The sequence below is a fragment of the Acidicapsa ligni genome (assembly GCF_025685655.1).
In the GTDB taxonomy this organism is placed as follows: domain Bacteria; phylum Acidobacteriota; class Terriglobia; order Terriglobales; family Acidobacteriaceae; genus Acidicapsa; species Acidicapsa ligni.
Genome location: NZ_JAGSYG010000005.1, coordinates 57,672 through 115,342, shown reverse-complemented (window position 1 = coordinate 115,342; position 57,671 = coordinate 57,672). Strand labels below are relative to the sequence as shown.

The window sequence follows — 57,671 nt, the reverse complement described above, 5'->3', positions numbered from 1 at the left end:
GGCTCATTGCGGAGGTCGAAAGGTCAGGATCGAATGCCCTTGCCCTCGACAATAGTGATGTAGCGGTCGACGGGAAGATCCGTGAACGTATCGACACGCGTACTCGGCTGGGGCCAGCGAATTTCCAGATGGTCGAGTTTGCTATTGGAGCCGAGCCCGAGGACGATACGAGGATCGTGGCTGGCAAGAAAACTTCCTCCGCCGGTCTTGAGAGCCGTTCGCTTCAACGTTCCCGCGGTCCATGCAATGCGTGCCCCAATAGCGTCAATGTTGGCCTTCGTCCCAATGAGCCGCAGGCCAAGCCAGTGACTCCCATGCGCAGCCTGGTTACGAAGCAGCAAGGGAGCACCGTTATTAACCGCCACCAGTACATCGACCGCGCCGTCATTATCGAAGTCGCCGATGGCCAGACCGCGGGCAGAGAAATGTTCATGAAAAATGGGTCCGGCTGAATCGCTGACATTCTGCAGGCCGTTGCCGTTGTTGTGAAAGAGCAGAAGCGGCTCGCGATAGGTAACGCTGGCCGAGTGAGCCTCGATCTGGTCGTCCGGGTGTCCGTTGGCGATAAAGAGGTCAAGGTTTCCGTCGTTGTCGTAGTCGAAAAAGCGCAAACCCCATCCACTCATGGCGCGGGTAGTGTTGCCCAACCCGGAGGGCGCCGCCAGATCGTCAAAGGTGACATCGTGGTTGTTGTGGTAAACGGAGTACATCTCCTGGTCAACGTTGGTGACAAAGAGATCCTGCCAGCCATCCTGGTCGAGATCGGCGGAATCGACGCCCATGCCTGAACGTGCGCGCCCGTCAGCGCTGTAGGCAATGCCAGCCTCAAGCCCCTCGTCCTTGAACTTGCCCTGATGGTTGATAAACAGAAAGTTTCGCTCCGTGTCGTTGGCGACAAACAGATCCATCCAGCCATCGTTGTTGACGTCCGTGGCCACCGCTCCCCAGGCTTTTCCTTTGACTGAGGCGATCCCGGTCTGCGCAGAGACGTCGGTGAAAGTGCCATCGCCGTTGTTGTGGAAAAGCCAGCTTGCCGCAGGCGGATAGACGCTGGGAATGCAGTAATAACGATCCCCGGTCTTTTCATTGCCGCAAAACTTGTTGTCCTGCTTGGCAAACTCAACAAAGCGGCACACAAACAGGTCGAGGCGGCCATCGTTGTCGTAGTCAAACCAGACTGCGCTCGATGCCCAGCCCGGTGTGACGATGCCCGATTTCTCCGTAATGTCGGTAAAGGTGCCATCGCCGTTATTACGATAGAGAATCGAGCGGTTATATCCGGTCACGAACATGTCCGGGTATCCGTCCCCATTGAAGTCACCCACGGCCACGCCCATGCCGTATCCCGCGCCAGCCACACCCGCCTTCAGGGTGACATCGGTGAATGTGCCGTCACGATTATTGCGATAGAGCGCGTTTCTGAGCGGCGTTGCCGGGGTGAAGAAATCGCACGCCCCGCTGTTGACCAGGTAGATATCCATCCACCCGTCATTGTCGTAATCGAGGAAGGCGCAGCCCGCGCCCGTAGTCTCAGGCAGGTAATAGGACGGAGAGCGGCCATTGGAGTGAGTCCACGTTATGCCGGACCGCGAAGGGTCGATTGCCTGAAAAAGCGCCGGAGCGCCAGGTATGCCCGAAACTCCAGGCGTGCCCGCAGCCTGTGGAAAAGCCTGTCTAACTCCCATGCCGGCGACGCCAGCACACAGGGATGCGAGGAAGGTTCGGCGGCTGACGGGTATTTTGGCCTGGGTTCTCAATCGATTCATAGCTTTACTTGCAGTTGGACTGCCCGACGGGGGCGGATCGGCTGGCAAAAATAAGAAAACCGCGTTGGGCGACCGCTGACTACATACATGGCAAGTCTCGGAAGAATAGCAAAGAATACCGGAATTAAGAAATCAGTTGACAGCAAACTTCACGGTGAAATAGGCTTCACGCGGACTGTCAGACGAGCTTTTGATGGTGCCAGTTTTCACGAGGGCATTGCGTAGCTACGCCCAAAAAGGAGAACGACCATTAGCTGGCGCTGGCAAGAATTTTCAAAAATGGAAACGTAATCAAATCAAAGCACGTAGATGCTTAGCCTCACAAAAGGCTGCTCCAATGCACTAGGAATCACTGGAACAAAAGCAAATGAACTAGGGCAGAACGGCACAAAGGTTTGCGGGAAAGATGGACTCGTCTCATAAAGCTGTAAACGTTTAGCTCTAAGGGCGACCGCACTGCTTTTTGCCGGGGGCAATCAATTTCATCGCAAGCAGCTCTCGTAAAGAGGGCAAAGAGAAAAACAAAGGCAGTCAACTTAAGGAGACAAAATGCGAAATACATTCACAAGAGTTGCCAGATGTTTGAACGTGGCGCTTCTTGGGATATTTCTGTTAGCCGTGACGAATCTGAGCTACGGGCAAGATACGAACGCCTCCCTCAGCGGAACGGTAACGGACCCCAGTGGCGCCGCAATCCCAGGCGCAAAGCTCACTCTGAAAAACGCCGCTACCAGCTTTCAGCAGAGCTTCGAATCGGATGGAACCGGAGAGTACACGTTCCGCAATCTCACTCCGGGCAAGTACGACCTCTCAGTGACGGCAACCAACTTTCAGTCGTCGGTACGTACTGGAATCGAATTGGCAGTCAATCAGTCTGCCCGTATCGACGTCAAACTACCGCTTGGCAAGTCTGACGAGACGGTTACGGTCACCGGCGATGCTTCGCTGATCAACTACGACAACCCGACCATCGAAGGCGGCGTTAGCCCAGAGACACTGCAGGACTTCCCACTGGTTGTCTCCGGTGCGCCACGCTCATCGGTCACGGTTGCCATCCTGATGCCTGGCGTAAGCACGGGCGGCGGCGGTAATGCATACAACGCTCGTACCAACGGCGGTATCGTCACTGGCGATGAAGCCCTTGTCGACGGCGCGACCGCATCCGAAGGTTACATGAACCAAAGCGGCATGGTCAGCCTGCAAACTGACTTTGGTATGTCGCCGGATATCACCAGCGAAGTTAAAGTTCTAACCGCAAACTACGACGCCCAGTACGGTAACTCGACCTCTGGACAATTCATCATTCAGACCAAGAGCGGCGGCGAACATTTCCACGGCGCGGCTTACGAGTATCTCCGTAACGACCTGTTCAATGCTGCCCAATACGGTGCAGCCGCGAAACCGCCAGATAAGGAAAACGACTACGGCGCGAACGTAGGCGGCCCCATCTGGATTCCGAAATATCACAGCCCAAGCGCATTTCTGAAGGGCTACTTCTACTTCAACTGGGAAGGCTATCAGGATCACGGCGGAGCGAATTCGTCCACCCTCTCGATCGCTTCTGCCCGTGCGCGTACAGGCGATTTCAGCGCAGCAGGCAGCCAACTCTATTACCCCAACGATCCCGTCAAATACGGCGCTCTGGCTGGTACAGCTATCCCGAACAACCAGATCGATCCCTCATTTGAAGATCCGATCGCCAAAGCCTTCCTGGCGCAACTGCCAACCCCAACCAACGGCAATGAAATTAACAACTACTTCATTCCCAAATCGGGTCAGGGCTCTTTGACCAACAGCGAAAATGTGTACTTCTGGCGCATAGACATGAACGTCGGCCAAAAGGACCATCTCTACTACACCTACTGGTGGCAGTACACAGGCGTAAATCAGCAGAGCGATCTGCCGATAGCCCTGTCAACCGCCGCACCAGCCAGCCCGGAAAACGCTCCTATTCAGCGCCTCAACTGGGAGCATAACTTCTCGAGCCTGATGACAAACCATGCAACCGTCGGCTACCTGAACCGTAACGAAGGCTATTTCGCCCTGAACGGCAAAGCAGCATTGCCCTTCGTACCCGGCGTAGCCAACACCAGCTTCCTTCCTGAAATGACCTTCGGCGGCGGCTACTCGCAGCTCGGCAACAACGATGGTCCCACCTCGGCCAGCAATCTGACGACACGTGGAACCTGGGCAGTAAACGACGTCGCCACGCGGATCCAGGGCAAGCACACCCTCAGCGCCGGCGTCGAGTGGAAGCTCGCCGGAACCAGCATTCATAGCGGAGAGAATCAAGGCGGTACCTTCAACTTCGCTCCGGATACAACCGGCAACACAGCTTGCCCCTCAACCGCACAATGCCCTGGAGACGCTCAGGCCAGCTTTTACCTGGGTGCTGTCGCCAGCGCCAACGTTGCATATATCAATGTCATCGGAAAGTATCCTCGCCAGACCGGATGGGCATTCCACGCCGGCGACTCATGGCGTTTCAACCCCAAGCTGACAGTGAGCTACGGCCTTCGTTGGGACTACATCAGCCCCTTCGTGGATAAGCACAACAACCAGTCCTTCATTGATCCGACCGGACTCAACCCGGATGCGATTACAACTTCTGGAACTGAACTCCCTGGCCGTCTTGCATTTGCAGGAACAAAGTGGGGAGCAGCCAGCTTCGGTGGCCGCTATCCAGAAGTCGCCTTCAAAAACGCATTCGCTCCTCGTGTAGGTTTCGCTTACACCTTCGACGAAAAGACCGTTGTTCGCGCCGGTTACGGCATCTACTTCGGTCAAGCGTTCTATCCAGGCTGGGGCGGCGGTCTCGCTCAGGATGGATTCAACAAGAATCTCACCATCTCTGAAACGACAACGGGTGGAGGCTTCAAGTCTCCGGCCATTTATCTAGCTTCGGGAATCTCCGCAAGCCAGGTTGGCCAGACACAAAATATCTCCTCCGGTTTTGACAACGGCCAGCAGCCATCCCTGTATCGTCCACGCGATGGCAACCACAGACCATATTCATCGCAGTGGAACCTGACAATTGAGCGTCAACTTCCAAGTAACACTTTGTTGAGTGTTTCCTATGTTGGCACGAAGGGAACGCATCTTCCTTCTGCACTTAACCCCATCAACACGCTCAACCCATTCGACCCGAAGATTGCCGGTCTTGGCGCGGATCTCGCTGTTAACTACAACACCCCGACCGGTCCTGCAACCTTCGCAAAAGATGGCATCTCTCAGCCGTACATTGGCTGGGCGAGTCAGATGCAAGCTTGCGATGCAACAATCGCCCAGGCTCTTCTGCCGTTCCCGCAATATTGCGGTCCGCTGACTGGGCTCAACGAACAACATGGAACCTCGATCTACCAGTCCTTCCAGGGCAAAGTAGAGCGTCGTCTCCAGGGTGGTTTGTACATCCTCGGCTCTTTAACCTGGCAAAAAATGTTCACCGATGCGGCTAACAATACACAATCTCAGAACGCATCAGGAGCCGGAGCTGGCGGTAACAGTGGTTCGTTCTCGCCCTTCGACTCATCACGTCGCGCATATGCACTCGCTCCCGACAATGTCCCGGTCACAACATCGCTCGCGCTTGTCTATGACCTGCCTTTCGGGAAAAATAAACGCTTCCTCAACACTGCCGGCTTTGCCAACACTCTTCTCGGCGGATGGCAGACCAGCCCCATCTTCCGCTACGAGGACGGCATTCCCTTCTCGTTCCACGCTTCGTCCTCCTGCGTAACAAGCACTCTCCTCCAAACCGTTTCCGGGCAAAATGCGTTTCGTGAAAACTGCGTGCCGGGACTCGTTAGCGGCCAGCACCCGTTGTTGCAGGGAAGGAATGGCTTCAATCCTGCGAACACAGGTGGGAAGCTTATCAATGCAGCCGCATTTGAATCGAACTTTACGACTCTTGGCTACACAGGCGTCGGTAAAGCCGTCTCAAACATCGAGAGCCCAAGCTATCGCAACCTGGATATCGCATTCACGAAGAACACACGGATCGCGGAGAAGTTCAACTTCCGGTTCGAAGCGAACTTCTTCAATGCGTTTAACAATCACTACTTCATCAACCAGGGCGATACGAACGGTGGTACTGCATACGCGTTCGTAACGGACGTGGCAGCTACTGGCAACTCGTTCGGTTCGTGGAATGGATCGGTAACGACACCACGCACCATCCAATTCGTAGGACGCTTCGAGTTCTAACCAGACTCGATCTGCATAACTAAAAGCCATCCGGCAAAGACAGAAATGTCCGCGCCGGGTGGCTTTTCTTTTCCCTTAAACATGAGAGAGAATGCTTCCGCTATCGAGCCATCAATCCGATGAAATCAATTCGATGGTGCGGACTTCCGGGATGCATCCGCCGAGCTTCCATGCAGACGCAGATAGACCTGCGTTTCTTCCCTGGCAGCATCTTTTCGGCCAAGCTTGTTATAGATATGAGCAAGCGCGATGTGAGGCTCAGCATATTTGTCGTCAAGCTTTGCGGCCTCTAGCAACTCAGGCACAGCAGCTTCCAACTGACCTAAATCTTCAAGCACGCTCCCAAGCCTATACCGCGCCACTGCGAGTTGAGGATCCAGATGCACCGCTTCCCGCACATTGGGCTCCGCTTCCTGCACTCGACCAAGAAACTGAAGCGTCTCCGCGAGATTCAAATAAGGCCATGCCGAGGGATGCTCGGATGTCCGGTCCAGATCGATAGCCTTCTTGTAGTTATCGATTGCCTTGGAATTTTCGTTCAGATAGAAGTAGCACAGCCCGAGGTTATCGTAGGCACGTGCCATCCCTGGCGCCAGATTTACAGCTTGCTGAAAATGCTGAATTGCAGCGCCATATTCATGCGCATCGTAGTCGAGCCGTCCAAGCCAATAAGGGAAGAGCGCTTCTTTCGGCTGCTGAGCGGTTAGCGATACCAGAACAGCTCGCGCCCAGTCCGGATGCCCTAATCGGATATAAGCCATGGATAGCGAAAATCTCTGCGATGGCTCAAGCGGCATGATCGCTTCAGACTTCTTCCATGCGATAGCCGCGCCAATATAGTCCCGGTTGAGAAAATAGACATTCCCGACTAAGGCCAATAGGTGGGCAGCGCGGGGCGAATGAGGATCACGCTGGATCTCATCCAGCAACAACTTTTCAGCGGTCGTATAGTCATGGACAGCGATCGCATGACTTAGCAGCGATGCTTTTTCGGAAGTAAGGTCAAGTGAGGATGCGGGAGAGATGACCGGGGCCGATCCATCCAGTGCAGGTCCGCCCAGTGTAGATTGGTTCGATTGACCGTAAGCGCATGGCACAAGGCGATCGAAGGACATGAGAACGAGAAAGGAGCAAAAAAGCATCTTACCGTTCCGTGGCATCATGGAGAATAGTTTAGTGGATACGAGAGAAGAAGCGATAGTGGCGAGCCATAACCTGAGGTGTGGATTGAGAGCAAAGAATACGCAAACGCCATTTGCGTTCGGCATGTTCCTGTTCGTGGCTGGGCTTGCGTTTCTGCAGCAAATCGGCCATGCACAGGGCAGCAGTGAGTCATATCGGCAGACGGTGCTATCGATTCAGCAACACATCGAGCAGAACGATCTGAATGGCGCATATGAATTGATTACCAGGGCCAACAAAGAATTTCCTTTAGATGGCGGTCTTGAGAATCTGCTCGGTGTAGTAGAGATTCAACAGGGATATGCGGACCGTGCCAGGCAGGCGTTTTCTGCGGCGATACAACATAGCCCCAAGCTGGTCAGCGCCTATCTCAATCTCGGTCGTGTACTCATGCAAAGCGCTGCCAATAGCCCGGCCACGCAGGCACAGGCGCTGCACATCTATGAACGAGCTCTCGTGCTGGAGCCCGCCAACTCCGAAGCGAATTACCAGTCCGCAGTTCTGCTGATGTGGGCACATCACTATCAGCGCTCCCTGGAGCACGTGGCGAAACTAAGGCCTGAAGACCGCAGTCTGCCAGGCGCCCAGGCATTGGTATGCGGCGACGAAGTTGGGCTTGGGCATAAAGAGGCCGCCGATCGAGACGCAGCCACACTGGCTGCCAATCCAGAATTGACCGAGCTCGATCTTTCAGAAATCCTACCCATCTTGCGCGCCAACGATCGAGCCGATCTCGCACAGATGATTCTTGAGGCCGTCGCCAAACACCACCCTCTTTCACCCGAGGGCCTGCGTACAGAAGGGCTGGCGCAGGAGGCCGAAGGAAAGCTAGACCTGGCGCGCGCAACACTGGAAAGCGCTTTTGCAAGTGATCCTTCATCCGTAGTTGTGCTCCTGGATTTATCCCGTGTGGCAGAGGCCTTAAAGGATTACCCAGGCGCACTTGGATATATCGCTCACGCACGCGATCTGCAGCCCAAAGATGCTTCGCTGCCCTATCGTTTCGGCGCGATCTGCCTCAAGTTAAATTTGCTGGCCGAGGCCCGCAAGGCCCTCGGAGATGCGGTCAAATTGGCCCCGGAGAATCCTCAGTACAACCTTGCAATGGGCATAGTCTCTTCATATGCTCAGGACGCTACCGAAGGGCTTCCATATCTTGAGAAATATCATTCTCTCCGCCCCGCAGATGCTTCAGGAATACTCGCATTGGGCACGACATACTTTCGCGCTAAAGATTTTCAGACTGCATCCACATGGCTAAAACAATGCGTGAATGATGCCAGCACCGCTGCCAGTGCGCGCTACTATCTGGGCAGAATTGCGCGACAAAATGGAAAGCTGGACGAAGCCGCGGCGGAGTTGACACAGTCTCTGACCCTGAAACCTCATCAGTCGGAAGTCCTGGCCGAGTTGGGCCAAACCTATGTGCAAATGAAGAAATATCCCGAGGCGCAGAAAACGTTAGAGGAAGCAATCAAACTGGATGGCGATAACATTGCGGCAAATTTTGCGCTGTTGCAGATGTATGGCCGTACCAACGATCCAAGACGCGACGAACAAACGAAGCGGTTTCACGACATCCGCGAAAAGAATGACGAAACCTATCGTGAGATGATGCGCACCATCGAGATTGACCCCAAGGGTGCTCCAAGAAAAGAGAATAAAGAGCCGGACTCAGTCATCTTCCCCGCAGAGTCGTCTGCCCCGTCTGCTCCGTAGGCCCCACAGGCGAACAGGCGAATCTAACCCCATTCTCCCGGTAAAACCCCAACGACCCGAGGAAATGACCCGTGTGTGCTTTCTGTGCAAGACAGAAGTGTGGCTTTTGCTCTAGCATCATCTTTCCTTAGGGTCATTCGATGAATACCCCGAGATATAGCCTGATTGACAGCCGCAGTACTGGAGCAATTCGAAATGGAATTTCATATCTCCCGGACAATCCGGGAAAAGCTTGATTTCGACGGACTACTTTTCAGCTACACCGGCAATGTCATATTTGCGAATGTACCCGCCAGTCGAAAACTCGCGGCTCTTCTGAATGCAGCTCAGCTCAAAGATGCTGGCTCCGAAGCGGCGAACCCGATCAATGCCGGCGCCCTATTCGCAATGGGTCTGATTGATGAACTGAACCACGCTCTGGTCGCTCGTTATCGCGAGGAGATTGATCCCGCGGTATTGTCGGACGCATTGCGCTGGTTCGCGGAAAAACTGGGCGCAGCCGAAGTTGAACGCCTCCTCACGACATTCGTCGGAGACTTTCCTGCGGTCGCGGTCTACCAAGGTCAATTGACCGCCGCGGAGTGGCTCAGCCGCTCCAGCGATGGATTGCCAAATCGCGAAGCTGCTCTCGAAGAGCTCATGCTGCTTTGGCTGACCAATATCAATCCTGCATTCACGCCCTTTCGCGATCTCTTCGATGACAGCAACCTGCAGACGCAGTCGCCCTATCCTGGCGTAACCTCGGCACTTCCGGACTATCTCAGCACGCGGCCTCCCTTTTCTGCAGAGGTTGGCAGCCTCTTCGAAGCACTCTCTGCTCCGATGCTTGCTTCACCGGACTCCATCACCGGGCAACTGGAGTTCATTCGCGAACGCTGGCCCAAATATCTCGGCCAGGATCTCAGCCGCGTTCTATTGGCGATAGATGTTCTACGCGAAGAAGATGTCGCTATCTGGATGCGCTTCCATCCGCCAGGGCCGGATCAATATCGTCATGGCGCGCCAACATGGGGGGGCGAGGGCTTCATTGGCGATGAGTTTGTAGGATTCGATCAGGACTTTAGTCCGGAATATATTGTCGGGCCAGATGGAGTACGGCATCGTCGCTACGCCACCGACTATCAGGCACCGTTGAACGAGTACGAAGCCTTCAGCGCAGATCAGGCGTGGATGCCAAACGTGGTACTGATCGCGAAGAGCACCTATGTGTGGCTGGAGCAGCTATCGCAGAAGTATGAACGGCACATCTACCATCTCGATCACATTCCCGATGCAGAGCTGAGGCTGCTCTCCGACCGCGGCATTACAGGCCTGTGGCTGATCGGGCTATGGGAGCGAAGCACCGCATCCAGAACGATCAAGCGGCTACGTGGACAGGGCGACGCTGTCGCATCGGCATACTCCCTCAAGGAGTACAACATTGCAGAAGATCTCGGCGGTCCGGCTGCTTACTCCAACCTGCGGGATAGAGCTGCTGCTCTCGGTATTCGGCTGGCGAGTGACATGGTGCCGAACCATATGGGAATTGATTCGCCCTGGGTTATCGAGCATCCTGAATGGTTCATTTCGCGCCCTGAGAGCCCGTTTCCCGTGTACAGCTTCACCGGTCCGGACATCTCTCCCGACAGCCGCGTAGAAATCAAGATTGAAGATCACTATTACGATCAGACGGATGCCGCCGTGGCTTTTCGAGTGCGGTACCACCACGATGGCGCAACGCGTTTCATCTATCACGGCAATGACGGAACATCCTTTGCATGGAATGATACGGCGCAGTTGGATTACTCGAAGGCCTATGTACGCGAGCACGTGATCCAGGTGATTCTGCATGTTGCGCGGCAGTTCCCTATCATCCGTTTTGACGCGGCAATGGTGCTCGCCAAGCGTCATGTACAGCGGCTCTGGTTTCCGCTGCCAGGCGCCGGTGGGTCCATTCCGTCACGCGCGGAAAATGCCGTTTCGCAGGAAGAGTTCGATGCGCTCATGCCGCATGAGTTCTGGCGTGAAGTCGTGGATCGCGTTGCTATCGAGGTTCCGGGAACGTTGTTGCTGGCCGAGGCTTTCTGGTTACTCGAAGGCTACTTCGTTCGCACACTCGGCATGCATCGCGTGTACAACAGCGCATTCATGAACATGTTGCGCGATGAAGAAAACGCCAAGTATCGTTCCTATCTCAAGAAGACCATCGAGTTCGATCCAGACATCCTCAAACGCTATGTCAACTTCATGAGCAATCCCGACGAACGAACCGCTATCGATCAGTTCGGCTCTGGAGATAAGTATTTCGGAACATGCACGCTCCTCGCGACACTGCCGGGTCTGCCCATGTTTGGCCACGGGCAGATCGAGGGCTACACCGAACGCTATGGCATGGAGTTCAAGCAGGCCAAGCTGAAGGAGTATCCGAATGAAGGTCTCGAAGCGCGCCATCAGCATGACATCGCTCCACTGCTGAAAAATCGAAGACTCTTCGCGGAGAGCTCAAACTTTGTGCTGTATGACTTCTGGACCGAGCATGGAACGGTCGACGAAAACGTCTTTGTTTATTCAAATCTCCTGCATGATCAACGAGCAATTGTCTTCTACAACAATCGCTATGAAGGCACACGGGGCAGCATTCATGCTTCAGTAGCAGCAATGGATAAGGCAAGCGGAGAACTGCGCCAGACCAGCCTTTCCGAGGGGCTTGCGCTGCCTGCCGATGATTCACTCTTTGTCGCTTATCGCGATATCTCCAGCGGCCTGGAGTTTCTGCGTCGCGCCTCCGATCTGCACCATCATGGAATGAGCCTCGAACTGCGCGGCTATCAATATGTCGTCCTGCTGCACTGGCGCCAGCTACGCGCATCTGCAGACCAGCCCTGGGATGCCCTGTGGAGCGCACTCGAAGGGCGCGGTGTTTACAGCATGGACGAAGCTCTCTCGAAATTGCGTCTGCGGCCTCTGCACGAAGAGCTTCGCGAAGCAGTCAGTGCAAAGAATGCTCAGCTTTTTGCCGAAATCGCCGCAGAGTTAGCACAAGCCGATTCGAACACGGAAGAAGAGCCCACATCCCTCTCATCAATTGGAGCACCAGCAGTCCCCTCCACGAAAAATGAAGAAGCAGCCACAAGCCTGAAGACAATTGAACCGGTTCTGGAATCGCCACTCGATGCAAGACTCGATACAGAGCTCGATACAAGGCCCGATATAAGGCTCGACGCCTACCTTGAGCAGAGCAGGCAGTGCTTCAGCAAGATCATGGAGAGAGCGTCCCGTGAGATCGAAGCCGCGGCTCGCATCCATAAAACGGAGACGCCAAATACAACGCGTGTCTCCTCAACACCCGGATCGCTACCGCAGCACCCTGCGTCAAGTGGCTCCAAGAACTCCGATGATTTATTGCGCAGCTACGAGGAGCAATGCGAAGCGCTGACGGCAGCAGTTCTTCAGCTTCCGCAACTCGCAACGCATTTCTCAACATCACTGCCCACGGGCTTTGCTTCCCTGCTCCCCGGCCACGATCCCCTGCAGACGAAGGCACAATCCTGGGCTCCGGCAATAGCGTGGATACTGCTACAGGCAATCCCCGCGCCAGGCATTCATACTTCGTTGTTCGATCAACTTCATCTGCGATCGGCTCTGGGAGATGCCCTCTCATCTGTCGGCATGGAAGGGGAGCAACGCTGGCGTGCCGCCGCTTATGTAAGAGTCTTGCTTCTGCTCTCAGACCATCCATCCATCTCGATCGATTCGCCTGACCTCTGGTCCGATCCGGATGTACGCTGGCTTACCGGAGTTAACCAGGCATCCGAAAAAACTTACTTCAACAAAGAACAATTTACGGAGTTACTGGGCTGGCTCCAGCTACCACTCTTAGTCAAGATCGCACATTTGAAGACAGGACAGGCAGATGCGATTCAGGCAATAGAATTGGCCGCTTCCAGTGCCCTGCAAGCCGCAAACGGTGCCGGGTACAACCTGGATTTGTATCTCAATCCCACGCAGAAAGAACCAGTCGTCAAGGCGTAGAGTAACTAGCTCCCGCAATCCTATCTCCTTCAATGCGGAGATAGGATTGCATCTCCGCTGCGGCATTTCTTAACTTCGGCGACAATAGAAACATGCCTGATGCTCCGCCGAATCTCGATAACATCTCTGAAGACTCAAAGGATAGAGACACGCGAATTGCCCCTGAGCCTGAAGCGGATGAGTTTTATTTCGAGGGCCCGTTCCTCGTCTTTACCGAGGCATATCATTTACGCCGCGGATGGTGCTGCCAATCAGGCTGTCGGCACTGCCCCTATGGATTTCAAAAGACACCGGCCGGGGATGAGGCCAATCCACCTGCCTGATCAACAACAGCGGTAGGTTCCTAAAGAATACTTATTCCTTTAAATTACAGATGCCCACAGGCATCTCTTATTGCAGTGCTCACATCTCAGCTTACAAACCAGCGGTGTTTCGGTTTCGATCGGAAACAAAACAATTTCCCATAGCCCAGGAAACAGCTGTGTCCTGGTGAGTTATCCGCAAGGAGGATAATGTGAGTTTGCTTTGGTGGATTATTGTCGGACTAATTGCCGGATGGGCCACCGGCAGGATCATGAAAGGCTCAGGCTACGGAATTATCGGTGATCTGGTGCTCGGCATCGTAGGCGCCATAATTGGAGGCTATGTTGCTGGCGCACTCGGAATTTCTCCCGTAGGCGGTCTTTTGTACACCATCCTCATTGCGATTATCGGTGCTGTGCTGATCGTGTTTCTCTTCCGGCTCATTACGGGACGGCGAGAGTAGCGGTCGCAGAAGCACTTTTCTCTTCAAAAAACAGCGCCTCAGAATGGAATGCAGCAGACACCAGTCTTCATTCAATTCTGAGGCGTTTTTGTCGCTGCCCCACCCGAACCAGCAACTGCACCCGTAACCGGCGTTGGAGCAGTCGTGGCGTCAGGCTCGCGCACCAGCACCGCAAAACGCGGGAAAGCAAAGCTGCCGCCAGCGTCATCCACAATGTTCAACTGCCCGATATATGGACCGGGCTTCAGCTTATCCAGCGGAACATCCAGCTCCACTGCAACCGCATCGCGTCCGGATACATTCAATGCCTGCGCCTGCAGAACAGGCGTTTCAAATACCTTCGTCGAGCCTTGAATCAGCTCCAGGCTGGTGGCTAAATTGATAGCGCCCTTCGCTATCTTCGGCGCATCTCCCGTCTGCTTCACCCGCGTAGGGCCGTACACTTCGTAGAGCACATACAGGTGTTGTCCCTGGCGAAACACATGGCTGATGTTCGGTACATACTGCTGCCCTGCGCGAATCAACGGGCTATCCGTTTTATCCTGCTTGACCGGAGTACGCATCGATGCCAGCAAAACAGAACTCAGCTTCAGCGGAACCTTGCGCATGTCAGGCAGCGTGATATCCGTTTCGAAAGAACCCATGTTTCCTGTTTGATTTTCGCGAACAACAAACTTCACGTGATACTTGCCTGCCGGCAGTTTGAAGCTGGTGGAATACTGAATATTTTTCTGGCGAACCTGCTGCTGCCCATCCACCGCCAGCTTTACAGTCTCGCGCACCTGTCCAATGGGCCGCTTGGCTTCATCAATTACTTCTCCGATCACATCCAACGTAGCCTTATCATGATCGCCGCCCTTCACGAATGGTATCTGCGATCCAGGGACGATCAGTGACACGGGCACAAAGAAACGATTTTCTTCGATCTGGAAGTAATAGGCTTCGAGATACATGGAGACATCCGTCGCAGGTAAGTCGCTGGCTAACTGCTCGTCTAACTCACGTTCGCGATCTTCCTTGCCTGAGTGCTTGAAATCCGCAGGAGCATAGTAGCCCGGCCGATATTCAAGCTTCACTCCCGGACGATTCACCTTCACCTGTAACTTGCGATAACGGCCATCCCGTGCAGGATTCGATGGATGGAAACCGAGCACATAATAAGCAGATGAATCACGCTGCACTTGAGAAAATGCCGGAGCGAAATCATTCGAATCCAGAAATGCCTTGCCGCCTGTATCTGCGGAGAGCGTAGTCATCGTCTCCTGCGAAGCGAAGTTGGCATTGAAGTTATTCTGGATCGCACTGCCGTTGAATCCACCCGTTCCACGCAGGCTTCCAGTAGATGCATCTCCGATCGAGATAGCCTGCAGCCCTCGCGTATCGACGCTATAAATGGAGAGATTCGCGCGTACTGCCGCATTGATAGCAGAACGCAACGAGGCCTGGTTCTCTATGCCATCGCGTGACAGGCCGCCAGAGAAATAGAGCAGTGACTTCTTCTGATTAATCTTCTCCAACGACTGCGAAATCGAGCGCAACGCATATAGCTCACGATCGGTATTGATGTCGTTGTATTCCGTCTCGTCGGGAGTATAGCCGCTGGCATCTTCTACTTGATTTGAATTGGCGTTCGCACCCTGCGCAAAGGCCGCGCCCTCGGTTCCGTTATACGTACCGATCTTGCCGATCAATAACTGCTTGTCTGTCGTGAAATCCTGATCTACCTTGAGTGAAGTATCAAGCGAAACCAGCGCCACCAGATCCGCCGGCTGCATCCTGGTATTCAGAAAATCCTTGGCCGCGGCGATACAACGATCCAAATCCTCTGGCTGCATCGAAGTCAGATCGAAAAAGAAAACGATGAGACGATGATTGCGAAGATCCTCAGGACGAGTCGTGCCGCCGGGAGTTTTCTTCTGGAGCGATGAGGCAATACCGCTGATCGTAGCTTCATTGAGCGGCTGCGCCATATCTACACTCTCGAAGTCAAAGCTCGATATACGCTGTGGCTTTCCATTCTCAAGAATCGTAAAGTCGCTCTGCTTCAAGCCGCGAACAACTTCACCCGTCTTCGAATCGCGCACCACGATGTTAGTCAACACCAGGTCAGACTCGGCCTTGAGAACAAATCCTGAATCCTGATTCGCACTCTCCTGCTGCCCACTCGCGTACATTGGCAGGAACAGTGCAATCAGCAGTGCAAGTGCCGATGCAGTAATGCGCTGTATTTGCTGAAGCACCTTGATCGTCCTCATCTCTAAAACCTGAACCGCGCTATAAAGGTAAAGGCCCGCATGGCCGACGTCGAAGTAACTTGCCCCGCAGTCTGCGAATCAAGACTCGTGTCAACGCCGGAGTATTGAACCGTGTTGAAGACGTTGCTTGCTGTCGCGCGAAACTCCACACTACGGGTATCTCCCAGTTGTGCCGTCTTCGAAAGCGACATGTTATTGGAGATAGTGCCCGGCCCGGGAATCGAGTTACGCGAGGCGTTGCCAAAAGCGTTCTCTGCCGGGATCGCGTAAGCCGAGGTATTGAACCACTTCAACACGGAGTTTGCTCCTTGCGTAATCGGCACGCCTGGAACGCGATTCGGCCGGAGTGAACCTGCCGTGCCTCTTGCAACGTCCGCCGTTGCCGATGCATAGCTGGGAGTAAGTGGCGTTCCCGTCGCAAAGGTAAAGGTGCCGGAGACCGACCAGCCTTCGAGCGCCTTCGATGTCACGCCTCCTCCTGAAAAGAAGCGCTTGTCCTTGCCGAAAGGCAATTCGTAGAGATAGTCTCCCGAAACCTTGTGCCGCAGATCGAAGCTGGAGTTAGCCTCTTCCGCCTGTAGATCCTGCCAGTTCTGTGCAACCACAGTTGATGTGCCGCCAATCGATCCGGCATTGTCGATCGAGTGAGAATACTGATAGTTCGCACCCATCGAGATACCGTTTTGCAATCGCTTGCGCAGGCGAATCGTTCCCGCGTTGAAGTTAGAAAACGCCGCGCCCTGATCATAGTTGAAGAGCACATCGCCACTTACATCCGTCGGATTAAGATAAGTCTGCGTCGCAGGCCGCGGGGCGCTCGTGATATCGAGATGCGTTCCCTTCGATCCGTTGTAACCGACATTTAAAACAATGCCGGCAGGCAACGTCTTCTGCACATCGAGATTCCATATCTGTACATAGGGCAAGGAGTAGTGCGGATCGAGCGAATAGTTGGGCGGCTGGTCCTGTTTCGACACCGGGAACCCATTCGTCAGTGACAAGCCCGGCAGAGTTGTCGCTTCATTGGTCTGCACGTTCGCATAAGGTGGCTGATGCGCCAGTATCGTTGCAAACGATGAGTACTGACCGTTGGTGAAATTAATGCCGTAACCGGCACGCACCACTGTCGACTTAGGTAATCGCAACGCTATCCCCAGCCGAGGGGCAAAGGCCGTCCGATAAGGCGCTACCAGCGTTCTGGGCACAGAGCCGCAAAAGGTTCCGCTGCACCCCGGATAGATCTCGCCAACCTGCGTAAATCCGCCCTCGTACCCATTCGTTCCCAACCCCGCGAGATGATCGAACTTTTCGGCGTAAGGCGAGAAATACTCATAGCGAACGCCGTAGTTAAGCGTCAGGTTTGAGAAGGCACGAAAGTCATCCAATGCGTATAAGTCCCACACATTCTCGCGCAGATAACTCTTTCCAATCGCAGCCTGAATCGAACTTTCCTGCGGCAGCCCTGCGAGAAGGTCGCCCAGTGCGGTGCCGGTTGAAAATCCAGTGAAGTAGAACGTACCCGTCGCATTGGAACCACCGAGAATGTCCTGGTGAACACGACGAAAATCTCCACCAAAACGATAGTTATGCTTTCCGTGGCCCCAGCTCAAAGTATCTGAAACCGAGATTGTCTGCTGTAGCCGAAAGCTTGGCTGCTGCTCGCTTAACCCTGCGAAACCGGTCAACACAACATTGGGCAGCCCGTAGTTCAAAGGGCTCGCATTCAGCGGACCCTCATCCGGACCAAGCACGCCGATCTGCGTCGCTATATCGGTCTTGCTGGTAAAGAAATTTGTCGCCTGGCTTCGTGCGCGATTCCAACCCGCCTGTAAATTGTTATTGATGCGATGATAGCCCAGCGAATATCCCGCCTGCAGGGAGTAGTTACCTACAGTCGACTTTCCACCTAACTCGGGAAAGATATTCAAGTTATCGGTGGCAGAGTCCGTCCAGTTGTAATTGACATTCACGCTCTGGCGCAATCCCTGTGACTGTCTCTGGCTACGCCGTCCGCCACCACCAAAGCCCAACGGTGATCCAGCATTCGATCCAATCGAGCGCGTGTAGCGAATGCCTGCCTGTGTGGAGTTCGACTGGGCGGTCGAAGCAAAATAATAGTTATACGTGCTCTGACTGGGATCGGACAGATTCGGCAGCGGAAAGTAGCTCAACAAGCTGCACGCAGGCGTTGCCGAAGTAGCCGCACAACCGCCGCGCTGCTCTGCGGTAGGCACCAGCGCGTACTGGTTAAATGGGTTCGAAGTTCGCGTTCCAGAAAGCGTCAGGAAGACAGTATCTTTTCCACTCGGCTTAACCAGACCTGGAATAAACGGCTCTCCTATAAACGTAAGCCCGAAGCGGTTCGATCCATAGGCTGGCTGATCCGCCTGCTGTCCTCGCAGGGAGTACGGCAGAGCATTCAAAGCCGAGTTGCTCCCCGTCCAGAAGATGGCGCCGTGAGGCTGATCGGGACGAAAGTTACGAAAACTCCCTCGCCCTCCGCCAAAGCCGCCTCCACCAAAACCGCCGCCTCCGCCGCCGAAACCACCTCCGCCAAACCCAGCCCCACCGAAGAAGCCGCCGCCATTCTGCGAACGGGCTGTCTCGATTGCATCTCGCACGCGATCCATATCAACGCCCGCCAGCGGACTAACCGAGCCCGACTGACCGTTGATGGCCACCGAGTCAGCCCCAAAGCTGGAGTTGGCAGCAGCTCCCGGCAAAGCCGCACCGCTCGCGCTCGTTCCGCCCTCGGCCGCATCCGCCCCAGCCAGGGAGCTCAAAAGGTTGAGACTTTGCGCGCCACTGCCCGCGAGTTGCTGTATCACCTGGGCAACCTGGCTCGATTGAGCCGTCTGCCCCGACCGCGCATCCTGCTGGGCCACGCGCGATGCTAACGAGAGCGAGAAATCGACAGTCTGATCGTGCGAAGCGGCGTTCAGCAGTGCCTCATGCGTACTGGCTGCAAAGGCCGTAAACTCCGTTCGAATCACATAGCGGCCATTCTGCGGAATGGTCATCGACCAGGCCCCGGTGACATCCGTAGTGGTGGCGTATCGCTTCCCCGTCAGTGTGTTCGTCGCCGTGACCGCAACCCCAGGCAATGGAATATTTCCCGACTTGATTACACCGTGCAATACCCCGCCGCTAACTGCAGTTCCAGCGGGTACAGTTCCAGCGGATGCAGGAGATGCTGCCAGGGTCTGGCTTGGGACTGGGACTTGGACTGGGGCTAGAGCCTGCGCCCGGACAGGCAAACTCGTCAGCGCAGCGAAACATCCGCTCACCGCTACGCAGATGGCCAGCATGCCGCAAGCGAACCTTTCGCCCGAACCTGTAGCCATATTTTGGACGAACCTTTGCCTCATTCGAAACAGCTCCAATGAAAAGTGACGCATTCGTATTCGTCTGACGTGGCAGGTCGGACGAAGGTTTACGATTGCCGAGAATTGCATCTTCCCGCGTATCACTCCGCATACCGCTCCGAGAATCTTCCCTGCATGTAAAAGTATCGTTCTTCAAATTGAACGCCTACCCTGCACGTGTCGATAATGACTCCGATGCAACATCTATGCCTCTTAAATTCACCGGTAAAATTGCCGATCTGCGGATGCGACAAAGACGCAAGGCCTTACCTGTCTGCAAAAATGGCTTGCTTTTTGCTTATTTGCCATGTTAACTATTGAGACAACACCTCAAGAGTTGCTACTTCGAGAGACAATCCTCGGGAGCATAGGTTACACGGGACTTCAAACGATGAAAATCGGGACTACGATTCGCGGACATCGCCTGCAAAAAGGCCTCTCGCAGGGAGATATTGAAAAGAAGACCGGTCTGCTGCGCTGCTATCTTTCGCGCGTCGAGAACGGTCATACGGTCCCCTCGCTTGACACCCTTTCCAAGATTGCCCAGGCGCTCGACCTGCCCATTGCACAGTTTTTTGCAGAGGACTCGCTCAATCGCGATTTGAACACGCAGAAGCTGTCCGACGATGAGCTGCGCTTCCTCACCCAGATTCGGCGTTACTCCACCAATCTGAACGAGAGCGACCGCAAGCTGCTGCTCGCCATGGTGAAGAAATTCGCAGCTACTGCTGTTCGGTAGGCGTGTCTTTCGTCACTGCGACTGCGGTACTGATATAGAAGCTGAAAAAGACCAGCACGCTGCAAAGTAACCCGATAGCCAACCGGAGACGAAACCGGAAGAGCGGTCGCGGCGAACCGATCAGCGGCACCAGCGGCAGCGCAAACAGGATTCCACCGAGAAATCCTCCCAGGTGGGCCATATTGTCGATTTGGACTGCCGTCCGCACCGCCATACTGCCAAAGCCCAGTACAAAATTAATCAGCGCAAAATAGATAACGTAACGCCGCAAACCTGCGAGTTCTTTAGGTGGAATAGGCAGCCGCTTCGACTTAAGCAGGATGATCAGCACGCCCGCGATCCCAAAGACCGCGCCTGACGCACCCGCTCCCACCAGCGTTCCCGACTTGAAAAATGAGTCATAGCCAATTGAAAGCAGATTCCCTGCCGCACCCGAAAGAATGTATGCCGCGAACACACCAGCCGGGCCAAGCAGCGGCTCTGCCAGCAAGCCAAGATTCCACAGGCACCACATATTCGTCGCCAGGTGAATGATGCCTACGTGGACGAACATCGCAGTGATAATGCGCCACCATTCCCCGTAAATCAGCACATGTACGGGATTATTGGCTCCCGAATGCATCAACTGCTGCGTCGTGGGGTTCATTATGGAAACGCCGGAGAAGACCATGCCCAGGAACACCAGGCAATTGATGCCCACCAAAATATAGGTCGCCGGAGCATGCGCCCACGACCGAGCCCCGGATCTGCGCCCGGAACCACGTTCGCGCACAGCGCGCAGTTCCGCTTCCTGTGCAAAGTTATCGTCCGTCGCGGGAGGCAAAATCTCAGCCTGTCGTGCGGGAAAGTCAGGAGGAGTAGAGTAACTTCCCATATCACTACTGTAGTTCGGTTACCAATGACTGGCAATGCAAGCCAGAAACTTAGTCGCAGCATTGTGAGACGGCATCCATTCTTCAATTCGATGTACCCTAACCAGTGGGCCTGTAATCGCAGCACAAACCCGGCAGGCCGCACGCATTTCAGAATTAAAGGACGAAAACGTGTCATCTTTACAGGAAAAGAAGATTCGCCGCGCACTGCTGAGCGTTACCGATAAGACCGGCCTCGTGGCCTTTGCCCAGGCGCTCGCCAGCCTCGGTGTGGAGTTGATCTCGACCGGCGGAACAGCCAAAGCCCTGCGTGAAGCCGGCCTGACAGTCAAAGACATCAGCGAACTCACCGACTTCCCGGAGATGCTCGACGGCCGCGTCAAAACACTCCATCCGCGCGTCCACGGCGGACTGCTTTACATCCGCGGCAAGGCCGAGCATGAGGCAGCAGTTGCCGAGCACGGCATCCTGCCAATCGACATGGTAGTCGTAAATCTCTATGCCTTTGAAAAAACCGCAGCTCAGGCTGGCGTAGCCTTCGGCCACCTTATTGAGAACATCGACATCGGCGGCCCGTCGATGGTGCGCTCCGCAGCCAAGAACTTTGAAGATGTCGCCATCGTCACCCGGGTCAGCGACTACACCGCTCTCGCCGAGGAATTGCAGGCAAATGGCGGCGGCCTCACCCGCGCGACTCGCTGGAAGCTGGCGAAACAGGCCTTCGCCACCACCGCCGCCTACGACACAGCCATCTCCAACGCGCTCGATCAGGTGCTCGAAGCACCAGAGCCTGAATCTCCCGCGACTTTTGACAGCGAAACCCTGCCGCAAACGCTCCGCATCAATCTTCCCCAGGCAATGTCGCTGCGTTATGGCGAGAATCCGCACCAGCGCGCCGCCCTCTACGCCGACGGCTCCGGCCTCGGAATCGCCAACGCCAGCCAGCTCCAGGGTAAAGAACTGAGCTACAACAACCTCGTAGATCTGGATGCCTGCTGGGCCCTTGCGGAAGAGTTCCCCGAAACCGCCGTCGCCATCATCAAGCACACCAATCCGTGCGGAGCAGCTACCGGGGCATCTGTCCTCGAAGCCTATGAAAAAGCGCTCGCCGCCGATCCCGTCTCAGCCTTCGGCGGAGTAATCGGGATCAATCGCGAAGTAGACGCAGAAGCCGCCATCATCATCGCCAAACTCTTCGTCGAAGCCATTGCCGCCCCGGCCTTCACCCCCGAGGCATTGGCCATCTTCGCGACAAAGAAAAACCTGCGTCTGGTTCGGGTCAACTCCGCGCCCGCCAAACCAGCCGTCAAGCAGGTTTCCGGCGGCCTGCTGCTCCAGGACGCCGATACGGGCCACATTACCGAAGCCGACCTGAAAATCGTCACCAAACGCGCTCCGTCGCCGGAAGAGATGGCCAGCCTGCTCTTCTCCTGGCGCATCTGTAAACATGTGAAATCAAACGCGATCGTCTACGCCAAAGACGGGCAGACCATCGGCGTCGGCGCCGGTCAGATGAGCCGCGTAGATGCAGCCCGATTCGGCGCGATGAAGGCTGTCCTTCCCCTGGCCGGTTGCGTGGCCGCCTCCGACGCCTTTTTCCCGTTCCCCGACGGTCTGGAAACAGTCATCGAAGCCGGAGCAACGGCAGTCATCCAGCCCGGCGGCTCGGTGCGGGACGCTGAAGTGATCGCCGCCGCCGACCGTCTCGGAGTGGCCATGGTCTTCACTGGAATGCGCCACTTCCGCCACTAGAAACAGCAATGGATGCCGCAGCCATCATCGGAGCGGCATCCATTGGCAATAACCAGTCTGGTAATACCGTGTCATTTTCGGATTTCGACCCGCCTTCAACCCAGTCTTCAATCCCGTCTGCATTTGGACTATTCCGACCCAATCCTCTGCCTCGTACAGCCCGAAAGACCTTTGAACCATTTGCGAGATACAATCGTCAAATAAGTTGATGGTCCTGTCGCTAAACGCGGTTTTGCGCCTCGACAGCCAGCCTTTCGGAGCACTTCCCCCGGCAATCAATCGCCCGATGAAGATAGCCGGAAGTCGGATCATCCATCCCTTGAGAGTGTGGGAATGCCGAACATGACGGACGAGCACCAACAAATACTTCGCAGGAATTCCAGGTTTCTGGCCGTTGCAGCTGCCGCAATCGCCACAGTTTCACTCTGCAGCCTGTCTCCTTTGGCCTATGCACAGGCCACGACTTCTCCCACTCCGGCGGGATCGGAAGTCAACATTGCGCCTATCGCCGCCAAGCCTTCCGCTCCGGCTGCTACGCCCGCCCCTGCAGTTGATCGAGCCACCGCGTATTACCATGCCGCGCTCGCTCACACCTATGAGGACATGGCGATCAACTACGGCCGCCAGGAATTCGTAACCCGTGCCGTGGAAGAGTACAAGCTCGCGCTGAATGCCGACCCCGACTCGCCCGAACTGTCCGTAGGGCTGGCCGAGCTGTACTTCCGCGCCGGGCGCGTCCGCGAAGCCATCCAGACCACGCAGGAACTGATCAAGAAGAACGATCAAAACCTCGAAGCGCACAAGCTCCTCGGTCGCATCTACCTGCGTTCCCTCGGGCAGGAGCAGAGTTCAGACAACCAATCCAGCCCCAGTGCCAAGGTTCTGGACCTGGCCATAGCCGAATACACCAAGATCATAACGCTGGAGCCCAAGAGCATCGAAAATCATCTTCTGCTGGGCCAGCTTTATACCGTGAAACACGACAGCGCCAAGGCCGAGGCCCAGTTCAAAGCCGCGCAGTCCATCGATCCCGGATCGGAAGATGCCATCCTCAACCTCGCCCGGCTCTATGCAGAGAATGGCGACGTCAAGCGCTCCGCAGACATCCTCGAAGCCGTTCCGGTCAATGATCGCTCCGGCAAGATGGAGTTCGCTCTCGGCGCAGCCTACGAGCAGCTCAAGGACTTGAAGAAGGCCATCGCGGCCTATCAACGCTCCGTGGACATGGATCCGGAGAACCTCGATGTGATCCGTGCTCTGGCCCAGGTCCTGCTCGCCGACAATCAACTGGACGAATCCATGAAGCAGTTTCAACAGTTGCTTCAGGCCGACCCGGATGACGTGGCAACACTGGATCGCGTCTCCGAAATTCAACGCAGGCAGGGCAAGTATGCGCAGGCACTGGTAACCATTCGCAAAGCCCGCGCCAAAGACCCCAGCTCGCTTGAGGCTGGATACAACGAGGGCCTCCTGCTCGATGTTCTTGGCCGCTATGACGAAGCCGTAACTGTTTACAAGCAGATGGTCGACGCCACCGAGCACGCCAACGGCGCCTACACCCAGGAAGAAAAAACCAACCGCAGCATCTTTCTCGAACGCCTCGCCGCCGTTTATCACGAGGAGAACAAGACTCCCGAGGCTATCGCCACCTATCAGAAAATGGTCGACCTCGGCGGTGATTTCGCCAAGCGCGGTTATCAGGGCCAGGTGGATACCTATCGCGATGCAAAGATGTTCGACGAGGCAACGGATGTCTGCCGCAAAGCTGTCGCCGCCAACCCCAACGACCGCGATCTCAAACTGCTGCTGGCCTGGCAACTGGCCGATACCGGCAAACTGGATGAAGGTCTCGCACTGGCCAACGGCTTGCTGAAGGGCAACTCATCCGACCGCGATGTCTATCTGCAAATCTCCCAGATTCAGTTGCGCCTCAAGCACTGGAAGGAAGCAGAAGAAGCGCTGGCCAAGGCCGAGCCCTACTCCACGAGCAAAGAGGATAAGGTCAACCTGTACCTGCAGAAGGGTGCTCTCGCCGAGCGCGAAAAGCACTACGATCAAGCGGAGCAGTTCTTTCAGGAAGTGCTGAAGATCGATCCGAACAGCGCCATCACCCTCAACAATCTCGGCTACATGCTGGTCGACAAGACCACCCGCTACGCAGACGCGCTCAAGTACATTCGCAAAGCCGTTGAGCTTGAGCCGATGAATGGCGCATATCTCGACTCGCTGGGCTGGGTCTACTTCAAGCTCGGCCAGTACGAGTCCGCAGAAGACAATCTGCGCAAGGCCGTCGAGCGCACATCAACCGACCCCTCCGTGCATGATCACCTGGGCGACCTCTACGAAAAGACCGGGCGCATTCGCCTCGCCGCCTCTCAATGGGAGATTTCTATTGCGGAATACGCGAAATCAGCCTCCGCAGACGTTGAAGCCACGGACGTAGCCAAAGTGCAAAAGAAGCTCGAAGGCGCGAGAGTCAAGCTGGCCAAGCAGGAAAGTCACCTCGGCGACGCCAAGCCATAACTCGCGATACTAACTTGCGTACCAGATAAGAGAGCCGCAGCCGGAATCATCCGCTGCGGCTCTCTTATTTAACTGCCTCGACTTATTACTATTTCGACTTATTATTGATGATCCGCGGCAGACCTCGCATAAACATCCACGTTTGCCTTGTCTACCAGTGCGGTGCCCGTATCGATAAACACAGGATACTCCGCAAAAGCATCCACGCTATAGTCCTTGGAAAGCGACTTAGGCATGTTATGAAAGATCTCATCGAGCTGCTTTAATCCGACATAACCCATCGTAAAAGGCTTCTGAGAGATAGTTGCTTCAATCGTTCCATCCTTGATCTCCGCAAGCGTATCCTGATCCACATCCATGGCAACCACCACGCGGTCCGTTATCTTTTGACGCCGCACCGCATCCGCAACCACCTTACCCGAGGAAGCCTCCAGGCAAATGAACGCAGACACCCTGGCAACTCCTGTCTGCGCCAGGTATTGCTGCGTGTTATCGAACGCATTGCGCGCATCGCCTTTGATATTCACAACGTCGATGATCTTGATGTCGGGATGCGTTGCAAAGATATCTTTGTATCCCTGCAGTCTTTCGTCCAGGTTCGGCTGCCCAGGCATGGAGTAGAAGACCACGTTTCCGCGCCCTCCAAGTCTCTCTGCTATCCGTTCTCCACCCAGATGCCCTGCATCCAGATTGTTGGTTCCGATAAAGAAAAGCCTTCGGCTGCTCGGCGCATCTGAGTCGATGGTAATGACTGGAATACCCGCTGCAATTGCCGCGTCAATACCGGGTTTCAGCAACCCTTCGTCCGCCACCGAAATCAATATGCCCGCTGGCTTGGCCGCAACCGCATGATTCAACTCTTGTAACTCGGCCTGCGGATCGTAGTTATCCGGCCCAGCCACCTTGCCTGTTACCCTGTATCGCGCTGCTGCCGCGTTGAAGCCGGTTTCCGCTGTCTTCCAATACGGCAGCGAAAGGTTCGCGGCAATGAGGTAGAAAACCTCCGAAGTAGAGTGGCGACCACAGCTTGTCGCCATAAAAAGCGCCGGGGTAATCGCAATCGCAATTAGCCTTCTGATCGATGTCATAGCTTGAACCTCCGTGTAAGAGCAAGACCACTGGAATATCTGGCCGACCTGATGCTACATAACTCAGTTCGTCCGCTTGACCTCTGCCAAAGTACCGGGAAGTGTACTCCGGGCTACATCGCTTGTCCAACGCATTTAGCCCTCGAATGAAAGCAATCGTTTACTAATTGCATGGCCCGGACGATTTACTCTTGAGTGGGAGAAAAGCATGACTGCTGCACAAAACAACGCGCTGGAACTCAGGCTTCCTCCACGCATTGCCGTTTCGGACGACGCCCTCGACCCGTTATCGCAACGATCCTACCCGGAGGCGCCGCATCCCTACCGATCCGCTTTCGTTCGCGATTGCGCACGCATCCTCCATGCCAAGGCCTTTCGACGCCTCTCCGGCAAGACTCAGGTGTTCACACGCAATCGCGCCGAGAGCGATCACACACGCAGCCGCCTGACCCACACGCTTGAAGTAACGCAGATTGCGCGAACCCTCGCATCCACTCTGGGTTTGAACACTCCGCTGGCCGAAGCCCTCGCACTGGTTCACGATATAGGCCACCCTCCATTCGGGCACGCCGGAGAAAAGGCGCTAGACGAAGCCCTGCGCGGTCATGCACTCGGCTTCGATCACAACCTGCATGCGCTCCGCATTGTTACCAGCTTTGAAGAGCGATACGCAGCCTTCCGCGGACTAAACCTGACCCTCGGCGTTCGCGAAGGCATCATCAAACATTCACGTGACTACCCGGCAGATCGATATCCCGAACTCGCGGAATACATGCTCGATCAACAACCACCGCTCGAAGCGCAACTGATCGACCTCGCGGACGAAATTGCCTACCTCACCGCCGACCTCGAAGATGGACTTTCCGCAGGCATTCTTGAACTCGGCCTCGTGCAGGAACAGGTCCCGCTCTTTGCCGGTTTCTATGCCGCCGCTAAACACGAGTTCCCAGCCGCTGAGCCAGGACTGCTGACCAACGAAGCACTCAAACACATGCTGAACGCGCTGGTAACAGATCTCATGCAGGAGGTCGTTCGCCAGGTTGGCGATCTGGGCATTGAAACACTGGCCGACCTACGCCAGACACCCCATCGAATCGCCCGTCTCAGCCGACCGATGGAAGAGAAGCGGAAGCAGGCCAAGAGCTTCCTCTACGCCAGCCTCTACCAGTCGCCGATTATGGAAGAGGAGCATGTCCACTCCGAAGAAGTGGTCAAGACGCTCTTTGCCGCGTTGATCAACGATCCCGCATTGCTGCCCGGCGACCACCTCGCCCGCGTAACCAGGGAAGGTGTCGCTCGCGTCGTCACCGACTACATCGCAGGCATGACAGACAGTTATATCGAACAGGCCTGGATACGCTATCTCGATTCAGGCCGAATCTGATCGGGCAGGCTCTGAATCAGGCTACTGCACCTGTCCCTTGGGCCTCAAGCGGCGCAGATCAAGCGCGCAGTCGATTGCATTCAACGCCGTAAGACGCAGGTTGTCGCTCGCTGCCCACAGCCAGAATCGACTGATCTCGCCACTTCCCCGCTCCGCATCTGCGGCGATCGGCGGCTCCGGCTTCAGCCAGACCAGCACATCATTTTGTCCGACAGCAGCCAGATTTGAAGGTGAATCCGTCGCCTCCAACACCAGGTCGAGATGCTCTCCACCAAGCGCATCCTCAATCGAAGAAAGCGGCAACGCCCGATCCAACTCAATGCATATCGAAAAAGTGTGCCCATGAAACACCGGCGCATTCAGCAGTTGCAACCGCAGTTCCGGCAGCTTGTTTCCGGCCAGCGCGGCATAGTGACGGCGAATGCGGGATTCGGCATTCGCCAGGTTTGCCGTCGCACTTTCGCCAAAGCTGGATAGCATGTTGTAGGCCACCTGCGTATCGAACATCGCCCGCGGCATGGTCTGAAAACTCAACAGGCTCACCGTCTGCTGGTGCAGTTCATCCAGCGCATCCTTGCCGAACTCCGATGCAGGCTGCAACACTGTCGCCGCCACAAACTTCACTTCGGCAATCTCCTGCAAACGATCCAGCAGCAGTGCCAGCGCCAACGCAGCCGCATTGGCCGGGACAATCGCCTTGGTCAGCAGATCCGGCGAGTCAATCGAGTCTCCCAGCCACGGACTTCGCACCAGCACACCGGGCTCGCCATCCAGCGCACCACTCAAATCCAGCACCATCGAGCCGGCGCGGACGGCATGACGCCAATATCCCTTCGTCTGCTCTTCACTGCCTGCGAAAAACGTGAAATCAATCCCCTCGAACGAGTTCGTCTCGACCGACTGCACCACGATAACCTCGTCGCCAATCTGGTCCAGTTGCCCTTGCGCATCTTTTTCGTCGAGCAGTAAAAAACTGGCACTTGCCAGCGGAGATTCCGTCAGCGCCTCTTTCAGCTCTTTAGCCAGCAGTGAGGAGGCGCCCACCAGCGCGATCTTGTATTCAGTAGCCATTCGGTCCAGGTTCCTGCTCGTTTCGTTCTGGATTGGAGTGCGTATACAGGTCGCCCTGCTTATATTCCGGCTCCGGCCCGCGTTCCTGCCAGGCCTCTGGATCGCCGTGCATATGCGTATCGTGCATATCCGCATGAGGATCTGCCGAGTTTCCCGTAAACATTGGCGGTCCGTAGCGCTCTTCTGCAACGGCCCCTCTGGGTATTTGCCGCCGCCGTCGCGACCACGAGTACGCCGCCCTCGCCCATATTCCAGAGAACATGTAAGTCAGCGCCATAAGGAAAAGCGCACCGCGAGAGAAGCGAATCAGGATGAACAGCACAATCGCAAGCACCACCAGCAGTTGAAACGGCTGGGTGCGAGCGAGATTGATCTCCTTGCCCGACCAGAATCTCCAGGTACAGACCATCAGGAAACCCAACAGCCCAACCAGGACAATCCAGGCCATTGCCAGCCACCGGTTGGGAATCGTGTATCCATTGCAGCAGTAGACCGTGGACGCGATCATGCCCGCTGCCGCCGGAATCGGCATTCCGACGAAATACTTGCGGTCCTGCCGACCCGGGTTCCTCGGCTTGGCATCGTGGCTGATATTGAAGCGGGCCAGACGAGAAACGCCGCAAAGCAAAAAGAGAAAGCAGACAAAGGAACCGACTTGGAGGATCAGGTGATGCAGCTCCGGCGAGGGAGTCTCCGGCAGCGAATGAAAACCCCAGGCAAAAGCCAGCAGAGCCGGAGCCACGCCAAAGGTAATGGCATCGGCCAGCGAATCCAGCTCCTTGCCAAACTCGCTCGTCGTATTGGTCATGCGGGCAATGCGCCCGTCGAGCGCGTCGAAAGGAATTGCAAAGCAGATAGCCTTCGCGGCCCAGTCAAGATGCTCTCCACTGGACTGAATTGCAGTCATGGATTCCATCGTCTGGGTGATCGCGAAATACCCAGCCCCGATGCTTCCCGCCGTAAACAGCGAAGGCAACACGTACATCCCACGCCGCATACGCGCCGCTCGCGCACCAGCGCGTGCTACAGCATCCTCATCTTGCAGACGTGACATTACGAGCGCGCTCCGCCGGCAGGCATCGCGGCCAGCACAGAAGAGCCGCCCTTAACGCGAACACCTTTTTTCACCAGCAACTCCGCTTCGACAGGTAGCAGTACATCCACGCGCGAACCAAACTTGATGAGCCCGACTAGTTCACCCCGCCCCAGCTTGTCTCCCAGCCTGGGCTCGAACACGATACGCCGTGCCAGCAGACCGGCGATCTGCTTGAACGTGACCTCGTAGCCACCCGGGCCATCGCTCCGAACGGTAACAATGTTCTGTTCGTTCTTGTCTGCCGACGAAGGATTCATCGCGTTCAGATAGAGGCCTTTCTGGTAGCGAACATCGATGATCGTTCCGGCAATCGGAGACCGGTTCACGTGAACATCAAACACGCTTAGAAAGATGCTGATTCGCTGTCGTGGGCCGTCTGGAGTTTCCAAACGCACCGTCTCCGTAACCAGGCCATCGCCGGGCGAAACAATCAGCCCAGGCCCAGTTGGAATTGTCCGCGAAGGATTGCGAAAAAACCAGAGAAAAAACGCAGCCAGCAACACAGGAACGAGCGCCAAAGGCCAGCTCGTCAACCAAAAAAGGAGCGCAGCCGCAACCAGCAGACCCGCACCATAGAAATAACCGTCTCTCACCATGATTCCAAACGATTATACGGGCGCAAGGCCGTTAAACACAGTCTCGGCTGCTACATCCCTGCCAACCAGGGAGGCAAGTACCCCCGTCGGCATTCAAATTTACTTCCGGCTCGTAAGCTATTCCGGCCTAAGCTACCGCCGTATTACGTTGCTCCAGGGCCGAAATGAGGTCCTTTGCATGAAGCTTCAGTTTCTTCAGCCGAACCTCTTCCAACTGCTCATCAGTGGAAAGGTATGGCTTGGTCACCAGTTCGTCCAAACGCGAAGAATAGCGCCTGTGCTCGGTCAACAGGCGACCGATCTCCGCATTCAACTCTGCTTCGAGTGGTTCATCCATTGGACACCTCTGCTCGAATATATACGCCTGATGAATCGGCCACTGCAACCCACAAAACTACAGGTTGCAAACCAAAGTGTGGATAACCTTCAAGATCAGGATTTGTTTTTAGGCAGATTGAGCCGGAGCAACAGCGCGTCTTCCACCGGGTCCTGGTAATAGCTTCGCCGCCTGCCCGCAGGCATAAAGCCGTACTGCTCGTAAAAATCAGCCGCGCGGGCATTGGAAGCCCTCAACTCAAGCAGCAGTTCCTCAACGCCGGAGGCGGACAACTCGCCGGTCAACTCCCGCAGCAGGGCCGTCGCAACCCCCTGCCTCTGCGCTGTCGAAGTTACCGCGATTGACTCCAGCTCAGATTGAGGAGCCAGCACACTGGCCACCACAAACCCAGCCACTCCATCCGCAAATTGAGCAACCAGCGCTACTCGGCGTAAAGTGCTGTCCGGCGCAATCGCAGCGATATACGCCTCGCGAGGCCAATGCGGAGCCTCAGCCAACGAAGCCGCAATCGTCATTACCCTCTCAATATCCGACTCGCGCATCGCGCGTACGAAAAAACTCACCACTCAACCCTATCTGACTGCCAATTTCGCATCGGCGCCACGCAAATAATATCCATCCAGCGACTCAACATCGGCGAACTCGCCCGCCTGCCACTTGCCCATTGCAAACTCCAGTGCCACCGCAGCGGTCGGCGCGGCAGTCCGTGCCAGTTCCACATCCGTCACCACCGTCTCCAGCAGGTGAGCGACCGTCTCCTCGCAGAAAGCCACCGGCCCTGGCAAGCGGGAAACCGTCGTAAACTCACCCGCGGTAACCAGAACCTCCCGAGCCACACCGTCCTCGTAAATACCCAGAAAGACCTGCCCCCGATGCGCGTCCAGGGCGGCGCAGCGCGTCTTCGCCAGATCCGCCAGCAACACAAGCCGCGAAACCGTCACCACTGGCAAACCGCCTGCCTCAGCCAGCGCCTTGACAGTGCTCAGCCCAATGCGAATCCCAGTGAAACTCCCCGGCCCTGCGACAGCCACAATACCCGCCAGATCCGCGACCGACAGTCCCGCAGACGACAACAAATCTGCGATCCCCTGCACCAGCGCGGCGGCATATTCGCCCCCCGCCAGTTCCGTTTGCCCCAGCAGCAAAATCCGTCCATCCACAACTCTTCCCAGGGCAATCGAACCAGACGGTCCACAGGTATCAACACTGAGCAAAATCAACTTCTTTCCCCCTCGTACGCAGATTCCACCAGCTCCAGCAGCACTCCATTGGCGCTCGTCGGATGCACAAACACATACCGGTGCCCACCCGCGCCTATCTGGATCGTCTCCGAAACCAGCCGAACTCCCTGCAACTTCAACTTCGCCACCGTCGCCGCCAGATCAGGCACCCGCAGCGCAATGTGATGCAACCCCTCGCCGCGCTTGGCAAGAAAACGCCCCACCGCCGAATCGCTCTCGGTAGGCTCAAGTAACTCGATGCGACTCTCACCCGCCGACAGCATCGCAACCCGCACGCGCTCACTCGCAATCTCCTCAACACCGGAGACAGCCATTCCCAACGCCGCGTACAGTCTCTGCGAAGCATCCAGCGACCGAACCGCGATACCCAGATGATCCAGCACAGGACTTGCATCCATAACCGGGCGCGCATCCAGCACCACACGCGCATCCGGCACAGCCCCCGCCCCCAGACGAACTGCACTCTTCCGAGCAGAATTTCGCGGCGCCGCATCCATAGCTGCCAGCAGATCTGCCACACCTGCCCCGGTAGTCGCAACCGTGCGCAGAATTGGAGGCGCATCCGCCTTCACTCCAGCGGGAGCCACCACGGCAGAAAGCACCAGCAGCCCCTGAATCTCCTGCTCAAGGCGCTCAATACCCTCACGATCCGCCTTGTTCAGAACATAGACAGAAGCAATCTCCAGCACGCCCGCCTTGAGCGATTGAATGCTGTCTCCCATCCCCGGCACCAGCACTACAGCCACCACATCGGCCAGGCCAACAACCTCAATCTCGCCCTGCCCCACGCCAGTCGTCTCGATCAGCAGCACGTCTTTGCCGGATGCCTCAATTACCGTCAGCACATCGTCGGTTGCCTTCGCCAGGCCGCCAAGGTGGCCCCGCGTAGCCATCGAACGCATGTACACGCCGGCATCTGCCGCAAACTCGCCAAGCCGTATGCGATCCCCCAGAATCGCTCCGCCTGTAAATGGGCTCGATGGATCGACAGCCACAATCCCCACCCTTCGACCCTGCGCGCGCAACTCCCGGGCCAACGCATCCACCAGCGTGCTCTTGCCCGCACCCGGAGGACCGGTGATCCCGATACGCAGCACCCGTTCTGCACCCGCCAAACTCTCCCGGCAGGCATCCAGCAGCGTCACAGCCTCGGCCGCGTCGTCCTCCACCAGCGAAACCGCCCGCGCCAGCGCTCGCGTCTCACCAGCACGCAATCCGGCAAACAGCCGCTGCACATGCGCGAACTTTGGATCTGAAGCACCAACACCACTCGCCGTCATATGTTCTAAGAATAAATCGCGGCTCAAGGAATAAATCGCACATCCTCGGCGGATCTTCGCCCCTCGGCAACTGCCAGTCGCAAAACTGCCCGCAAAGATTCTCTCTCCGCGGGCAGCATGGTTTCACCTATCTCCTGAACGAAAACTATCCCTGTGCCAGCACCTTCAGCAAAAATTCCGCCTGGTAGTCAAAGGAGTTGACCCCACTGCCATTGAACCGCCTCGCCGCATACGGCCAGTCGCAGCCGATCTTGCTTCGTTGCGGAACATTGCTGTAGCTGCCGACATGATACTGAGTCCGTGCGTAGGTACCGGAAGCACCCTCGTACCACAAGGTCGTTCCTGAAGTGATCGTCACCGGTGGCGCGCTCTTCAGGCAGTTCACGCAATCGGCCTGAAACCTCGAATCGCCCTGTGGATACTTGCACGGATTCAAGGCCGCATGACCGTATTCCGCCACGCGATCATCCGCTACCTGGGAAGCCGTCGGCCCAAGAACATAGTTAGCGAACTTATCCGTCATCTCCGAGATCGTCTTACTTACATTTTTTACCGGGTCGAGAATGAAAGACTGCACTTCATCTGCCGTGGGTGGGTGATGAAACAGCGTGTACTGCCCAATGCCATGCCCCCGCGAAGTAATCCTCGCAGGATTATTCGGATCGTTCCGGTCCAGCCCAATCGTTACGAAGTTATCGATGTTGCCGCGTGTCGGCACCTGGTAGTGGCGCATCGCGCTTTCCTGGTTCACGATCGCCAGCAGATACGGCAGCGGTACGCCAGGATTTGGCATCGCCTGGATAGCCGTCAGAGCGCGCAGATTATCTCCGGCAGGATCGCCCGATGCAGGAAGTTTGGGATAGCTGTCATCGTCCAGCATCGCCGCAATACAAGTCACCAGGGCCTGATCCGCCTGTCCCGTCAAACTACCCTGGTTGTATTTTTTGATTGCAACAGGAGCATCGCCATCCGTGCCGGATCCATCGTAATTCTGCAGATCGTAAATCAGGGCAGCAACGGCAAGAGCTGTGCCGTTGCCAAACTGCCCATCGATCGGCCCCGCGATATAACCCAGCGAGCGCAGGTCTCTTTGAAAGTCCTGCACCTCTTGCGAAAATCCACTACCAGGCCCGAGCACCAGCCCGGGCACTGCGTAACTCAAGTTAGCCATAAAAATTCCTCGCTTCAAGCCCGGCCGTTTCCGCGCAAAATACCAACAAGAGCGGTGCAGCGAATTGCCTTAACTGCCGGGAAGAAGCTCAGAATCCCATAATGTTGTAGCCGCAGTCCACATAAATCGTCTCGCCCGTTACAGCGGTCGACAGGCCGCTGGCCAGGTAAAGCGCAGTGCCGCCGACTTCAATCTGATCCACATTACGCCGCAGTGGAGACTTCTCCGCATGCGCCTTGAGCATCTCGCCCAACGCTCCTACGCCACGTGCCGCCAGCGTGCGAATCGGTCCCGCAGAAATCGCATTCACGCGAATCTTCTGTGGTCCCATGCTCGAAGCAAGATACCGTACAGTCGCTTCGAGTGCCGCCTTCGCAACGCCCATGACGTTGTAGTTAGGCACAACCTTCTCCGCGCCAAAGTAGGTCAGCGTCATGATGCTGCCGCCATCGGTCATCAACGGAGCAGCAGCCCGCGAAACCGCAATCAGCGAATACACGCTCACATCATGCGCAATGCGAAATCCCTCGCGGCTCGTATTGAGGAAGTCGCCATGCATATCCTCCGCCAGCGCATAAGCCACCGCATGAACGACCACATCCAGCTTGCCGTACCGCTCCTTGAGCTTGGCAAAGAGCGCGTCGATCTCCGCATCGCTCGATACATCGCACTGAAAGCCCTCGGCTCCCGGCAACTCGTCAATCAGCCCCTGCGCTTCCGCCTTCAGGCGCTCATTCTGGTAGCAGATAGCCAGGCTCGCACCGGCCTCCTGCAGCTTCTGCGCGATTCCCCACGCAATCGAACGCTTGTTGGCCAACCCAAACACGACCGCCGTTTTTCCAGTCAGATCTACTAAACCACTCATTGAAAAACTCTCCTTCCACAACCAGACCACTCTATCCAAAGAACGGTCCGGCAAACGCCATTCAGAATACCAGCCCCCGCAAACGAAATGCTGGATCACCGCAGGACCGCATCTCACTCTGCGGAATCAGCCCGCAAACATGCAGTTACCCACCGAGATCGACAAGCTCCACCTTGCCTACCGGCAATCCAAGAAATCGCGATCCAAGCCGCTCAAACTTCTCGACAGAATCCGTAGCAAAGCAGCGAATCGACGGCACTCCAGCAGCCTGCGCCAATAACGGATGAGCCTGCAACTGCCGCGCCGCTTCCTCCGCCGTTGCCTCCGCCGAATCGATCACGCGCACTCCCTCCGGCACCGTCCGCTCAAACATCGCGCGCAACAGCGGATAATGCGTGCATCCCAGCACCAGCGTGTCGGGAGATTGCCCTGCCGTCCGCGCCTCCGCCAGCAACTCGTCCAGATAAATTCGCACCACCTCAGCCGTCACCGGATGGTCTGTCCATCCCTCTTCAACCAGCGGTACCAGCAGCGGACAAGCCTTCTCCACACCACGCAGCCCCTGCGCCCGGCAGGCCGCAGCATAAGCATGGCTGGCCACCGTGGCCTCGGTCGCAATCACCATCACATCCCGGCTCTGCGAACTAGCCGCCGCCGCGGCAGCACCCGGCTCAATTACGCCCAGCACCGGCACAGGCACAGAATCCTTGATCGCATCCAGCGCCAGCGCACTCGCGGTATTGCATGCGATTACGAGATACTCCGCCTTCTGCTCATGCACCAGGAACTGCGCACTCTCCGACGCATACCGCGCAATCGTCCGCTGCGACTTGGATCCATAAGGCAAACGCGCCGTATCGCCCAGAAAAACAAAGCTCGCATTGGGAATGCGATGCAACAGCGCCTTCAGCACAGTCAGGCCGCCAAATCCCGAATCGAAGACCCCAATCACCGGACCCGCACCCGTGCTCTGCTCAATAACCTTTGTTTTCATATTTGTGTCCGAACTTGCGTTCACGCTCAAGGCCTGGCTCCCGCTCCAACATCGCCAGCAGTACCTGTAGACTCCGCCTCGGTCGTTAGATACGTTCGAGTCAGATCGGCATGGCCCGCCAGCGTCTTGCGCGGCGCTCCATTCACCAGGAAACGCACCTCGGTAATCTGTGGCAGGTTCGCATGAAGCGTTCCGCAGATCGAGAGTACCGTCAGCGTCTCCGCCTCAATCCCCGCTGGATGTCCATCCGCAAAGGCTCCCGCCAGATTGACTACCGCCAGTTGCCCCGAATGCAGGCCAGCCCCCTTGGGCGCAGGCGACAGCAGAAACACCTGCTCCACAGCACGCGGCACACCCGGCACCGGATGCAGCGACCCCGGACTGGCATACAGCTCCAGCAGCTTTTCAAGCAGCGCCCGGGCACGTGCCTCCGCATCGACGGGCAGCGGCAGAGACTGCTCCTCCGTCACCAGCGTTCCATCCATGTCATTCGCCACCAGCAACGTCGCCTTCTCAGCAGGAGCAACTGCCGGGGCCGTAGTCGGAGCAAAATCTTCGCCGCGCAACAGCCGCTCATGAGCCCGCTCCCGCAGCCGCACCAGCACCGCAGCCATAGCAATCGAAACCACCAGCAGTACAAAGAAAACAATCTTTTGATAACGAGGAATCATGGCTGACGCACCGCCCCACCGCTACCTGGCCCATCCCCAAGCAGCTCCGTCCGCCACTCCAGCAGGGCCGCCGCCAGTGCCTGAGCAATCTGCGTCTGATATCCGGTATCGGTAACAGCCGTGGTGATCGTCCTGTCTGTATCCCGTATAGGAGCAACCTCGACCGCAACCGCCGGGCAAGCCATGCTATCCACACCCGCCAGCGAAGTCCTCGCCAGCAAAACCGGAATCGCCCCGGAACCCGAATCGGAGCTGTGCTGCAATGCGCTGTTGACCGTGCTCGCCAGCCTCAAACTCCGTGTCACGTATGCCGACTGCGCCGTCTTCCACGCCAGAAACCTCGTCGGCGTCGTAGGCCCCAGCGAAGAAACAAAAACATGCACGCCCGAGCCGATCATCGAAGCATGCAAACTGATACAGGCTGCCGCCGGAACATGATTCGCAACCTGCGCCCTCGCATCCGAATCGATACTCACATTGGATTCGCGGGTAGTCACCACGGCAAATCCCCGTGCCGCCAGCAACGAGCGAAGCTGTACGCTCAAGGCCAGCGTCACGGTTTTCTCCGCCACTGCGTTGTCCAGTTGCGCTCCGCTGTCATCGCCTCCATGCGCCGCATCCAGCACCACCACAAATCGAGTAGGGCGAGGAGCGGCAGGCGAAGTTTGCGCTGACTGATTTGCCTGTATCTGGGCGGGCTGAGCCTGCTGAACCTGAGCAGGTTGGACCTGAGTGGGTTGAGACTGAGCTGTTTGAGCCTGTACAGGTCTGGCGCCACCAGCAGCAGGAGCCGTACCTTGGGCCAGCAGAGAAGTGGCCAACGGAGAAGTGGCCAGCAGCAGCCCAGCCGCCATCAGAAAACCCGTCCGAATACCCGCTCGCCGACTCAAGATGTCACCGCTCCGGCCCCGGTACAAACCCGAGCACGCCATGCCAGAACGTACAAATTGCAGACTATGCCGGATGATGTCGCGCTCCCCAGAGCCAGGCGTTCGCAGATGAAAAGCTCTCGACCGCCCGTATCGTATCCCTGGCTGAGCGGTCCAGCATCGCTCGATTGTATCCCAGCCGCCCAATCCAAAACTGCGCTGGAACGTTCTTCTGACAGCACTTCGATCTCACCAAAACCGGTGACAACAAGGGTCGATCATCCATGCTAATATCGGCTGCACAATTCGGGTAGGCGACATGAAAGATCCAGCTATCCCACACTCGCACGTTGCATCGGCTGCCAATGCTCTCCGCCATCGGCATCGCCTGCTGTCATCTGCCGTTCCGGGCGCATTCCTGCTTGTCCTTCTGTCAGCCCAGCCCATCCTCGCCCAGGACAACCCGCTCGACAAGGTTCACGTCCCTCCGCCATCCACCACCGCAACCCCCAGTACAGCGGAGCCCAAGGGAGCAGAAGCCCCTGCACTCACCGGCGCGGACGCAATGAAAGCCGCGCCCGGCGCCAAACTGCGTCTGGATGTCGACCTCGTTCTGCTCCCCGTCACCATCACCGATCCTATGAACCGCCTGGTCACCGGCCTCGATCAGAATGATTTCTTCATTTACGAAAACAATGCGCCGCAAAAGCTCAAGACATTCTCCTGCGAAGACGCACCCATCTCCATCGGCATCATCATGGACCTCTCCGGTTCCATGAATTCGAAGCTCATCCGCTCCCGCGAATCCATCCTTAAATTCATGAAAACAGCCAACCCCCAGGACGAATTCTTCGTCATCGGATTCAACGATCGCCCGGAATTGATTGAAGACTTCACCAGCTCGGTAGAAGACATCGAGGCCCGCCTGCAAACCGTTCGCTCCGGCCATCGCACAGCGCTGCTCGACGCCATCTACTTCGGTATGGACAAGATGAAATTCGGCCGCAACGACCGCAAAGCCCTCCTCGTCGTCTCCGATGGAGGCGACAATCGCTCACGTTACACCGAGGGCGAAGTCAAAGCCCAGGTGCGCGAATCCGACGTTCAAATCTACTCCATCGGCATTTTCGATCCCTATGCGCCTACCACCGAGGAGCGTATGGGGCCCATCCTGCTCAATGATCTGAGCGAAGAAACCGGTGGCCGCATGTTCCGCGTCGACGACCTGGCCGATATGGATGATATTGCCATCAAGATCTCCACCGAGCTGCGCAACCAGTATGTACTTGGTTACAACCCCAAATCCATGCAGCGAGACGGTAAGTGGCGTAAAGTGAAGGTGAAGCTGGTGCCTCCGCAGGGCCTGCCTCCCCTGACTGTCCATGCGCGCACCGGTTACTATGCCCCACTGCACTAAATTGCTCACAACCCGCTTCTTCGCCGGCCCGCTCCTCATACTCATGAGTGCCGGCCTCAGTGCTCTCCCGCTAACGGGATGGGCGGCACAGTCCACCCCCGCCGCCGGCAGACAGACACAATCGACAGCGCCGCTCACCATCGACCGCGACCCGGTTCGATCTCCCGACGCGCCAGCCAGCACGATCGCCGCTGACGATACCGTTGCCAAAACGAAAAAAGGCTTCATCCTCCGCAGCGATGTGGAAGAAGTCTCCCTCAACGTAACCGTGCTCGACAACAGCGGACACATCGTTCAGGACCTCAAGGGCGAAAACTTCAAGGTCCAGGAAGACGGCGTGCAGCAGGCCCTGCTCAGCTTCCAGCATCAGGACATCCCCGTCTCCATCGGCCTCGTCGTCGATAACTCCGGCTCCATGTTCAAGAAGCGCCCGGCCGTCAACAAATCCACACTCGATCTCATCCTCGCCTCGAACCCCAAGGACGAAGCCTTCGTCGTGAACTTTGCCGATGACGCCTATATCGACCAGGAGTTCACCTCGGACGTAAATAAACTGCGCGATGGCCTGTCGCATCTCGAATCTCGCGGAGGAACCGCCCTTTACGATGCCGTAGTCGCCTCCGCCGACAAACTCGCCGCCGATGCCAAGCGCCCCAAGCAGGTCATCGTCATCATCACCGACGGCGAAGACAACGCCAGCACCCTCAATCTCGAACAGGCTATCCGCCGCGTACAACAGCTCTCCGGCCCCGTCATCTACACCATCGGCCTGCTCTTCGGAGATGAAATGTCCCACAGCGAAGTGCGCCACGCAAGACGCGCACTCGAAATGCTCTCCGGCGAAACCGGCGGCATCGCCTTTTTTCCCAAATCACTCGATCAAGTCGATGAAATCGCAGCCGAAGTTGCCCGCGACATTCGCAGCCAATACACCCTCGGCTACCACTCCACCAAGCCGAGCACCGAGCCAGGATTCCGCAAAATTACCGTGCTCGCCCAGGCCAAAGGCGAAGGCAAACTCGTTGTCCGCACCCGCACCGGCTACTTCCCCACAGTAAAGAACGGCGCAACCCCCGGCAGCACAAAGCCACCAGCTTCGACCACACCACCCACTCCAACAGACCCTCCCAGCAGCAATTAACGCCGTCGCCCTTTCCCTTGCTGTTACCGTTGCCCTTGCTGTTGCCCTTGCTTTTGCTGTTGCCGTTGCTTTTCTGTCTGTCATTCCCGAAGGGAATCTGCTGTTAGCTGTTGCCTCTGCCGTTGCCCCCGCCCTTGCCCTTCTGTCTGTCATTCCCGCAGGGAATCTGCTTCCCCCACTCCAACCCAAAAGACAACTACCCCAAACCGACCCACACCCAAAAGCCGCCAGAATCCTCCAGTACGATAAACTGAATACCTTATGTCTTCAGCAAGCACAACATCATCGACTTTGCGCATTGCCGATGACATCACCCAACTTGTCGGCTCCACGCCCATGCTGCGCCTGGGACGCATCGCACCCTCAACGACAGCCGGAATCTTCGCCAAGCTCGAATTTCTCAATCCCGGCGGCAGCATTAAAGATCGCGCTGCCCTGGGCATGATTCTCGACGCCGAAGCACGCGGCCTGTTGCGTCCCGGCTCGACAATCATCGAAGCCACCGCAGGCAACACCGGCGTTGGACTGGCCCTGATCGGCGTCAATCGCGGTTATAAGGTTCTGCTCTTCGTTCCCGAGGGCTTTGCCGAAGAGAAATGCATCCTCATGCGTGGCTTCGGCGCCGAAGTGCATCGCACCCCGGAAGAAGAAGGCATGGGCGGAGCAATCCGCCGCGCCCGCGATGCCTCAGCCAACATTCCCGGAGCTTTCGTAGCCCTTCAGTTTCAAAATCAATCCAACCCCGACTACCACCACGACACAACTGCACAGGAAATATGGGAGCAGATGGAAGGCCGGATCGACGGCTTCGTAGCCGGTGTCGGCTCAGGCGGAACCTTCAGCGGAATCGCCCGCTTCCTGAAGGAAAAAGATCCATCCATCTTCACCCTCGCCGTCGAAACGCAGGGCTCGATTCTGCAAGGTGGCCCGGTCGGCAAACATAAGGTAGAAGGCATCGGCGTCAGCTTCATTCCGGAAACCTTCCACCGCCAGTATTGCGATCGTATCGTCGCCGTCAGCGATGACAACGCCTTCACGATGGTCAAGCGCCTTGCCGCAGAAGAAGGCCTGCTCGGCGGCTCCAGCTCCGGCGCAATCGTTCATGCTGCAGCCGCGCTCGCCACCGAATTAGGCCCCGGCAAACGCATCGCAATCGTCATCCCCGACTCTGCCGAACGCTATCTCTCCAAGAACATCTTTAACGGTGGACTATGAAAATGCTGTCGAAAGCATTGCGATCTTTATTCGCATGCGCGTTGCTTGCAGGCTCCATCTCTGCACTACAGGCTCAAGAGCCGGTCATTCATCAGAAACCGATCCACATGCGCCATTTGAACGGGCTCGTCATCGACCGTACCGGTATATCGCTACCCTATGCCGAGGTTGTGTTACTCGATGCCAAAGATAGCCATCCACTGGCATCGACCTTCGCCGACGGCAACGGAAAGTTTGCCTTTGAAGACAGAAAGCGCGGCCAGCATCTGGAAATTCGCGCAACCCTCAAGGGCTTCAGACCTGTTCAATACGAGATCGCAATTACACGCTTTGGTGCAACGCGGATTCGTATCCTGCTTCCGGCCGCAGCTTGAATGCGCACCCTGCCCCCCTCGGCCATTGCCTTCATCAGCCATAACAAGTCGGCCACGATAAGCTAAAGAGTTGCCACCCAGCGCCAGGAGTCTTCATGTCTGAACACAAATACGCCACGCTTGCCGTCCATGCCGGACAATACCCCGACCCACAGACCGGATCGGTCAATGTCCCCATCTATCTCTCATCGACCTTTGAACTGAACGGCATCGGCAGCGACAAAGGCTGGGACTATTCGCGTGGCGGCAATCCTACCCGCGACCGTCTTGAAGAAGCACTTGCCGCCCTTGAAGGCGGCGCAAACGCCAAGGTCTTCGGCAGCGGCATGGCTGCAATCACCGCGCTCGTCGCACCGCTGCATACCGGCGATCACGTCATCTGCTCGCACAATGTCTATGGCGGCACGGCACGGCTTCTCGATCAGGTCATTCAGAACTACGGCATCCAGATCGAGTATGTCGATCTCACCAACCTGGATGCTCTCGCCGCAGCACTCAAGCCCTCCACTAGGCTGGTCCACGTCGAGACGCCGACCAACCCGCTGATGCAGCTCACCGACATTCGTGCTGTATCCGAGCTTGCCCACAGCCGCGGAGCCGAAGTCAGCGTCGACAACACCTTCTTGTCGCCCGCCCTGCAAAGCCCCCTGGCGCTCGGAGCGGATATCGTCATGCACTCGACGACCAAGTTCCTCAATGGACACTCCGACGGCCTCGGCGGTGTCCTGGTCGGCAGCAAGCCGGAACACGCAACTCGCTTTCACCTGATTCAAAAAGCAATGGGCGGCATTCTTTCGCCATTTGAAAGCTTCCTCGTCCTCCGCGGCATCAAGACGCTGCCTCTGCGTATGAAGCAGCATGAAGAAAACGGCCGCGCCCTTGCCGAATTCCTCTCGACGCACCCAAAAGTCCAGAAGATCTTCTATCCCGGCCTCAAGTCGCATCCGCAGCACGAGCTCGCAGTACGTCAGCAGAAGGGCTTCGGCTCCATGATGACCTTGGAGCTGGGCTCCCGCGAGGCCGTCGGACGCGTCCTCGGTGCGGTCAAGCTCTTCCTCAATGCAGAGTCGTTAGGCGGCGTCGAATCGCTGGCCTCCCACTCCGCCACCACAACCCACGCCGCGCTCACCGAAGAGCGTCGTCAGGCCATCGGAATCACACAAGGCCTGCTGCGTCTCTCTGTCGGTATCGAAGATAAAGACGACCTGATCGCCGACCTGACCCAGGCTCTGGCAGCAGTCTAAGCTCAACCGCAAAAAGCCCGTCTGCACTTCGATATCTCATGTATATCGAAGTGCAGACGGGCTTTTACGTTTCTCTGCCTATATTGCCCTGCCTATATTTCCCAGGCAGGATCTAGTTCAGCCTTACCACGACCTTGCGCGTATCCCCACCCTCTGAAGTGATGGTGATCTCGCCGTCAGCACGCTTGCGGATGCTCTTGAATTTTTCTCCCCACTCGATCAGCACCAGCGCATCCGGGGTCAGCATCTCATCCAGCCCAAGCGAATCAAGCTGGCGCTCGGCATCGAGCCGATACAGATCAAGATGCAACAGCTTGATCGGCTTGCCATCCAGTGAGCCGGAGTATTCATGGACCAGCGTGAACGTTGGGCTTGTGACCTCATCCGAGTCAGCAGCTCCAAGCGCGGTCGCGATTCCCTTGACCAGCGTGGTCTTGCCCGCACCCAAATCGCCCGTCAGAATAAGCAGCCGCGGCGGCGTAAGCAGAGCCGCCAATTTGCGCCCGATGGCGATGGTTCCTGCGCTGGATTTTGTCTCGTATTCGTGGACCGTGGGCTCTTTGCTCATCTCACTCCTGGAGTATCTAAACCGCCAAAATCGGCGGGTAATCCCTGCAACCAACCATACCCGGAACCGAGACGAAAATCATAGGAAAACGGGCGAAAGCGAAACGCTTTGTCGAGATAGGCCAGCGAATCCGTCGCCAGCAACGTGTGCTGATCATGTTGGCGAACCGTGATGTCCGCCGCCAGCCCATGTAAGTAGACAGCCGCTTCCACCGCCCGCTTAGGATTCTTCGGATGCTGGCCGAGCAGGCTGGCGACAAAGCCCGTCAGCAAGTCACCGCTGCCCCCCTTGGCCATTCCCGGATTCCCGGTCGTATTCACCGCCACCGAACCATCTGGATGCGCAATCAGCGTTCGAGCCCCTTTGAGCACAAGAATCACGCCGTATTTGGCCGAGAAATCGCGGGCGACCTTCAGCCTGTCCGCCTGCACCTGCTTCGTCGTCAGCCCGGTCAGCCGCGCCATTTCGCCAGGGTGCGGAGTCAGAACCATCGTCCGATCTTTCGCCAGCTCGATCAGCTTTTCCGGCTGCCGTGCGATGGCGTTCAAAGCATCGGCATCGACAACAGCCGGAATACGCGTTGCAGCCAACAGGCCTAACGCAAACTCGACTGCCTCGGGGGTTTCGCCAAGGCCGGGCCCGATGGCAAGAACCGTGATCTTATTCAGCAGCGTTTTGAGATTTTCAGCTTCCAGATTCTTCGCCGAAATCTGCCCGGTTTCATCTGCAATTAGCGCATGCGTCATCAACTCCGGCGCGAGCGCGGCCACCAGCGAAAGCACAGATGGAGACACCGCAGCCGTAACCAGGCCAGCGCCCGTTCGCAGAGCTGCCAGCGCGGTCATGCCCGGCGCGCCCGATTTACCCGGACTGCCGCCGACTACCAGCACATGGCCGTACATCCCCTTGTTCGAATCGACCGTGCGGACCGCTTCTGTAATGGCCTTGGCCGAGCCCGTCCATCGAATATTCAGGCTGGAAACGATTGTTTCTTCAGACGAGCCAATGGATGCTACGACGACCGGCTGATACCAGTAGCGCGTAAGCTGGCTGAAAACGTGGGCCGGCTTGGGAGCCGTAAACGTAATAATGGCGTCTGCGGGGAAAGATAGAAGCGGCTTATTATCAGCATCCGTCGGCTGAAGCTTGACTTCGTCCGCATCCCAGCCAGACGGCAGATCGACTGCCAGCACTGGAGACTTGGCCGCCTGCAGCCAGTTCAGTGCAGCCAGCGGAAGTCCACGCAGGGGCGGTTTGAAGCCCGTGCCGCAGATAGCGTCAAGGACGAGATCAGCCGTAAGCGCTTCAGAATGCCGGGCAAAATCATCCTCGCTCAGGATCGCCTCCGCTGCCAGCAAGTCCAGATGCTCCGTCAGCCATTTCCACGCCGTCGCCGGTTCATCATGCAATCCGGCTGGATCCCCGAGCAGCAATACCGTTACCGCGCAGCCCGATTCAGCGAGCAGGCGAGCAGCTATCATCCCGTCGCCACCGTTGTTCCCACGTCCGCAGAGAACAGTGATGCATCTGGCAGCGGGAAACTGCTGCCGTGCAAACGCTGCGACAGCGCTGGAGGCGGATTGCATCAGTTGCGCGGGTGACAGGCCAAAGCGTTCGCTGGTAGCCCGGTCGCAGGCGTTCATCTCCGCAGCGGAAAGAATCTTCATGATCCTCATCATAGTAGGAGCAGAGGGGATAGATGATCCGTGATGCTCAAGAAGCATACGCAATTTGTGAATGGCAATTTGTAAATATTGAGGACCGCTGAAAAGTTATGCGAATGCAGCTTTCCATCCTCAAGAACAAAGGACGCCATCCGAATAAATGGCGTCCCTTGTTTTGGCATTGATTTTTGATGCTGCGTTCTTGATGCGAAAAGCCCTGCTTAGTCCTTGACGCGAACGTTTGGCTCAACCGAAAGACCCGGACGGAGGAGGTGATGATTATCCTCATCCTTCAGGTCAGTAAAGTCGATGCGAACAGGCACGCGCTGGACGACCTTAACATAGTTGCCAGTCGCGTTCTCCGGCGGAAAGAGCGAGAGAACAGAACCCGTTGCACCGCCGACCTGGGTGACCTTGCCGTGGTACTTGTGACCGGTGGCATCCACATCAATCTCCACCGACTGCCCGGCGGTGATATGCCGAAGCTGGGTTTCCTTGAAGTTGGCGGTAATCCAAAGATCGTCAAGCGAGACCAGCGTCAGAAGATTCTGGCCTGGCGAAATGTTCTGGTTGAGTTCGAGATTTTTGCGGGTAATGATGCCGTTAGACGGGGCCACAATCTTGGTATAGCTCAGATTGAGCTGGGCCTGATCGAGTTGGGCCTGGGCCGCTTTGACCTGGGCCTCGGCCTGCTGAGCACGTGCATGCTGAGCCGCGACCTGTTGAGGACCGGTTTCGGCGGACTTATACGACGCCCTCGATTGGAACTCGCGTTGGTTAGCAACCAGCACGCCCTGCTGTGCGGCTTGCTCGCTGGCAATCGCATCGGCTACATCGGCCTTGGTTGCGTCGGCATTTGCAACGGCAGCATCGTACTGCTGCTTGCTGATCACATCCTTGGCTACCAGGGGCTTGTAACGCTCAAGATCCTGATTGGCCTTGAGGTTGTTAGCCTGTGCCTGCAGAACCTTGGCGTGAGCTGCCTGCACCTGGCTCTGAGCCTGCAGAACCGAGGCCTGCGCGCCGGAAACATCGGCACCCGCGGAACGCAACGTGCTGCCGGTGTTGATCGAGGTAATGGGCACGTTGACGCCAGCGGCGATGGCATTGGCCTTGGCGCTGGCAAGAGCGGCTTCCGCGTTTTCAACGGCAACCTGGTAATCGGCCGGATCGAGCTCGGCGATGACGGCGCCCTTGTCGACATACTGGTTCTCGTCCACGCTGACCTTCAGCACCGTCCCATTGATGCGGGAGCTGACCTGGATAAGATGCCCATTGATCTGGGCGTCATCCGTGTCTTCGGTATAGGTCGAGTGCCAGTAAAAGAGTCCGCCTGCGATCACCAGTACGAGAAGCACGATGATAATCAGGCCACGACGGCTCTTCTTGGGTTGAGCCTCGGGGGCCGCTTTTGTATCCGGCTGGTTGCCGGAGGCTGGAGTAGAGTCCGCCACGTTCACTTACCTCCCAAAAAATCTTTGTAATTCTGCGCCACACCCATCGCACGAGCCAGGTTGAGCTTGGCTACATTGTGCTGGTAGAGGCTGTTGATGTACTGTCCGTTGGCCTGCGCCTGGGACTGCTGAGCCTGAGAAACCGCTAGGTTATCGCTGACACCTGCGGTATAGCGCTGCTGGGCCTCGCTCAGCGCTTCGGTAGAGAGATCGACGTTCGACTTCGAAACCTCCACCTGCTGTTGCGATGAAGCGATATCCAAAAGTGCATCGCGAACATCCGCTTCAATCTGTGCATCCAGATCGCTCTGTTTGTCGCGCTGTTCATCCAACTGCGACTGCGCTACGCCGGCCTCGCCCCGAAACTGAGCTTCCTTAAAGATAGGGATGGTCACGGTGCCAGTTGCATTGCCCGTGCCATGCGAGGTCCGTACGTTAACGCCGATATCGCCATAATCCGCCTCTGCCTTGATGGTAGGCAGACGATCCGCGGTAGCTGCTTTACGTTGATCGACATCGGCAGCGGTAGTTTCAATCGAGGCCGAGCGATCTTTACGATTGGCAAGAGCCTGCTTGATGGCCTCCTGCACATTCGGCTGATCAAAAGCGGAGTAAGGAACCGTATCGGCCAACGTGAATTTTTGCTCCAGCGGCAGACCGATAGTGCGGGCCAGCGCCAGCTTATCCTTTTCCAACTGGTTGCGGGCGACGATCAACTGCTGTTCGAGGCTCTGGTAATCGACTTGGGCACGCAGCACGTCGAGCTTGGGAGAAGTACCAGCAGCGTGGCTATCCGATGCCTGATCGAGAGAAACCTTGGATGTTTTGACCTCAGCCTCGGTCGTGTCGATGCGGGCCTGATCGGCCACCACCAATAGATATGCGTTGCCGACAGTGAGAATCACCATCTGGCGAGAGTCTTCAGCCGAAAGCTGCGCCGCCTTGAAGCTATGCTTCGCGGACATATAAGTGCGCAAAGCATTTAGATTCAGCAAACTCCAGCTCAGGTTGACGCGCAGATCCGTGTATCCGTAAGGACCGATAATGGTGGGGAAACCCGGAATCTTGAGTCCCTCGGCAGCCAGATCGACCTGCGCCAGAGATTCCTTGGCGGAAGCGTCGATGGAGGGCAGCAGGGCCTGGAGTTCCTGAAGGCGCTGACCACGTGTATTCGCCGTCTGGGTGCCGCTAAGCAGCAGGCCCAGATTGTTTTTGAGTCCGCGCTGTACCGCATCGTCGAGGGTCAGCGAAAGGGTGTCTCCCGTCGCTTGCCCTGCGGTGATGCTGCCCTGAAAGTCAGCGCTGGTTGGCGCCGTTGAGCCGCTTAAACCTGGCGGAACAACGGTTTGCGCGATTCCCGGCACAACGATAGCTGTCGCGGCGGCGAGACTTGCCAGCGTAAAGGGTAGAACTCTCCTAAACTGGGCAACGAATGGCTGGAACAGGTTTTGCATTCTGGTTGGCGTCACTCACTCAACTCTTTTTGATGTGCAGGTAATGGATGCATCAGCAGGCCGCGAGGGTTCCGAAACAAATGATCGCAATACCCGCATGGCGATAAAAGCGGCGGAAATGGATCGGAATCCATGAATTTCCACCACTTGAGGACAGCCTGAAGACAGCATTGGACCTTGTGCCTTACCTGGTGCTACCGGGTATTGGATGCGTGGAGAAGCTGAGACGCAAGCGAACAGAGCGCCTGACGAAAACTGCCGCGGACCATATCCGGGGTCCAGTCCTGGGCAATCGGCCCGCCGTGCTCCGCCAGCAGAACGGCGACCTCGACCGACGAAAGAGCGGCTACCGCGCGCAGAACGAAGATCACCCGCAACTGCGGATTGAGCTCTTCGAGCCACTCGCGCAGGCGGTGCGCGTCGGAACCGCTGAGCATCTCTTCCAACTCGGCGTGGCTTACACCAGCAGCATCCAGCTCATCATCTTCAATGCAACTGGACGGGCCGGAGTCTGCCGGAGGTGGAACGAGCCACTCCGGAGTGCGGTGCTGGAGCAGATCGAGCGCTCCGGCAGCCACCGAAATACGGGAAAGATGCTGAATTTCGCATGGATCGCTGGAGACTACATCCGTAGTCGCGACCGTCTGTTCGGCCAGCTCGATGGCCTCTTCGCCTTCGCCGAGCAGCATGGAGCCAATGCGGTAAACGTCGACGGCAACCTTCTCCAGAAGATTGTCTCCGCTTATGGCTGCTGCCGGTGGAACCAGGTTATTTTCCAGAGAGAGATACTCAGAGGACATGAAATCACTCCTTTGCGGACAAGCGCATCGATATACGCGGTGGAAGGCTACCTCCTTATCCTCAGGCTGAGCAGCAAGCTGCGTCAAATGGTTTGTCGCGTCACCGGTGCAAATCCCGTCCCGCGCCTGACGGTTTTCTTGGTGGGTTAACACATCGGCCCTATCCGTTGGGATAAGAGATGAAGGAGCACTCGCGAAACGCCGCCCTCTTTTCCCTGAGCGATTGTGCATTGCCGGGAAGTGTTGAAAGAACTAGACTTTGGAACACGGCGGCGGTCAATCCGGATCGTATTTATTTCAGACGGCAGACGAGAAGCTGGGAGATTGCAAATTCATGGTTAAGAATACGCAGCACAAGAAGCTTTTTGCAGGCCGCGACAAGTCGTGGATACAGTTCAACCGGCGCGTTCTGGAAGAGGCGTCGGACGCCACCAACCCGATCCTGGAGCGCGTGAAGTTTCTCGCAATCACCGGCAGCAACCTCGATGAGTATGTGGAGATTCGCCTCGCCGGACTGCTGCAGAGGACGGAAGACGGGCATACCGAGCCCGGCTATGATGGGCTGCCTCCGCAGGAATCGCTCGACGCCCTGACAGCGGAAATGCACGACTTCATGGATGCGCAGTATCGCTGCTGGAATGAAGAACTGCTGCCCGAGCTGCGCCAAAAAGGGATTCGGCTGCTGGCCTGGGATGAATTAAGCGATGAGCAGAAGGAGCTGGCGCACGCCTACTATTTGCGTGAGATTGACCCGCTTCTGACTCCGATCACCATCGATCCGGCACATCCGTTCCCACGAGTTCTCAATCGGGCGCTTTGCCTGGCCATCCTGCTTCGGGCCAAGAGGCGGAGTTCAGGCCCAGTGGTGCTGGGAGTGCTGACCGTGCCTCGGGCATTACCGCGCTTCGTGAAACTGGCGGGTTCCAATGCTGCCTCCGGCTGCTGCGACTACATTTTGCTGCAGGACCTGGTGGCGCAGAACCTGAGCGGCATGTATCGCGGCTACGAAGTGCTGGCCAAAGCTGCGTTTCGCGTGACCCGAAACTCGAATCTCTACTTTGAAGAGGAAGAGGCGCGATCGCTGCTGGAATCGATTCGCAGCGAATTACACAATCGGCGTAAAGGCGATGCAGTTCGCCTGGAGATTGTGAGCGATGCCGACTCTGAGATCGTAGACAGGCTGCGTGTGAACTTTGAGCTGCACGAGTCGCAGATTTATCTGGCGGACGGCCCGGTAAACCTCGCACGCCTCATGTTCTTTTACGGAGATATTCCGCGGCCCGAGCTGAAGTTTCCAGCGTTTGTCCCCAAGCAATTCAATCTGAGCCGCTCGGTTGCAGACATCTTTGAGGAGCTGCGGCACAGGGACGTTCTGCTGCACCATCCGTATGACTCGTACGACCCAGTCGTCAACTTCATCTCTCAGGGAGCCATCGATCCGCGAGTCGTAACAATGAAGCAAACGCTCTATCGCACCAGCACGGACTCGCCGATGTTTGAGGCGCTGACCGAGGCCGCAGCTTCCAAAGAAGCCACGGTAGTTGTAGAGCTGATGGCGCGCTTCGATGAAGCATCCAATATTCGCTGGGCACGCAGCATGGAAGACGCTGGCGTGCAGGTGTTTTATGGCGTCGTTGGCCTCAAAACCCATTGCAAACTCGCGATGCTCGTGCGCCGCGATGAGGATGGCGTAACGCGTCGCTACTGTCATCTGGGAACGGGAAATTACAACCCGGTCACAGCACGCTTCTACACGGATTTGAGTTTGCTGACCAGCGATCCGGCCATCACGGAACAGGTCCACATGGTCTTCAATTACCTCACGGCCCATGCCGAGATTGATGACTACAAGCCGCTGCTCGTAGCTCCGCTGACGATGGCGGAAAACTTTCTGCAACTGATCCGGCGTGAGGCCGAGCATGCTGCTGCCGGTAGAACGGCGCGCATTGTCGCCAAGATGAATGCCCTGTTGGAGCCGAGCATGATCGAGGCTCTGTACGCCGCTTCGCAGGCGGGTGTGGAGATCGATCTGATTGTTCGTGGTGTTTGCACACTGCGGCCCGGAGTTAAAGGACTGAGCGAGCGAATTCGAGTGCGGTCGATCATCGGCCGTTTTCTGGAGCATAGCCGGATCTTTCATTTTGCCAACGGCGGCCACGAAGAGATTTATCTGGGCAGTGCCGATTGGATGCCGCGCAATCTTTTCGAGCGCTGCGAGGTAGTTTTCCCAGTACGGGATAAGGCCGCGAAGGCTCGCATCCACGATGAGATTTTGCCCGCTTACCTGGCAGACACGGCAAAGGCTCGCTTGATGCAGGAAGATGGCGGCTACATCCGCGCCAGCTCAGCCAAAGGCGATGCCGGACGCAAGACCCCGGGCTTCAGCAGCCAGCAGTTCATGATGCGGCTGGCCGAAGGCAAGGCTGATTTGACCGAGATTCCCAAGCCTGCGGCCAAGGCGGACGTCAAAGTGGACGGCGACGTGTCGAAGAATGCGGCGACTGCTGAGAAGTTGACAGCGGAAAAGCCAGCGGCGCCAGTAAAAGGCAGTGCAAAAGCATCCAGCTAAGAGGGGTTGCTTCTGGTGGAGGCCGTTTGGATTCACAGTCCGAATGCTAAAACTACGCTCTTTGGGTTATGAACCCAAAGAGCGCTCCTGACTTGAATTACTGACGATAAGCCAACTTCACGGTACTAACAAATCGGTTCGACAATTCTGAAGCATGTCGCAGGCGACCACCCAGGGTTGTGCCCCTCCACGCGAACTTTCAGCACGCGTAGAAGGGGCATCCCGGCCTTAGCCGACCAGCTTCTTGTAAACCGAGGTCAACTGAAGCAACGACGAGTAGCAGGCGCTGCTTTTTCCCATCGTCTGAGGGTTGCTGCCAGCCATCTTCGTGTACGCGACTTTTGCCGCCGCAACGAGTTCCTCATCATCAAGGGCCGACGGCTGGTCAATGATCCAGCCGTTCTTGATCTGCTTCACAAAAACCGAAAGCGAAGCGATAACGGGAAAGATGAGGCCGTCGGGGATGTCGATGATCGTGCGGCCTTCCCTCACAAGAGAGCGCAGCCCCGTACCCTGAAATCCCTGATGCGTCTTCCACTTGTAGTAGAGGTCGAGTGCTACAGGCCCAATTCCCAAGAAGAAGTTGTAGAGCCTGCGGTTAGCGCCGTCTGTCTTCTCGTTCTTCTGAGCCTCGAAAATCTTCGAGTAGTCCTTGAGACACGTTGCCTTTTGGCTGTAGGTGTACACCTTGTCCTTGGCCCCAATGTCAGACGCATCAAGCAAATCAGTGGGGGCCAGAGCCATGATGACCTGAATGAGCTTTTCGGTGTCGGTGAATTCGTCAGAACGGTCAGTCTCCGACTTTCGCAACTTCAGAGCAGCATCACTCTTTTGCAAGTGCGCTTCCAACTCATCAAGCACGCCACGACTTCCTGCAATCGAGATGTTTTCCACGGCGTTCTGAAAGTTACGCGCAATCGAAATTTCTGCGATGAGCGCCTCATCCTTGGTCACGATCAATTCGAAAGTAACAAAGATGTCCAGATCAGCGCCGTTTGCTGAGAGGTCACGAAGAACACCCTGTGTCTGTGCTCCGTTGATAAGGCTGGCCTTCGTCAGCTTGAGTGTTTTTGTCTTTTCGTCGATTTCATAGTCCCGCGCAACGATGACAAGACCACCATTCAAAACGCAGAAGTTTTCAGGGTAGTTTTCGACTGTGTCTTCGATCTTGCGGTGAACGTCGCCCTTGCGCTTCTTCTTCTTGCCTACGGCGTCCACGAGGTAGTCACGTACATTCTCGTCGGTGCTGATATTTTGGGATTCGGACGCGCGCATGCGACCGACCATAACCTTGCGGCCGTTCTCGAGATCGTGAGAGCAACTGATGTTACGGATGGAGTCGTAAGACAGGGACAGAACGTCCCCATTGAGGTGGGTTTTCATAACACTTCCTTTGACGGGTCACCTTTGCGACCGCACTCTTTGAGTGGGCCAATGACGCCATTGTTACTAGGAATAACAGAAGCTTTCATTTGGTACAAGAAGAAAACGCGCTCCTCGCCGAAATAATTCGCAGTGCAGAAGAACTATCATGTTCGGCTATCTTTACAAATAGCTCGCATTCTTAGCGGTAGTTAGAATTGAATGGTTTGATAACGAGAAACGCCATTCTGATAACTTGGTCTCAGCTGACGACAAGCCCACATCTGGGGAGTAATCCAGGCAAGAACTGCGGCTGGCGTGTCGGGTAGTGCACAAGTAGTAATTGACGAATAGGCGATCATACGACCGGAGCGCACCGAGATCAAATCGGGATCTTACAATTTCGGTTCAACGAACAACGTGGAAAGTCCGTCTCCAGCGCGTGTCTGGGAAGAAATGCACCAGAACGTGGCCGATCCACGCGAGCTTGTGACCGAATCCTGTTTGTTCAAGTTGTCCATCTTCGGCCTTGAACGACCAATAGTTGAAGAGAGGCCGGCCAATTATGTTGGCGCGTGGCACGAAGCCCCAGTAGCGCGAGTCCAGGCTGTTGTGCCGGTTATCGCCCATCATGAAGTACATGCCGGGTGGAACCACCAGGTCGCCATCCTGGATATAGCTTGAGAAGTTCACGGCCCACGACTCTGCCGCCCCCGATGCTGCTGCCGGGGGTACTGCGGGAAAATCATCGAGGAACTCGTTGAAGTTATCCGTTGTCGTCGGCTCTGCAAATCCCACCGGCTGTGCAACACCATTAACAATCACAATGCCGTTCCGTAGATGAATATGATCTCCCGGTACTCCAATCAACCTCTTCACCAGGGGAGTGTATTGTGGTGTTCCGTCGGCGTCAGTGGCATCAATACCAGGCTGATTGACGGGCTTGTGGAAGACCATAATATCGCCGCGCCTCGGCTCGCGATACCTGATGAGCGGCATCCACGAAGCAGGCGGCATGAGCGTGATCTGGTCGACGACCAGATGATCGCCCACAAGCAGCGTGTTCTTCATCGAGCCTGACGGAATGAGGTAGTTCTGAGCTAAGAAGGTCAGAACGAACAGGCCCACCACCAGAACCGAGCAGATGCTGGCCAGCGCCTCAAAAGGAGTTTCTTCCCGATTGACTTCGGTGGAAGCTGCGGGCTTCGTTGAAACAGGAGATCTCTTCGTAGCTGAACTCATCCAAAGGCTCCTCAGGAAGGCTGGCGAGCCCCAGGGCATTCGCAGCGGTCACTTCAAAAGCGATCATTTCATATATGCTAGACTGTCGTCGGTTTGCGTCTTGACCAGAGTTTATCAAACCCCTATGCGTGAAAGCAAAGCGATGAGGGCTTCGAGGAGCTGCGGATTCAAACTTACCCACTGCTACTTTCTGCGTGGGTTCGCAATTCTGTGACTGGCGGAATTGTGGACAACTGGGGTGGGCTCGCCGTCTGTGAGTTTGGCGTATTCTGCTTTGGCCTCTTTGAGGCGCGGCAAGTCAGGGTCTGCATCTTTCCAGATTTGGAAAAACACCTTGTAGGCGAACCCCGCTTCAGTGAGCTTGTCCTGCTGAACAAGAGCGCGGGCCAGGCCTAACTGAGCCAACGCGTACTGATACGAGAGCGGCTCAATGCCCGGGTGGTCGAGGATCTTGTGAAACTCGGCTTCGGCCAGCGCTGGCTCTTTCGCGGCGAGATAAGCGCGGCCACGCAAGGCAGGCAACGCAAAGTCGCGCAGGTCAAAATCGAGCTGAGCCGACGCTGACGCAGCGTGCAATGCTTCGATAGCCGACTCCGGCTTCTTCTGATTGAGCGCAATCGCGGCTGTAATCTGCGGACCATTATCCTGCTGCCAAAGCGTGCTGGCCGGATGAGCAGCCAGTGCGCGCTTGAGCAGCGTCTCAGCGCGTGTGGTCTCTCCAACATGAGCCCACGCTACGGAGACATCAGCAAGGCTATCCGTAGACGCTTGAGCTTCGGGCATACGCTGCAGCTCTTCATAGGCGCTGTCCGTCAGGCCGACTTCGGCATTGATTCTGGGAATACCGTTTTGCACCCGGTTGGCGAGATCGAGTTGCCCTTGTTTGCGAGAGCCATCAACCAGCTTTCCCAGTACCGTCTGCGCGGATTTGGCTTTGCCCAGGGCAAAATCCATCAGGCCCTGCTGCTGCAACATATAAGGTTCGCCCGCCTTCCCCGCAGCCGGACTTTGCGCCCACGCTATCTGCTCGTCCATAGCTGGTTGATCCAGGCGAAGATAACCGATCTGGAATAGAAACACATGAATCGGCGGCCCATCGAGATGGCGGCGGATAGCTTGCCTGCAAGTCGCCGTGGCCTCTTCAAAACGCCCGAGATGCATCTGTGCGCGAGCCAGAACCACGTAGCTATTGGCGTCCTGAGGATTGATTGCAAGTGCGCGGTGCACAGCCTCAAGCGCAAGGGCTGGCTTGCCAACCTGAATCTCGATATCGGCAAGTTCCGAGAGTGGCACAGGATTGTGCGGATAAGCCGCGATCCAGGATTGGTAGTTGCGGATTGCGGCGAGAAGATCGCCAGTGACAACGTTGTTATACAGCGCAACGATCAGGAATAGGCTCTGCGCATCGACCGTATCGCGCAGCCCATAGGCCCTGGTGATGGCCGCGGCCGCTGGATCGTTTTGGCCGAGATTGCGGTAGGTTGCGCCGAGATTGGCATAGGCCAGTGCAAATTTCGGATCGATCTCGATGGCCTGCTGAAACAGCGGAACCGAATCCGTTTCCTTACCCTCAATGCCCACCCTGATGCCGTAAGAATAGGCTTTGAGCGCAATCAGCGAAGGCGACCGTCCAGCAAAGAGCGGCTTGCTGAAATCCTGAACAGACTTGGTCGGTTCTCCCAGTTGCCTGCGAAGATCAGCAGCGACCTTATCCAATATCGCAACAACGCCGTCCGGAGTATCGGCGATGCCCCTGCTTTGCCCAACTCTGTTTCCATTCGCGCAGTTGAAAGCCTGCACGGTGATCAGATATTTGAGCGCAAAAGTATGGAGGCTTCCCGTCAGGTAGACCTGATCGTTGAGGCGTTGGCAGGCATTGCTGATCTGTTGCCGCAAGAGCCTCTGCCCGGCAGGCAGTTGCATCACAGCCAGCACATCATGAAGCTTTTCGTCCGGAGTGATACTTAGATAAGGCGACTGCTGCACATCGATGGTCAGTGCCGTTTTGAGCGACAGGTCAAAGTCAGGATTGTCCGTAGCGTTTTGGAAGTCGTCGATAACAATGCGCAGCGAGTCGGGACGAGCTCGATTCAGAGAACGCAGTCCCAGCCAGCAACCAGCGATAGTGAGAAGGACGATGCATCCAATCAGCGCATACAGCGGCGGACCGAGGTGCAGCAATGTAGCACTGCGGCCAGATTGGCTGCCAGATTCAGACTCACGAGTATCGGCGACTGATTCCGAAGAGGCCGATTCCGATTTGCCCCGCTCCGATTTATCCTGCCCCGATTTGCCCCGTTCTGCGGCGAACCCGCTGGCCTGAGCAAGCAAACGTTGACCAGAGGCCGCGTTGCTTCGTATTTCTGCACTCAGCTCGTGTCTTGCCTCTGCCGGTATATCCAGCCCTCTGACCGAAGCCGTAAATTCGTAGCCCCGCCCGGGTACAGTCATGATCAGATTGTCATCCGACCCAGCAACGGACAGCGCATCCGGCTCGCCTGTCGCGAGCGCTTTGCGAAGCAGGAAAAGGTGCTGGCCAAAATCGCTCTCTTCAACAGGAACACCCTGCCAGAGTGCAACCATCAGCTCGTCTTCCGTAACCACCCGCTGCGGATTGCGAAGAAAATAGACGAGCAGGTCAAAGCTTCTGGGCTTGAGCGAAATGCTGTGCCCATTGCGCACAAGAGAGCGCTGCACCAGATCAACCTGGAAGTCCATGAACTCAAACCGGTGGTATGTTTTTAATGACATAGGTGCGCTATCGAGCATTGAGAAGCAGCTTAAAAAAATCGATATACAAGATGAGGGCTTTGAGCACGATCTTACGCGATACCAGACATACGCCTCTTTGAATCCTATTTGATCGAGCGAATTAAGATCCGGTCTCGATGAAACGTCTGGGCATATCAAAACACTGTATCAGGGACAAGGCTAGAGCATTTCTTCTATCGGTATATTCTGCGCAGCGGTTGATTGCGTGGCTTTTCATCAGGAAAAGCCACACTTCGCGACTCCCGGCTGGTGCATTGCAATAGGAGAAATGGCCGAATGTACGGTGCCTGCGGTTTCCAGGACGCGGCAAACGTCGAGCCAGAATTTTCAGCGCAAGGGGTCTGGCACGTTCTGGCCCCTTTCTTTTTTCCCCGCCGAAAACTTCCCCATCTTTGTACATGCCCTGCGGCCATGATCAGCCCAGAGTCCAGCTCTCCCAACCTTCCCCTGATTGAAACTTTTCATTCAACTATCGCTTGACAATCAATAACCATATGGTTATGTTTCCGGAGTGCGAGCCAATGCCGACAATCTTTTCAAAGCACTCGCGGACCCCACTCGGCGGGCCATCTTCGAGCG

General features: G+C 56.5%; 42 protein-coding genes (1 of these 42 only partly in view). 16 read left to right on the top strand and 26 right to left on the bottom strand.

Going from position 1 to position 57,671, the window contains the following annotated elements:
- Nucleotides 1-23: 23 nt before the first annotated feature.
- Nucleotides 24-1,766 (bottom strand): CRTAC1 family protein, encoded by a 1,743-nt coding sequence (locus OHL19_RS17350; RefSeq protein ID WP_263359047.1) that lies wholly within the window; start codon nt 1,764-1,766, stop codon nt 24-26.
- A gap of 549 nt (nt 1,767-2,315) precedes the next feature.
- Here OHL19_RS17350 and OHL19_RS17345 point away from each other — a divergent pair.
- Nucleotides 2,316-5,969 carry a carboxypeptidase regulatory-like domain-containing protein gene (locus OHL19_RS17345; RefSeq protein WP_263359046.1) on the top strand — a complete coding sequence of 1,218 codons (3,654 nt, stop codon included), beginning with the start codon at nt 2,316-2,318 and terminating at the stop codon, nt 5,967-5,969.
- Between the two features lie 125 nt (nt 5,970-6,094).
- Here the strand turns inward: OHL19_RS17345 and OHL19_RS17340 are convergent, their stop codons facing one another.
- Nucleotides 6,095-7,111, bottom strand: coding sequence for a tetratricopeptide repeat protein (locus tag OHL19_RS17340; protein WP_263359045.1), 1,017 nt, complete (start codon nt 7,109-7,111; stop codon nt 6,095-6,097).
- An 85-nt stretch (nt 7,112-7,196) separates the two neighbouring features.
- Here OHL19_RS17340 and OHL19_RS17335 point away from each other — a divergent pair, with 85 nt between their 5' ends.
- The 4 genes from OHL19_RS17335 to OHL19_RS17320 all read left to right on the top strand — a co-directional run bounded on the left by OHL19_RS17335 (nt 7,197) and on the right by OHL19_RS17320 (nt 13,647).
- Nucleotides 7,197-8,870, top strand: a complete 1,674-nt coding sequence (locus tag OHL19_RS17335; RefSeq protein WP_263359044.1) for a tetratricopeptide repeat protein — start codon at nt 7,197-7,199, stop codon at nt 8,868-8,870.
- Nucleotides 8,871-9,065: 195 nt separating this feature from the next.
- Complete coding sequence (locus tag OHL19_RS17330; RefSeq protein WP_263359043.1) at nt 9,066-12,881, top strand: alpha-amylase family protein; 3,816 nt, start codon at nt 9,066-9,068, stop codon at nt 12,879-12,881.
- A gap of 92 nt (nt 12,882-12,973) precedes the next feature.
- A complete protein-coding gene (locus OHL19_RS17325; RefSeq protein ID WP_263359042.1) occupies nt 12,974-13,204 on the top strand; it encodes a DUF5522 domain-containing protein in 231 nt (76 codons plus the stop codon).
- 191 nt (nt 13,205-13,395) lie between these two features.
- Complete coding sequence (locus tag OHL19_RS17320) at nt 13,396-13,647, top strand: GlsB/YeaQ/YmgE family stress response membrane protein (protein ID WP_263359041.1); 252 nt, start codon at nt 13,396-13,398, stop codon at nt 13,645-13,647.
- 71 nt (nt 13,648-13,718) lie between these two features.
- On the opposite strand, the gene OHL19_RS17315 is transcribed toward OHL19_RS17320, so the two are convergent.
- Both OHL19_RS17315 and OHL19_RS17310 read right to left on the bottom strand, forming a co-directional pair.
- Nucleotides 13,719-15,902, bottom strand: coding sequence for a VWA domain-containing protein (locus OHL19_RS17315; protein ID WP_263359040.1), 2,184 nt, complete (start codon nt 15,900-15,902; stop codon nt 13,719-13,721).
- A gap of 2 nt (nt 15,903-15,904) precedes the next feature.
- The gene (locus tag OHL19_RS17310) at nt 15,905-19,270 is read right to left on the bottom strand and encodes a carboxypeptidase-like regulatory domain-containing protein (protein WP_263359039.1); all 3,366 of its coding nucleotides are present in this window, start codon (nt 19,268-19,270) and stop codon (nt 15,905-15,907) included.
- A gap of 388 nt (nt 19,271-19,658) precedes the next feature.
- Between OHL19_RS17310 and OHL19_RS17305 the strand changes: the two genes are divergently transcribed.
- Complete coding sequence (locus OHL19_RS17305; protein WP_263359038.1) at nt 19,659-20,006, top strand: helix-turn-helix domain-containing protein; 348 nt, start codon at nt 19,659-19,661, stop codon at nt 20,004-20,006.
- Here the strand turns inward: OHL19_RS17305 and OHL19_RS17300 are convergent.
- Nucleotides 19,990-20,880 (bottom strand): rhomboid family intramembrane serine protease, encoded by an 891-nt coding sequence (locus OHL19_RS17300; protein ID WP_263359037.1) that lies wholly within the window; start codon nt 20,878-20,880, stop codon nt 19,990-19,992. The two genes, OHL19_RS17305 and OHL19_RS17300, sit on opposite strands and share 17 nt — an antisense overlap.
- Nucleotides 20,881-21,049: 169 nt before the next feature.
- Between OHL19_RS17300 and purH the strand changes: the two genes are divergently transcribed.
- Nucleotides 21,050-22,630, top strand: coding sequence for a bifunctional phosphoribosylaminoimidazolecarboxamide formyltransferase/IMP cyclohydrolase (gene purH, locus OHL19_RS17295; protein WP_263359035.1), 1,581 nt, complete (start codon nt 21,050-21,052; stop codon nt 22,628-22,630).
- Nucleotides 22,631-22,963: 333 nt separating this feature from the next.
- Complete coding sequence (locus OHL19_RS17290; protein ID WP_263359034.1) at nt 22,964-25,153, top strand: tetratricopeptide repeat protein; 2,190 nt, start codon at nt 22,964-22,966, stop codon at nt 25,151-25,153.
- A gap of 101 nt (nt 25,154-25,254) precedes the next feature.
- Here the strand turns inward: OHL19_RS17290 and OHL19_RS17285 are convergent, their stop codons facing one another.
- Nucleotides 25,255-26,241, bottom strand: coding sequence for a substrate-binding domain-containing protein (locus OHL19_RS17285; protein ID WP_263359033.1), 987 nt, complete (start codon nt 26,239-26,241; stop codon nt 25,255-25,257).
- Between the two features lie 208 nt (nt 26,242-26,449).
- On the opposite strand from OHL19_RS17285, the gene dgt reads away from it, so the two are divergent.
- Nucleotides 26,450-27,625, top strand: coding sequence for a dGTP triphosphohydrolase (gene dgt, locus OHL19_RS17280; RefSeq protein ID WP_263359032.1), 1,176 nt, complete (start codon nt 26,450-26,452; stop codon nt 27,623-27,625).
- 21 nt (nt 27,626-27,646) lie between these two features.
- Here the strand turns inward: dgt and OHL19_RS17275 are convergent, their stop codons facing one another.
- The 12 genes from OHL19_RS17275 to OHL19_RS17220 all read right to left on the bottom strand — a co-directional run bounded on the left by OHL19_RS17275 (nt 27,647) and on the right by OHL19_RS17220 (nt 37,837).
- A complete protein-coding gene (locus OHL19_RS17275) occupies nt 27,647-28,696 on the bottom strand; it encodes an Asd/ArgC dimerization domain-containing protein (RefSeq protein ID WP_263359031.1) in 1,050 nt (349 codons plus the stop codon).
- On the bottom strand, nt 28,686-29,750 hold the full coding sequence (locus OHL19_RS17270; protein WP_263359030.1) for a CDP-alcohol phosphatidyltransferase family protein: 1,065 nt from the start codon (nt 29,748-29,750) through the stop codon (nt 28,686-28,688). Before OHL19_RS17270 ends, OHL19_RS17275 begins: the two co-directional genes overlap by 11 nt.
- Nucleotides 29,750-30,388 (bottom strand): phosphatidylserine decarboxylase, encoded by a 639-nt coding sequence (locus OHL19_RS17265; RefSeq protein WP_263359029.1) that lies wholly within the window; start codon nt 30,386-30,388, stop codon nt 29,750-29,752. Before OHL19_RS17265 ends, OHL19_RS17270 begins: the two co-directional genes overlap by 1 nt.
- A 127-nt stretch (nt 30,389-30,515) precedes the next feature.
- Complete coding sequence (locus tag OHL19_RS17260; protein WP_263359028.1) at nt 30,516-30,725, bottom strand: YdcH family protein; 210 nt, start codon at nt 30,723-30,725, stop codon at nt 30,516-30,518.
- Nucleotides 30,726-30,820: 95 nt separating this feature from the next.
- Nucleotides 30,821-31,288 carry a ribosomal protein S18-alanine N-acetyltransferase gene (rimI, locus tag OHL19_RS17255; RefSeq protein ID WP_263359027.1) on the bottom strand — a complete coding sequence of 156 codons (468 nt, stop codon included), beginning with the start codon at nt 31,286-31,288 and terminating at the stop codon, nt 30,821-30,823.
- A 9-nt stretch (nt 31,289-31,297) separates the two neighbouring features.
- On the bottom strand, nt 31,298-31,945 hold the full coding sequence (gene tsaB / locus OHL19_RS17250) for a tRNA (adenosine(37)-N6)-threonylcarbamoyltransferase complex dimerization subunit type 1 TsaB (protein ID WP_263359026.1): 648 nt from the start codon (nt 31,943-31,945) through the stop codon (nt 31,298-31,300).
- Nucleotides 31,942-33,273: a methylmalonyl Co-A mutase-associated GTPase MeaB gene (meaB, locus tag OHL19_RS17245; protein ID WP_263359025.1), complete on the bottom strand. Its 1,332-nt coding sequence runs from the start codon at nt 33,271-33,273 to the stop codon at nt 31,942-31,944. The genes tsaB and meaB overlap by 4 nt, the downstream gene beginning before the upstream one ends.
- Nucleotides 33,274-33,391: 118 nt before the next feature.
- Nucleotides 33,392-34,417, bottom strand: coding sequence for a peptidoglycan-binding domain-containing protein (locus tag OHL19_RS17240; protein WP_263359024.1), 1,026 nt, complete (start codon nt 34,415-34,417; stop codon nt 33,392-33,394).
- Nucleotides 34,418-34,505: 88 nt separating this feature from the next.
- A complete protein-coding gene (locus tag OHL19_RS17235) occupies nt 34,506-35,282 on the bottom strand; it encodes an enoyl-ACP reductase FabI (RefSeq protein WP_263359023.1) in 777 nt (258 codons plus the stop codon).
- Between the two features lie 145 nt (nt 35,283-35,427).
- Nucleotides 35,428-36,276, bottom strand: a complete 849-nt coding sequence (murI, locus tag OHL19_RS17230) for a glutamate racemase (protein WP_263359022.1) — start codon at nt 36,274-36,276, stop codon at nt 35,428-35,430.
- A gap of 26 nt (nt 36,277-36,302) precedes the next feature.
- Complete coding sequence (locus tag OHL19_RS17225) at nt 36,303-36,947, bottom strand: GerMN domain-containing protein (RefSeq protein ID WP_263359021.1); 645 nt, start codon at nt 36,945-36,947, stop codon at nt 36,303-36,305.
- Entirely contained in the window at nt 36,944-37,837 is an 894-nt protein-coding gene (locus OHL19_RS17220) for an N-acetylmuramoyl-L-alanine amidase family protein (protein ID WP_263359020.1), read from the bottom strand. Before OHL19_RS17220 ends, OHL19_RS17225 begins: the two co-directional genes overlap by 4 nt.
- 298 nt (nt 37,838-38,135) lie before the next feature.
- Between OHL19_RS17220 and OHL19_RS17215 the strand changes: the two genes are divergently transcribed.
- The 5 genes from OHL19_RS17215 to OHL19_RS17195 all read left to right on the top strand — a co-directional run bounded on the left by OHL19_RS17215 (nt 38,136) and on the right by OHL19_RS17195 (nt 43,207).
- Complete coding sequence (locus OHL19_RS17215; protein WP_263359018.1) at nt 38,136-39,233, top strand: VWA domain-containing protein; 1,098 nt, start codon at nt 38,136-38,138, stop codon at nt 39,231-39,233.
- Nucleotides 39,217-40,374 (top strand): VWA domain-containing protein, encoded by a 1,158-nt coding sequence (locus OHL19_RS17210; protein ID WP_263359017.1) that lies wholly within the window; start codon nt 39,217-39,219, stop codon nt 40,372-40,374. Before OHL19_RS17215 ends, OHL19_RS17210 begins: the two co-directional genes overlap by 17 nt.
- Before the next feature lie 261 nt (nt 40,375-40,635).
- On the top strand, nt 40,636-41,589 hold the full coding sequence (locus tag OHL19_RS17205; protein WP_263359016.1) for a PLP-dependent cysteine synthase family protein: 954 nt from the start codon (nt 40,636-40,638) through the stop codon (nt 41,587-41,589).
- Complete coding sequence (locus OHL19_RS17200; protein ID WP_263359014.1) at nt 41,586-41,963, top strand: carboxypeptidase-like regulatory domain-containing protein; 378 nt, start codon at nt 41,586-41,588, stop codon at nt 41,961-41,963. The genes OHL19_RS17205 and OHL19_RS17200 overlap by 4 nt, the downstream gene beginning before the upstream one ends.
- Before the next feature lie 95 nt (nt 41,964-42,058).
- On the top strand, nt 42,059-43,207 hold the full coding sequence (locus tag OHL19_RS17195) for a trans-sulfuration enzyme family protein (protein WP_263359013.1): 1,149 nt from the start codon (nt 42,059-42,061) through the stop codon (nt 43,205-43,207).
- Between the two features lie 112 nt (nt 43,208-43,319).
- Here the strand turns inward: OHL19_RS17195 and tsaE are convergent, their stop codons facing one another.
- The 5 genes from tsaE to OHL19_RS17170 form a co-directional block, all read right to left on the bottom strand.
- A complete protein-coding gene (gene tsaE / locus OHL19_RS17190) occupies nt 43,320-43,775 on the bottom strand; it encodes a tRNA (adenosine(37)-N6)-threonylcarbamoyltransferase complex ATPase subunit type 1 TsaE (protein WP_263359011.1) in 456 nt (151 codons plus the stop codon).
- On the bottom strand, nt 43,772-45,442 hold the full coding sequence (locus OHL19_RS17185; RefSeq protein ID WP_263359010.1) for an NAD(P)H-hydrate dehydratase: 1,671 nt from the start codon (nt 45,440-45,442) through the stop codon (nt 43,772-43,774). Before OHL19_RS17185 ends, tsaE begins: the two co-directional genes overlap by 4 nt.
- A gap of 218 nt (nt 45,443-45,660) precedes the next feature.
- Nucleotides 45,661-46,893, bottom strand: a complete 1,233-nt coding sequence (locus tag OHL19_RS17180) for an HlyD family secretion protein (RefSeq protein WP_263359009.1) — start codon at nt 46,891-46,893, stop codon at nt 45,661-45,663.
- Between the two features lie 2 nt (nt 46,894-46,895).
- The gene (locus tag OHL19_RS17175) at nt 46,896-48,362 is read right to left on the bottom strand and encodes a TolC family protein (RefSeq protein WP_263359008.1); all 1,467 of its coding nucleotides are present in this window, start codon (nt 48,360-48,362) and stop codon (nt 46,896-46,898) included.
- A 179-nt stretch (nt 48,363-48,541) separates the two neighbouring features.
- Nucleotides 48,542-49,147 (bottom strand): sigma-70 RNA polymerase sigma factor region 4 domain-containing protein, encoded by a 606-nt coding sequence (locus tag OHL19_RS17170; RefSeq protein WP_263359007.1) that lies wholly within the window; start codon nt 49,145-49,147, stop codon nt 48,542-48,544.
- Between the two features lie 334 nt (nt 49,148-49,481).
- On the opposite strand from OHL19_RS17170, the gene ppk1 reads away from it, so the two are divergent.
- Nucleotides 49,482-51,716 (top strand): polyphosphate kinase 1, encoded by a 2,235-nt coding sequence (gene ppk1, locus OHL19_RS17165; protein ID WP_263359005.1) that lies wholly within the window; start codon nt 49,482-49,484, stop codon nt 51,714-51,716.
- 228 nt (nt 51,717-51,944) lie between these two features.
- Here the strand turns inward: ppk1 and OHL19_RS17160 are convergent, their stop codons facing one another.
- The 3 genes from OHL19_RS17160 to OHL19_RS17150 form a co-directional block, all read right to left on the bottom strand.
- The gene (locus tag OHL19_RS17160) at nt 51,945-53,099 is read right to left on the bottom strand and encodes an AIPR family protein (protein WP_263359004.1); all 1,155 of its coding nucleotides are present in this window, start codon (nt 53,097-53,099) and stop codon (nt 51,945-51,947) included.
- Between the two features lie 387 nt (nt 53,100-53,486).
- A complete protein-coding gene (lepB, locus tag OHL19_RS17155; protein WP_263359003.1) occupies nt 53,487-54,320 on the bottom strand; it encodes a signal peptidase I in 834 nt (277 codons plus the stop codon).
- 183 nt (nt 54,321-54,503) lie between these two features.
- Nucleotides 54,504-57,071 carry a tetratricopeptide repeat protein gene (locus tag OHL19_RS17150; RefSeq protein ID WP_263359002.1) on the bottom strand — a complete coding sequence of 856 codons (2,568 nt, stop codon included), beginning with the start codon at nt 57,069-57,071 and terminating at the stop codon, nt 54,504-54,506.
- A gap of 532 nt (nt 57,072-57,603) precedes the next feature.
- Here OHL19_RS17150 and OHL19_RS17145 point away from each other — a divergent pair.
- Nucleotides 57,604-57,671, top strand: the 5' portion of a protein-coding gene (locus OHL19_RS17145) for an ArsR/SmtB family transcription factor (protein ID WP_263359000.1). The gene runs 256 nt beyond the window's last position; 68 of the gene's 324 nt are visible here — the first part of the coding sequence; it begins with the start codon at nt 57,604-57,606; the stop codon falls past the right edge of the window.

What these genes read in the sequence shown, in the direction of transcription:
- OHL19_RS17290 (WP_263359034.1), top strand. Translation starts at nt 22,964, where the DNA reads ATGCCGAACATGACGGACGAGCACCAACAAATACTTCGCAGGAATTCC.
- OHL19_RS17350 (WP_263359047.1), bottom strand. Translation starts at nt 1,766, where the DNA reads ATGAATCGATTGAGAACCCAGGCCAAAATACCCGTCAGCCGCCGAACC.
- OHL19_RS17225 (WP_263359021.1), bottom strand. Translation starts at nt 36,947, where the DNA reads ATGATTCCTCGTTATCAAAAGATTGTTTTCTTTGTACTGCTGGTGGTT.
- OHL19_RS17275 (WP_263359031.1), bottom strand. Translation starts at nt 28,696, where the DNA reads ATGGCTACTGAATACAAGATCGCGCTGGTGGGCGCCTCCTCACTGCTG.
- OHL19_RS17170 (WP_263359007.1), bottom strand. Translation starts at nt 49,147, where the DNA reads ATGTCCTCTGAGTATCTCTCTCTGGAAAATAACCTGGTTCCACCGGCA.
- OHL19_RS17240 (WP_263359024.1), bottom strand. Translation starts at nt 34,417, where the DNA reads ATGGCTAACTTGAGTTACGCAGTGCCCGGGCTGGTGCTCGGGCCTGGT.
- OHL19_RS17205 (WP_263359016.1), top strand. Translation starts at nt 40,636, where the DNA reads ATGTCTTCAGCAAGCACAACATCATCGACTTTGCGCATTGCCGATGAC.
- OHL19_RS17270 (WP_263359030.1), bottom strand. Translation starts at nt 29,750, where the DNA reads ATGTCACGTCTGCAAGATGAGGATGCTGTAGCACGCGCTGGTGCGCGA.
- ppk1 (WP_263359005.1), top strand. Translation starts at nt 49,482, where the DNA reads ATGGTTAAGAATACGCAGCACAAGAAGCTTTTTGCAGGCCGCGACAAG.
- OHL19_RS17195 (WP_263359013.1), top strand. Translation starts at nt 42,059, where the DNA reads ATGTCTGAACACAAATACGCCACGCTTGCCGTCCATGCCGGACAATAC.
- OHL19_RS17345 (WP_263359046.1), top strand. Translation starts at nt 2,316, where the DNA reads ATGCGAAATACATTCACAAGAGTTGCCAGATGTTTGAACGTGGCGCTT.
- OHL19_RS17285 (WP_263359033.1), bottom strand. Translation starts at nt 26,241, where the DNA reads ATGACATCGATCAGAAGGCTAATTGCGATTGCGATTACCCCGGCGCTT.
- OHL19_RS17325 (WP_263359042.1), top strand. Translation starts at nt 12,974, where the DNA reads ATGCCTGATGCTCCGCCGAATCTCGATAACATCTCTGAAGACTCAAAG.
- OHL19_RS17315 (WP_263359040.1), bottom strand. Translation starts at nt 15,902, where the DNA reads ATGAGGACGATCAAGGTGCTTCAGCAAATACAGCGCATTACTGCATCG.
- OHL19_RS17200 (WP_263359014.1), top strand. Translation starts at nt 41,586, where the DNA reads ATGAAAATGCTGTCGAAAGCATTGCGATCTTTATTCGCATGCGCGTTG.
- OHL19_RS17305 (WP_263359038.1), top strand. Translation starts at nt 19,659, where the DNA reads ATGAAAATCGGGACTACGATTCGCGGACATCGCCTGCAAAAAGGCCTC.
- dgt (WP_263359032.1), top strand. Translation starts at nt 26,450, where the DNA reads ATGACTGCTGCACAAAACAACGCGCTGGAACTCAGGCTTCCTCCACGC.
- OHL19_RS17185 (WP_263359010.1), bottom strand. Translation starts at nt 45,442, where the DNA reads ATGAAGATTCTTTCCGCTGCGGAGATGAACGCCTGCGACCGGGCTACC.
- lepB (WP_263359003.1), bottom strand. Translation starts at nt 54,320, where the DNA reads ATGAGTTCAGCTACGAAGAGATCTCCTGTTTCAACGAAGCCCGCAGCT.
- OHL19_RS17340 (WP_263359045.1), bottom strand. Translation starts at nt 7,111, where the DNA reads ATGCTTTTTTGCTCCTTTCTCGTTCTCATGTCCTTCGATCGCCTTGTG.
- OHL19_RS17265 (WP_263359029.1), bottom strand. Translation starts at nt 30,388, where the DNA reads ATGGTGAGAGACGGTTATTTCTATGGTGCGGGTCTGCTGGTTGCGGCT.
- OHL19_RS17215 (WP_263359018.1), top strand. Translation starts at nt 38,136, where the DNA reads ATGAAAGATCCAGCTATCCCACACTCGCACGTTGCATCGGCTGCCAAT.
- OHL19_RS17160 (WP_263359004.1), bottom strand. Translation starts at nt 53,099, where the DNA reads ATGAAAACCCACCTCAATGGGGACGTTCTGTCCCTGTCTTACGACTCC.
- OHL19_RS17210 (WP_263359017.1), top strand. Translation starts at nt 39,217, where the DNA reads ATGCCCCACTGCACTAAATTGCTCACAACCCGCTTCTTCGCCGGCCCG.
- OHL19_RS17150 (WP_263359002.1), bottom strand. Translation starts at nt 57,071, where the DNA reads ATGTCATTAAAAACATACCACCGGTTTGAGTTCATGGACTTCCAGGTT.
- OHL19_RS17310 (WP_263359039.1), bottom strand. Translation starts at nt 19,270, where the DNA reads ATGAGGCAAAGGTTCGTCCAAAATATGGCTACAGGTTCGGGCGAAAGG.
- tsaE (WP_263359011.1), bottom strand. Translation starts at nt 43,775, where the DNA reads ATGAGCAAAGAGCCCACGGTCCACGAATACGAGACAAAATCCAGCGCA.
- OHL19_RS17235 (WP_263359023.1), bottom strand. Translation starts at nt 35,282, where the DNA reads ATGAGTGGTTTAGTAGATCTGACTGGAAAAACGGCGGTCGTGTTTGGG.
- murI (WP_263359022.1), bottom strand. Translation starts at nt 36,276, where the DNA reads ATGAAAACAAAGGTTATTGAGCAGAGCACGGGTGCGGGTCCGGTGATT.
- OHL19_RS17330 (WP_263359043.1), top strand. Translation starts at nt 9,066, where the DNA reads ATGGAATTTCATATCTCCCGGACAATCCGGGAAAAGCTTGATTTCGAC.
- OHL19_RS17260 (WP_263359028.1), bottom strand. Translation starts at nt 30,725, where the DNA reads ATGGATGAACCACTCGAAGCAGAGTTGAATGCGGAGATCGGTCGCCTG.
- OHL19_RS17300 (WP_263359037.1), bottom strand. Translation starts at nt 20,880, where the DNA reads ATGGGAAGTTACTCTACTCCTCCTGACTTTCCCGCACGACAGGCTGAG.